Consider the following 57,671-nt stretch of genomic DNA (forward strand, 5'->3'; position numbering starts at 1 on the left):
ATCTGCACCCTGACGTGTGACAGGTCGGCGCGATCTCTCTTCTTGGCATGGTGCAGGGAGGCGGTGGTCTGGCCGCCGTTCACGATCTGCAGCCCGTGGATCTTCGAGATTCCCAGGTGCTGGCCATCGGTCCCCTCGACGAACTCGACCTGGGAGGCCGTTGCGGTGATTCCGTTGTTGTAAGCGAGGAACCGGCCGGGTGAGTCCAGCAGTGATTCGCGAATGCCGCGATTAACCGACCCACGCGTCTGGAGGAAGGACCGGACGTTAAGTTCGAGCAGGCGCGTACCGTGCTTCGTGTACAGATCGGCGAGCGTGTCTCCGGGCAGCACGGTGAGTGCCACGGAATGGTCGGCCTCGGTACTCGGCGGGGAGAGACACGGAAGGGGCGGGTCGAAAGTGACGGCGATGGGCTCGCTCAGGGTTCCGGACGTCTCCTGCCGGTGGAGCCTGGGCAAGTCCCAGATTTCGTGAATGACAGGGATGCCATCGAAATCGACTGGAGGCGGTGCAGCCGACGTGCTGACACAATTGCTGAGCAGGAAAAGACGGATCTGCGGCGCCTCGGTGAGCGCCTTTTCCACCGCGTCACACATGTCGTAGACGTCTGAGGACTCGTCGATGTGCTGACGCAGCCCGTTCTGGCAGCGACGCAGGAAAGCCAGCAATCGCTTGAAGCGTGACTCTGCCTGCGCCTTGGTAAGCCGATCCTCAAGCGGCGACTGTCGGAACTCGGTGACGAAGAGGTCGAGTCCTCCCGGGGTCTCTCCCGTTCCGTAACCGTGAACCTCAAGACCGTGGGACCTGTGGTAGGCGGTGTAGGTGTTGGAGACAACTCCCGCCTGCTCAAGTTCTTCGAGGACTCGGCGCGTGAACGCCTCTGGGCTCGTGGTCCGTTCGGCTTCAGCAGTGGCCAAGGCGTCGCCCACAAGCTGGCGGGCGTACGCACCCTGCTCGAGATCATTCATCTTTCCCCCTGATCAGCGTGGCAGCCTCGGCGTCGGTGAGGCGGTAGTCGTCGAGCCCTTCGACGCTCACGTTGTACGCGCAATCGCTCACACCGGGAGGTAGGGCCGACTCGACGATCCTCGGAAAGCCGTCGCGTACCGTCCACAGGCGCAGGTCGCGCAGCGTGTACCGCGGCTCGCCGTACAGCTCTCGCTGAGTCGGCAGGTAGCCAGCTTGAATCAGCAGGCCGTCGAACTGTGCCTTGGCGCTCGGGGCTGCGATCTGGCCCCGAACCTGGTCTACGAGTGCGTTGAGACTCTGCCCCAGTCCTCCGCGCCTTTCGTCGAGAGTGACGAGTGCTAGCAGCAGAGAGGAGGCTCCTGTGTCGTCGAGTTGCCGCTCGCTCGCGATGCGTACTGTTCCCGAACCCCTTGCGCTGGTCGTCTTGACCTCGATGGCAACCTCTGGGCGCTGGAAGTCCTGGTTCGCACCCGTAGGGCCGGTCCAAGCGGCGATGGCTTCCGCCGCAGATATCGAAGTCAGCAACTGCTCCCTGAGCACGAGGACCTCCCCGTACAGGCCGCGGCGGGCCTCCGCTCCGAGTCCGTCGCGGCCAACGGAACGCAGCAGGCTCTGCCAATGGCCGAATCGGCTGACTGCCGCAGTGAGTGCCTCAAGGGTGGTCGGCTTATCCTTGGCGGTTGCTGCGATATCCGTGACGAGTGGGGTGAAAACCTCCCGCAGGTCGTCCGCGGTGAGGATCACGTGGAGTTCGTAGTCGTGCCGCGACAAAGACGTGAGGGACAGCTCCAGGCCGGCGGTCTTCGGGAGACGTCCCAGGGAACGCACCACGCCCTCAGCCGCATTGGCATCCGCCCGTAACACCAGCATCCGCCGACGGCCGGGGTGGGAGACGGACAGGAACATGTCGTGGGGTGACCGGGAATGGATGCGACGTGTGGAGCGGCCCGTCCCAGGCCCCGGGGCGTCCTCCAGCTCAAGCCAGTCACTCTCCGTAATGGTCACTCGTCGTCCCCCTCATCATCTGTCTCAATGTCCTCCTTGATCCAAATGTCGTTGACCACGTACTCGGTCCTACTTTGATTCCTGGATCGGGGGAAACTGACGGCGAAGCCGATCAACGGTGTTCCGGCATCGAGGTCACCGAAGGCTGGCGGCTTGACAGGGTAGATCAGCAGCAAAGGTTGATCAGGACGCCTTTGGTTCCGGACTTGAGGTCCGGCGGGCGTCTGTGGGTCCTGCGGTTCCCCCTTACGGTTCGTCTTCCCCTCAGCCGCCTTCTTGGTTGCTGCCAGAGCGGCCTTGTACTGAACCTCGTCCAGGTCCTTGCTTTCGTCGGGCGGGCTGAGCACGCGGCGGATCGTGTACCGCCCGTCGCTGGTGAAGTCATTCAGCGGCTTACGTGTAATCATGCCGACGGTGTGGCCTGAAACGTCCACGGGGTGGTCGGCAGGGGCCCTACCCACCAGCCGCACAGTCCAGCTACCTAGCTCACCCGCTTCTGCGCACTTGCGGATGTACTCGGCGATGAACGCCGGCCGTACGCGCTGCGCCGCACGGTCGGGCTGGTAGGCGCTGAAGAACCCGGAAACGATGTCTTGGGGAGAAACGTCCTTCCAGACCACACTGGTACCAGGAGCCTCCTGCATCGGACTGGAGACGCGGTCCAACCGGCTGACGAACGCCTCCAAGGTTTCGAAGTTCTGTTGAACGGCATTCTTGGAGAGGTTGAAGAGGACTGTCTCGGGGCCCTCGGCCGAATAGCTGAGCAGGACCTTTGTGCCGTTCCTCATCTTGTTGGCGGCAGTGACCCCAAGTCCCAAGGATGACGCCTTGACCTTGAGGCCGAACTCGCGTGGAGTCAGCCTGAGCACCGCCATCTCTTCCACCTCCCGCCGCAGTTCGTCGGTGGCAGCAGTGATCTCCACGTACGCCCGCTTCAAGGTTGCCGTGGTGTAGAGGCGACACAGATCCTCGTGGCCTGGCCGGTAACCGAACCACCGGCCCATTTGAAGCAAGGTGTCGTAGGTCTTCGAAGCCCGTAGGTAGTAGCTGACTGTGAGCCCTTCGAGGGTCAGTCCCCGGGAGAGCTTCTCGCCGCCTACCGCGATGACGGAAAGGCCCGCCTTGCGGTTCTCGTAATACTCCAGCGCGTCACGAGCCGCACCGTTCACCGCCTTCACCTCAATTTTCCGAAGTGCAGGCAGGATCTCCGGGGCGACCTCGTCCCAACTCAGGCGAGTTGCTTCGTCCGCTGTGAAGTACTGAGTGGTGGGCACGTAATCTCGGTCCCAGAGTGTCCGGAACTCCTCCATTCGCGCCGCTGCTGCGTTGCCGTGGCGGTCGCGGAGACTGTCCTTGATGAGTCTGAGGTGTTCGTCAATCTGGTCCCTGACGAGACCCTGGACCGCAGTGAACCGGGTCACGTGCACCAGCATCGAGTTGTGTTCGGTTGTCTGGCCGCGCGCGCGACGTCCTGCACACGAGAGGACGAACGATTGGATCGCCTGCCTCAGGGAGGTCGGTAGGACGTCGGTCGGCACGTGCGCAGACTTGTGCTTGGCCGGCATCCAGCCGTCGACGTCCTTTACCTCTCGGACGAGGGGAAGGGGATCGACGTCTTCCTCCTCCTGGTCGTCCACCTGGAGGCCGAAGACTCTCTCTGGACCCAGGTAGTTCGACGGTGCACGCAGCGTGCGGATGAAGCTCGCGGGGAACAGGTCAGTTCCGTAGCTGTCGTGCTCAGCGTCCGGGTCGATGTAGATGTTTGCGTAGGGCGTCGCGGTGTAGCCGACGTACGACGCCTTGTCGAAACTATTCACGAGCTCTCTGATCGCCGCGTTGATCTTTGAGGGGTCGGTGTCGGCGTCCTTGGAAGTGTTGATCGAGGCGTTGTCTGCCTCGTCGTCGATGACGAATAGAGGCACGTTACGCACGATGTCCCGGCGAGCCTCGGCGTCGGGGTGACCATGGGTGCTTGTAACCCACTCGCGGAGGTTGTCGATGATCTTCCGGTGTTTCTTGATCACCAGCACCACCGGAAAGCTGCCTATGGGCAGGTTGGCCTTCGCTGCGGTCCTGCGGTCGAAGTCACCCTTCTCAGCGCTGCTGGTCAGGGAGGCGCTGGGGAGCTGCTTGGCGTAAGACATAGCCCCAGCGCCCATCCGCCGGCCATTGGCTCCTGCCTCGTCGGAGCGTGTGAGGTGCTGCGTATCAAACCCGAGAAGGCCCTCGTCGACACGGAGTTGGGTCTGACTTCTCAGGTCGTTGTGGATCCCCGCCAGGATGACGATCAGCCTGTAGCCCGCATCGACCGCCTTGGATGCGAGGCCGATGTAGTGACCAGTCTTGCCGGACTGGACTTGGCCGACTACGAGGCCGTAGCGACGCCAACGGCCTTCGCGACGTGGGTCTTCCAACTCTCCGAGGACCTCGTCCGTGCTCTGGTCGAGACGCCACACGACTCGGCGGGGCATGTTGCGCCCGTCTTCCAAGTAGAGGCGATAGCGGTCCCAGAAGTCCCATGTGCGGTCGTTCTTCGCGTCGGGCAGCCATGCTTCGTGACCGGCGTCGTCATGCAACCCCGAGGCGGTCTCCTGGTATGTGGTCACCATCTCTTGGAGGTCCTTGGTGAACTGGTCACGATCAAGGAGCTTGCCCTGGGCAGCCATCATGCCCATTACGGCATTGACCGCCACGGTCACCTCGTCCGGGGACGCTTGACGGTCCACGGGCAGCATGGCCAGAGCGACTCGACGCGCCACGGCGAAGCTGTCGTCGGGGGTGGTACTCACGAACGGCCTCCGAGGGGTGGGACTGGTAGGGCGAAGAGTAGAGGTGCGCACTGACAACGGGAGTGTCAGTCGGTCCAGAACCCCGTCATCTGGTCGAAGGGCGGCATGACCCGAATCCTGTCCCGAGCAGCGCTGGGGGAACGTCCCTGTGTCACAAGAGACTTGAAGACCTGCTCGGCGACCTCCACAGCCTCGGGCGGAGCTGTGATGGCACCCCCGAATGGCACCGGGTCGTCCTCCGTGTCCGTCTCGTGCATGGCACGCAAGGCCGTTACGGGGACGGTCTCCTCCAGAAGGCGGATCAGCGCCCGTGCCTCCGGTGTCGAGTCGCGCCCGGGGCGAAGCAACTCCCTTACCAGTGGGTGGCTCCGATTGATCGTGCAGCTGACCTGACCGTTGTCACGTTTGACTGTCCAGGCGTAGAGGAGAGGGTCGCCGTGGGTGCGAGCAGATACCCGCCCCCGGTGGCGGAGGACTTCGGACGCCCGGGTCCGGGCCTGTGTGGCGATCCGGCGAAGATGCCGGCGTACGGCAAGGGGGGGCACAACGCTGGCCTTCCGTACGTCGACACCCCACTCCACATCTGTCTCGGCAGGGATGTCGACCGCGATGCGAGCCAGGTTGTACCTCTCCTCCCTGCGCATGCCCGGAAGCCCCAGCCAGTCCCCGGCGAGGATGAGACGGTTCCGGCGGTACACGTAAAACCCCTGCTGCCCAAGCCAGCCGCCAGGACCAGCTCCGCGGTCGTACACGTCCGCGGAGAGCCGCTGTGCGCTCGGCAGCACGAACGCCTCCACCCGTACGCGGTCATTGGCGAGCGGCAGATGCTCGACTGGCAGCCGCTGCACGGAGGGGTGCGTGCCCATAAATGGATCCCATGGCTCGACGGCCGTCTCGGCGACACTGATGTTCCGACGGCCAGCTCCCGTCAGGAACCGACCGAAAACCATCCCGAGGTGGGACCTGGCACGTGTGGCCTCCGAGTAGAACTGCTGTTGCACCTTCTCGTCGTCCTCGCGGATGCCGCTGGCGTTGTATCCCTTGAGGCGTCGCCAGAGCACCACGGTTCCCTTACTTGCGCCACCGCGAAGGCGGTCGATAGCAGAGATCGTCTCTGGGTCTGCGCGGCGTCGCAACAGCCACCTACCAGTCGCTTCGACAACGTCCAAGTCCCATGTACGAGTGCACCATTCACCGCCAGCGGAGCTAGCGACCGTAAGCTGCCGGGCTTGCGAGAAGGACGCTGACTTAAGCCCCACTCCGAACCTGCCCAAGTCGGTGTTCGTACGTGCGGTGGCTGGGCCACGTGCCGCCACCGTCATGGCAGTTACGAGCTCCTCCTCGGACATGCCGTCGCCGTCGTCTACAACAGCGATCCATGAGTCCTTGCCAGCCCAGGTGAAGGCAATGTCGATGTGCCGCGCAGTGGCGGAAATGCTGTTGTCTACGAGATCGGCAACTGCCGCCTCCAGCGAGTACCCGAGCGAGCTCAACGAGGCGACCAAGCCCGCCGGGTCCGGTGCTGCGATGTCGTAGTCCTCGAACTTCACGTTCATGCTCCGTGCCACGTCTCCCGGCCAACAGTTCCGATGTGCGGCCGCCCGAGGTTCCACAGACTGTGAAGAGGGGGTCTAGCGGACCCCTCCACCCCGTCTTGCTACAAACATGAACGCCCCACCCTCGGGCAATGGTAGTTGCGACATCCGGAGATGTCTTGAGTCCGAGGACCGTGGAGGGCGGGAAGGCGAACCCGCCAACCTGTTGATGAGACTCGGCCCCGAGGGGCAACGCTTGAGCGTCGCTACCCTCGGCAACCACGGAGAGGGGTGCACGGTGGGCGCAGTTAGGCCTGCCCCTTCAAGACACCGGCCGGTGATTCAGTCAGCTGGACTGAAGCGGCCGCCAAGAGGCCAGAAGGCCGGTACGGTGACGTCCCAGGGTCGTCGGGAAGCATCAGGAGTCGATCGTGATCCCGTGCATTGATATGGAAGTTGATCCGAGTTTTCCGACCAATGCGGCATTCGGGATGCCCGCCGAAGAGGACGTCTCCGAGGAGGGGTTCGGTCTATTCCGGGGCACCTGGCTCATCGGCGACGTGAGCCACGACGACGCCGTCGCCATGATTGGCGAGGAGCGGCAACTCGCCACCCATGTCGATCTGACGGCTCCAACTCACGCTGAATTCGAGGCCATCGCAGGCGCCATCGAATCCAACGACCCTGCGTGCCTTCCTCCTGGATTCACAAGCAAGCATGCGCACAGCGAGATCATCAGCATCGTTGGAGACGGTCACAGCGCGGAACCAGTCCTGGGCAGCTTGGACATCGGTGTCGCCGGCCTGTCCTACGCCCTTACGTCCGTAGGTTGCATCACAGCAGCAAGCTGTCGAGGGCATCTCACCGAGCACGCATGGTCCGATCACCCCGTCGTCTTCTTTGCCGCAGAGCGCACAACGGTTCACTGGCTCACCTCCTCAGTGCGAGAGAGTGGCTGCGGGTTCGCGGACGCCAGCTCCCGAGGGTGGCTCATCGCCGTCGAGGCGCCATCGATCACTAACTTCATGGACTTGGCGAATCTGATCGTGTCTCGGGCGGCGGCGGGACAGGCGCGCAAATAGGAGGAGGGCTTGCGTCCTGATTCTGGAGGAGTGTGTCTGCAGATCGGAACTCCTGCTCGTCGGATCGGGGTGCTGCTCCGAACGGCGGCCCACTACGAAGAGTGATCAATGGATGGCTTGCTGACCACCCGTAGTCACCGCCCTCGGATGCCGGTGTCATGCGTGAGCGGTGCGTGAGCGGACGGGGTGGCGCAGGGCGGATTGGGTAGCACGCCGGGGTCGGCCGCACCTTGTTGACCTGGGGAAACAGGATTCTGTGGCACGGCCCGGCATCAGCTGGGATGATCTTGTGGGGCCTCGTAATGCGTAGGTCTCGGGTTCGAATCCCGAAGGCGGCTCTGTAGAACCCCCAGGACTCACTCGCCGTGACCTGGGGGTTTTGCTTTTTACCGGATCTTGCGCTGCCGCCGTGCTCGGGCCGCCCGAGTGTTCTCGGTCTCAGACACGGGATCGGGACCAGGCATGAGTGCCCCGCTCATCCGGCGCTTCGGCAGGCTGAACCATCGCGGCCTGATCGGGTTCATCTACGTGTGATGGTGACTGGTCACAGACATCGCCGATGCCTGCGGGGGAGGCCGCATGGTGGGTGGCTCAGCCCCGTGTCGACGAACTCGTTTCCGACGTGATCACTCACACGGTCCGGGGCACTCCTGCGCCGTACCCGTTGTGCTTCGGGGCGGACCCAGAGCGTACGGCGAATTGAGCGATTCGACGCCCGGGCGTGTGCCCTCCCGAGTTCCGGAGCCTGCGGCAGCTTCTCCGGCTCCGAAACCGGGAGAGGGGCATTCGTCGGAGTGCCCTCACCGTCGACGCCGTTGCGGATGAATCGACGTCACTGCCCCAGGACGCCCTCGAAGTAGCCGAGTCGAGGATCATCGGGAGTACCGATGAGGAGGGCGCGGTCGAGCAGGACGTTGTTGTGCTCGCAACTCGTCTCCGGCAGCATCACGCAGGCGTGGCAGGCCGCCAGATTGATTCCGCCGGTGCCGGATGCCTCGGTCTCCATGCAGAGCGGGTCCGACGAACACCACTCGGCACGATGGACGGCCGAACGCACCGTACGACCGAGAGTCCCCGGTTCGCCTTGGGCGACCAGACCGCCGAGGCTGCCCGCAGAGTCGCTCGTCGCCGTGTAGATGAGCACCCCGGCCATGTCGTCGGCGGCGTACAGGCGCTCGCGCAGGGCCGCGGCCGGGTAGCCGGCCTCCAGGCTCCACTCGTTGATCAGGACGTGGGCCAACGTGTGCAGGAGGATCATGCGAGGGGTTGCGGGGGAGGGCGCGACCCTGCTCGGGTCATCGGCCCGTTGTTCGAGCACCCGCTGGTGGGCGGTACGCATCCGGTCGGCCCTGGCTGCGACCGCCAGGCTCTTCTCCCAGGCGCCGAGTCGACCCTCGTCCAAGCGGAGGAAGACCCCCTCACCTCGCACCTCCATGGCCGGGAGCCATCGCAGGGGACGTTCCGACAGAGGCATCTCAGCGGAGTCGGTCGTCGACTCGGCGTCGACGAGCCGGGTGAACGACTTCAGGGCGCGCACCTCGCGAAGCTTCTTGACCAGCATCGGTCCGGTGACACCGAGCGGGTCGAGTACGCTCCGGTCGCCCAGCGGGGCCTCACAGATGAACTGCTCGTCGTGTGAGTGGTCGCTCTCCTCGTTGCCCGCGCGCAGTCGCTCGTACTCCTTGTTGCGCAGCGCGAGGTAGCGGTGGTCGAGGGTAGGGGGCGACTCGCTGTCGGGGTCCTCCTCGCGCTCCGCGTCGAGGAGCGTCATCACCTCGTCCAGCGGCACCGGGCAGTTTCCCTTGAATGCACCCTTGAGATAGATCTCGACCTGCTCGCGTGTGTCGTACTCGCGGAGCGCTGCCCAGTGTTCGGCGAGCGGATCCGACCGGCCGTCGCTCCACGGCGGGATGGAGAGAGCCGACTTCAGCACCGGCTGCCACAAGGCCGACGAACCTCGCTGAAGTGTGCGCAGATCGAGTCCGCACCCCGGAGCAGGGACGGACGCGCCGAGCCACGGACGCGTTCCTTGGCACCGTAGGCCCAGGTCCTTGAGCGCGTTCCTGCGGAAGGAGCCCTCCATCGATACCTCGGGAACCTGCCCACAGGTGCAGGAAACGAGAATGGAGCGGAGCGAGGATGTGCGCCCCGACGTGCGCATCTTGAGCCTGCCCCCGCACCGTGTCGCCTTCTCGGCGCCACGGTCCGTGGAGCGGTGCAACCACTGCCAGTACGGGAACTCGCCGAGGTGGCCGGCCTCGCAGGCGACGACGAATCGGGAGGGGACCAGATCGACCACGCACGTGCCGCAGACGCTTCGCCCGGCAGGCGGGTTGAAGTCGCGGTGCCGTTGAAGGTCGTTGCACTCGGGGCAGGAGTGCATCAAGGGGAATCGCCGGACCCGGAGACCGTCCTTGCTGGTGTCGTCGGAGGCGGGCGGCAGCCGGAAGAAATCTACATCGAGGACACGGGCGAGGCGTCGTTCGTAGATCTTCGGGGACTCGTCGCGACTCCAGCTCCGCTCGGCCTCGTCGAGTCCCGAGACGATGAAGGACTCGTGGTCGACCGCGATGAGCGACCCGACGCCGTACGTGGTGATCATTTGAGCCCGGCGGATCGCACCACGCCGCGGAAGGTTGTGGGCGGGTGCGGCACCGTACGCGCTGTTCCGTTGGCGCCGGGCGGGGGGTGGGGTCATCGGGTTGCCTCCAGGAACAGTGCGGTCTCGGCGTCCACGTCGCGCAGGCTCCACAGCGTGGGCCATGCCTCGGCGTCCTGTGACTCGTCGTCGTACGCCTTCAGGAGGGACGGGGTACGCCTGCCCCTCCGAGGCTCGAACAGTAGGCCGCTGTGGATGTCGGCCTCGGTGCACCACCAGTCGACGAACTCGTCGAAGGCCTGTGACACGGTGCCGGCCTCCTCCTCGGCAACTGCCTCCACGCGGTCCAGGAGGATCGACTTGATGGGACCCCGGAGCACGTGTTCGTACGACTCGACCCGGCCGGCACCCTCATTGGGCCGAGCTTCCTCGATCAAGATGCGGGCGAGAGCGACGATCACCGCGTGCAGACCCCTGTCGCGGGCCCGAGCGGAGAACGGGGTGACGGAGGTGGATTCGACTTCGCGGTACAGGGCCGAGTGGAAATGCTGGAAGCTCTCGTAGTGGGAGCGATCCCGGGAACGGGTCGAGTTGAACATGACCGCGACGAGACCGGGGTGCGCACGGCCGACCCTGCTGGTGGCCTGGATGTACTCGGCTGTCGTCTGCGGCTGGCCCATCACGGCCATGAGACCGAGGCGGTCCACGTCCACGCCGACTGCGATCATGTTGGTGGCGAGGAGCACGTCCACGGTGTCCTCGCCGGGCAGTTTCCTCTCGATGCCCTTGAGCCGGCTGGGGATCTCACTGGCGTCGATGCGACTCGTCAGCTCCGAGTAGTTGGTGATCGAGCGGACGTCCACCCCCTCGCGCTCGGCGAGCAGCTCCAGATAGGCCACCACGTCGTCGTGGACCTGGAGTTCGGCTGCGGACAGCAGCCGGAGGCTGTTGAAATAGCCGACGAGACTCCAGTACGCGTCGCGCACCTCGTCTTCCGTCTTCGCCTGCTTGGCCCGGTGCAGCAGAGTGGCGTACGTACGGATCAGGAGGGTGGACTGACTGGTGCCGGGGGCCAGAAGACCGACATAGCGACGACTCGCCTTGGCCTCCCGTGGGGTCTCCACGGCGAACCACGAGTCGCGGGCGTCCAGCCCGGCCGGCGGGAACTGTCGCACGTCGCGGGCGAAGAGGTGGCGGCCCTGATCGGCTGCACGACGGATGGTCGCCGTGGAAGCGATCACCTTGGGCCGGTCGGCAAGTGCGTCCACGGCGGTCTCGTAGAGACCCGTGAGCGTACCCAGCGGTCCGGAGATCAGGTGGAGTTCGTCCTGGACGATCAGCTCCGGGGGAGGAGTGCCGCCCTCGGGGTCGTCGTCGCGGTTGAAGAGTGCGGAGGTCTCCGGACGCCATGGCATTGACGCGAACTTGTCGACGGTGGCGATCACCAGAGTCGGGCGTGCGGCGTACACCGCCTCGTCGATCAGGTGGACGGGCAGACCGTCTGTGAAGTCGCAGTCCGCACCAGGGCATCGGACATGCATCCGTTTGGCGTCTTCATCCACTTCGTAGTTCCGCGCGTCGAGACGGGTCCCGCACCAGGGGCAGGCGTGCAACTGAACCGGATTCTCGGTGGCGAGTCGCTTGTCGAGATTCCTTTGCAGCTCGTCGATCTTCTGGCCCGCCACGGCAAGTGTGTTGGGGGTGGCAGAACGTCCCACCCACATGCCGACAGAGAACTCCTCATGGCCCAGTTCGGGCGTGCTGCGCCGCATGCGCTCCATGGCACAGAGCAGAATCGCGGCGCGCTCGAACTGCTGGAGGGTGAGCAACCGCAGCGTGTAGCGCATGAGGACGGTGACACCGCCACCGTCCACTCCTTTGCGGATCCGACGCAGGAACGACGTGAAGGCGATCAGCCCGAGGTAGGCCTCCGTCTTGCCACCACCCGTGGGGAACCACAACAGGTCGGAGATCTGTCGGTCGTCGTGCTCGTGGTCGTCGATGCCAGCAAGACAGAGGAGCACGAACGCGATCTGGAACGGACGCCAGTGGCCGGCGGCCGGATCAGGGGTCCCGTCCCGGCCGTCCTTCACCCACTTGCTGCGGGCACGCTGGTCTGCCATGGCACGGTTCGCGAGACGGAACGCGTGCATGAGATCGGGCTTGGTCCGCAGGAGATCGATCCCCTCACGGATCCGAAGGAGAGCTTCGCCGCAAGCCTCCACCTGGTCGCACGCGGACCCTTCGTGAGGGCCGCCCGTCATCGCGTCCGCCTCGGCGGACTTGCTGTCGATCCAGTGCTCGTAACCCGTGGCGAGACCTTCCAGAGCGGCCAGGACCTCGACGTCGGACTGCCCGGCCAGCCCGAGCATGGACAGCGCCGAACTGTCGATCTCCGGGTTGGAGTCGGTGAGCAGCACCTCCACGCTGGGTACGAACTGGCTCCGCACCTCGAAGACAGCGGGCGTGACAGCCTCGGTCATACCGATCGGTTGAGGGGTCCAGTCCCACTCGGCGGAGCATCCGTGACCGACCGCGAACGTCGGGGCGTGGCGGTGCAACAACCGACTCGTGGCGATATCGGGATCGTGGGCGGCGGCCGGGGCCGGACGCTCGACGAAGGCGCTGGATCCGTCGGCCGCCCGGACCGTCAGACCACACTGGAACAGGGAGAAGGCGTCCTGAAGATCCCGCTCGCCGACTGTCTGACGATTGATCAGTGTGACCGTGACCGTGACCGTGTTGTGGACCGGATCGATGGGCCGGATGTTGACATGCAGCAATGCCTCCGGAGTGAGCTCGATCGTCTGTTTCGGATTCGATCGGGTCACGTCAATGTGCTGGTCGGGGAAGACCAGTTCCCTGCGCTGCCACTGCTCCCGCTGGTCGGCGGTGGTACGGGCCTCGGCGCGGCGGGCCGGGACGGGCGTGCCGTGGGCGTCGGTGGGTACGTAGGCAGCCGCGCGCGCGGAGACCACGATCGCTGGGCTTATCGTCGGGCGGACCGCGAAAGTGAGACCCATCGAGGAAGGACGCCTGTCCGCTGAGGCGCCCATCTCCTGTGCGGTGCCGGACTCCTCGGTCTCTTCCCGGCCGAGGAGAGGGGCGGCGTCCACGCCGTCCTGCTCGGCGGCGTCCTCGCCCTTCCGTTCCTTCGCGGCCTTGTCCGCCGCCCGGGGATAGAGCACACCGGCCAGATAACGGTCGATCGGCGCGTCCTGGGTGAGTACCTCGTCCCGATCGTCCGGCACGGCCTCCTGGGCGGGGCCGAGGAGCTCACGGCGTAGTCCCGTCAGCAGCTCCTCGTCCCGGACCCGGTAGTGCTCGGCGTGGGGACCTGCCACCTGCGTCATGAGCGCTGCTCCTCGTAGTCGTCGGCTTTTCGGTACCGGCCGATGCCGGTGATCCGCGGGGCGATCCACACACCGCGCCCACCCAGTCCGGCGTTCGTCCCGGCGGCGGTGCTGCCCGTCACGGTCTCCAGGGTGTCGATCCGCAGGTCGTGGATCTCGTCCGGCCACCAGGGCTGCCAGGTGCGATTGACCTTCTGTACCTGGAAGAGAGCCTCACGGAACCCCTGAGAGGCCTCCCCGATCTCCATGCCTTCGTGCACCAGGGCATACGGCGGGCTCTCGAACTCGCCCATCGGCAGGTCGTGACGCTTGCGCAGCAGGACCTCCTGGCCCGGCCGCACCTGCTCGAGGAGATACGCCTGAGCGGCGACGGCATCGGTCCGGTGGCCGGGCGGGTCGTTGCGGCAGACGTCGCCCGCCTCGGCGACGATCCCGTACCTGTCATAGGACCGCCACGACCCCAGGTAGCGGCGGCCGTTGCCCCGGCTCCCCGCTCGCTTGAAGTGAGGCAGTTCGGGAGGGGCCACGTGATAGAGATCCTGGCGAGCGCGCGTCATGGCCACGTACAAGGCGCGGGTTTCAGCGGGAAGGTCCAACTCGTCCTGGTGCTGCTTGTGGAGCTCGGCGGGGGCCGGTGGCGTCAGGACGATCACCCGGTCGAACTCCAGGCCCTTCGCGCGGTGCACGGTCGAGACGACGATGCGGGCGGTCTCCGGATCAGCCGCTTCGTCCGGAAACCTGCCGTCGGCGACCGCACGGCGCAGCCGGTCCAGATCGAGAACCCCGCGCCCCGCTCCGCGCGCGACTCTGCGCAGCACGGTCCACAGGGCTGTGGAGTCGGGTTCGTAGGGAAGAGGGATGTCCGAGAGGAGCGTGCGGAAGCGGTCCTCGGTGATGCCGGTGGCCTCCGTGCGACGCAGCAGCTCGGCCACCCAGTAGGGCACTGGGCGCTCCTCCAGAGGGCGCCGTATCCGGTGGTCGATGCCGTGGGCATGCAGCAGCGCGGAGACGACGAGGGCCTGCCGGTTGTCTCGAGTGAGGACGGCGCAGGTGTCGGAGAGGTCCCGCAGGCCTTGCAGGGTGAACTCGTCACCGATCTCACCCATGCCGTTCGCCGGGTCCATCAGGAGATCGCGCAATTCGTCGTAGAGCCGCTCCGCCTCGTCAGGCTCGGTCACCTGCTGGAGAAGAGGGCCGTGCGCCAACGCGATCCCGGCCTCGACCGTGGTGGCCCGGAAGTTCCTTGTGAGACGCAGCTCCACCAGGTCATCGGGGTAGGAGCAGCGCAGCCAGTCGAAGAACCGGCCGGTCTCGTCGGCGCGTTCACCCGGGTCCTCGATCTGGAAGCCGTACACGGACTGGGCGGCGTCTCCGACGACGGTGAACCCGCAGCTGTCCTGGTACCGGTCGAGGAGCGTTTCCACCAGCTCGCGGCGCCCGCCCAGCAGGTCCTGCACCTCGTCGATCACGACATGGGCCGGTGGTACCGCGTCGCCGGCCTCCAGCGCGCCCTTCTCGATCGCGCGGGTCGCGGCGGCGATCCGCGCGTCGAAGCCGACCGCACCCCACTCGCCGTCCGGGTGTGCCTGAAGGAGCACCTCATAGGCCCACGCGTCGAAGGTACGGGCACGCACCCGGTGAGCCCGCTCCCCGTGCCGGGTAATCCGTTCGCGCAGCTCCCGAGCCGCCGCTCGGGAGAAGGTGAGGACCAGGATCTCGGCGGCTTCCAGTGCCTGCTCGGGGTCTTGGTCACCGCACAGCGCGTCGAGCCGGCGAACCAGGGTGTGGGTCTTTCCGGCGCCGGCGCCGGCCGTGACCAGTACACGGGCATCCCAGGGCTGCTGGACCACGGCCAGCTGCTCGGTGGTGAGCGGAGGGCTGTCCTGGTAGACGTCGGTCACTTCCGGCTCCAGAGGTGCTCGAACTGGGTGAAGGCGAGGTTGGTGTCGAAGTTGGCAATGTTGTCGCTGACGTTGAGGACCAGGCAGCTCTCCTTGCCGCCGTTCCGTGGTCCGCGCAGTCCGCGACCGATCATCTGCTGGTACACGTTGGTGCTGTAGACCGGCCGGGCCACGACCACGGCACGAGTGGCAGGTGCATCGAAACCCTGAGTGAGTACGCCGTAGTTGGTGAGAACCCGGATACGGCCGCTCCGGAAGTTCTCGATGCGCGCGCGACGGTCGTGCGTACTGGTCGTCGAGTCCACCGCAGCCGACGGGACATCCAGGTCGTTGAGCATGGCCGCCAGGTACTTGGCGTGATCGACGGAGGTGGCGAAGAGCAACGTGGGCCAATCGTCCGGTAGACCGGCCACGCAGTCGACGATGCGCCGACTGCGCATGTGGTCGTCGGCGAGTCGCTGCTCGGCGGAGCGCGAGAGCATTGCCATGCGGTCGGCGTGTGTCTTCTCGTCCTGTGTGAGTTCGATACGGCCGCCCTCGAGGGTGCGGTGTTCGACTTGGGCGAGCATGCCCCAGTCCTGGAGATCGCGATACGGGTCGCCCGACGGGAAGACGCCTTCGTCGAGTCGCCGGTTGCCGAACCGTCCCACCAGGCGGCGGGTCTCCTCCTCATTGGTGTTCCGGAACGGGGTGGCCGTGAGGCCGATCAGGTGCCGGCCCGTCTCGTACTGGGTGAGTCCCAGTTGGGCCAGGATCTCGGTGTATCGCTTGGAGATGGCGGTGTGGGCCTCGTCCACGATCACCAGTGCGGCCTGGCGCAGCCAGGCGTACTGATCGGTGCCCAGGCACCGTTCCAACTTGGCGTCGGTGGCGACCACCAGATGCGGGTGGTCGACGACGTCACCCACCTCGTTGGTGCTCCACAGACGACTGATGGTGAGCGGACGTTCGGCGCCGACCTTGTTCCAGACGAACTTCCAGCTCTGGACGGCCTGCTCGCACAACTCCTCGGTCTGCGCGATCCACAGCAATGGACCTTTGAGGTCGCCGACTCGCTTCACCCAGCGGATCACGGCCTCGGCGGTGACACGCGTCTTGCCGGCGCCAGTCGGCAGCGACAGCATGCCGCGCTGAGGCGCCAGTCGATCGAGCATGGTGGAGATGTTCCGGACCAGGTCCTCCTGGTACTCGTGGAGACCCGGGAAGTCGCGAGGGCCCTCCACGGTTTCGAACGGCGGTAGGGACGGAGTCTTCGAGCCGGCGAACGCGATCGGCAGTCGTAGCTCCGAGACGAACGCGATGGCCGCAGACGAACCTCCGTACGCGACCGGGGCGGTGGGGAAGCGCCCCTGGATGTCCTTGGCATGCTGCTGGAGCACACCGTCACCGTGCGCGTTGAACGCCATCTGCGCGATCCGACGCCCGGTCGGCTCCACGCCGTCGGTCGACTGGAGTTCGGCCTCCATCAATCCCTCGGGGAGACCGGTGCGCAGCGAGTCGGCGCCGATCAGCAGCTCGATCTTGGTCACCACGTCAGTGGTCTCGCGCACCGCCTTCTGCGCCGCCTTCAACTCGCCGTCCCGCTCCATACGGTCCTGGTGGTCGAGCACCGCGCGGCAGCCGGCAGCGCCGAGGCCCAGACCGAGCTCGCGGTCGATCAGGCGCAGCATCGGCTCCGGAGCCAGAGGGACTCGGAGCTTGACGGTGCTGTCCTGGCGCACGGCGTCCAGGGGGGAGGCGCGGGTGCCCCTGGGGGTACGGGTGACCTCTTCCAGTTCGCTGCACTGTTGCACCATGCTGTTCCGGTTCCCGCTGTTCAGACGCTGCCTCAGGGCGGGGAACAGCTCGACCAGCGGCACGGGGTCGCCCACCGGTACTTCACGGGTCTCCAGACTGATCACGTCGGCATAGCGGAGCATGCCCCACTTCTCGATCATCAGCTCGGCATCGTCGGAGGTCGGTACGAGCAGTGCCGGGAGTTGCTCGGCGCGCAGCGCCTGGTACTGAGCGGTCCCGACGGCGACGGTGATCTCGTCGTCGGGCCGGGTTTCCCAGACGTCACCGATCCGGCACCTGGTCAGGGAGTCCTCGGGGAAGTCTGCGCCGAATCGGGTCAGCATCACGTAGGTGGCGCCGACGAACGAGTCGTCCGCGCTGCGGGCCACCTCTTCGAGGAGCGCGTCCCAGCGGTCTGCGGGGACCTCGTCAACGGTGGTGGGGAGCCGCAGCCTGCGGGCCTTCTCGGGGGAGATGTCGGCGACCGGCAGCACATCCCGGTAGCCGGCGAGCTGCGGTCCGACGGCCTCCTTGACCGGCTTGATCCCCTGGGAGGTGGCGATCGTGCCGAACTTCCTCAGCATCCACCGGATCGGCGAGGGTACGGCCTGTCGCGTGCTGGTCTGCGCGCCGAACTGGCGCGTCCAGTTGTCCACCACGGCGTCGTCGGGCAGCACCTTGAGGAAGGCGGCGCGGGATTCCTCGGACAGGGCGCGGAAGAGGTGGAGCGGGCCGCCGATCGCGGCGCCCTCGACCTTCATCCGACTCAGCGCGGGGCGCGGGGCGTGACTGTCCAGGCCGCGGAGGTAGGCGGCGTGGAGGGCTTCGCGGTACTCCACGAACCACGCCTCGTCCTCCTGGGGACGGACCCCACCGGACGGCCGTTCCCGCAGGCCGACCTGCGAGAAGAAGGGGGTGTCGTCGGAGTGGAATGCCATGTCCACAGCGATGCCTGGGTCGCGCTTCGCATCGACCACGACCCCCGGCAGCATGCAGTCCTCGACCGGCCGGAATCGACCGTCGGCGGTGCGTACCCGGAGCACCGACCGCGCAGCGGGCACCTTCTCCAGGACCACGTGGGCCAGCCGACGCACACCCGCCTCACGGAACAGCTCCCAGAACCGCGCCCACTCCGAGTCGCCGTAGTGGTCGAAGCCCTGATCGAGGACGCTGACGAACCGGCCCTCGACATCGGCCTCCCGGATGCCCAGAACGTTGAGCACGTGAGCCAGCGACGGGTCCTGGGCGAGCTCGTCGACCACGTACACCAGGGTCTCGCGCAGGCCGCCCTGGGTGGCACGACGGAACACCTTGCCGTGCACGGGCGCGACGAGACCGTGCTCCTCGGTGAGTACGATCCGGGCCCTACGGGCCTCTGCGGCATCGGGAGAGCGGTTCTCGATCATGTCCGCGACGATGCGAACGGCCACGGCCGACGCATCGGGGGTCCCGCTCCCGACCAGAGCCTCCAGCCATTCCCGGACATCGGTCCGCCCGTGTCCGGCCGTACCGATGATGTGCTCGACCTTTCCTGAGCGCAGGGCGTCCGCCTCGACACTCGGGTGAAGCCAGTTCGAGGGGCGCCCGGGGCACTCGTGCCACATCCGCAGCCACTTGGACAGTTTCTTCAGGTCTTTGTCGAGGCGCGGGTGGATCTTCAGTGTCGTCGGGATGCGCAGCACGCCGTCCTGGTCGGGCAACGACGGACGGTTTGTGGTGTAGGTCCAGATCTCCCGTGTCAGGAATTCGTCGGCCCAGCTGATCGCCTCCTTGGTCCGACCGGGCAGCAGGGGGAGATAGGCGGCGGGGTCCTCGGCGGGTGCAAGAGCAGGGAGGGAGTCGACGACCAGCTTCGCCGACATTTGGATCATTTCCTGGTTGAACGGGGAGGAATCGAGCAGATTCTGGCGATCCTCGTTCGTCTTCCAGGCGCCGTTCAGGATGCCGCTCAGCGACATCTCGTACTTGGTAGGGAAGAAGGACCAGAACTTGCCGCGCCCACGTGATCGCGGGCTGACGTACAGACCGCTCTCCGGGTCCTTCTCCAGAGCGGGGACACCCCAGGCGAGGCCGAGCGAGAGCCGGTCGTGCAGTTCGCCGGCGTCCGCGCGGGCACTGGGACCGGGTTCGTGGGTCGTGGAGAACACGCGCCACCGGTCCGTGGCGACGGACTTGCCGGTGCGCTCCTCGACCAGGGTGTGCAGATCGCCGGTCCGCTGGGCGGTCAGCGTCCGACGCGCCACGGGGCGCGGCCGGCGGTCCTCCAGCACGACCTTTGCGACGTGCGGCGAGAAGAGCTGGAAGCCGACCGGGAACTCCTCGCGGGGCTCGCCGTGGTCCTTGCCGCGTCCGCCGTGCATGTCCCGGCCCAGTCGATCGTCCGCTTTTGGGAGCAGGGGCAGACGGACGACGGTGGTGGCCCAGCCCAGCAGCTCGTTCAGGACGACGTCGGAGGCGCGTTCGGTCTGCATGTCCAGGGGGCGGGCCATGCGCAGCACGGGCGCGTCGAACCTGGGGCCGTAACGCGCCGTCACTCCGTGCACGGCACTGATCTGCTCGTACGACCAGGCACGGTCGAATCCGAAACTCCCGGTGCTGCTGAAGAATTCCGGTGCGTCGGTCACCACAAGAACCGATTTGATGCCCACTCCGAAACGCCCGATCTGGCCGCCGCGCTTCTTCGACATGCTCATTCGAAGAATTGTCTCCGCGCCTTCCGGGGTGACCGGGTTGCCTTCGTTCGCGCAATACAAGTGGGTTTCCGTGAGAATGACGCCAACTTGCCCACCCCACTCGTCGGCCATTTCGTCTGCCGCGTTCTGGACGAGCTCGAAAAGCTGACGATCACCGTATCCGCCCTGGGTGATACGGCGCTCGCCATTGGCATGCTCGGCCACGAGGCCGGGGTCCACGGCGTAAGTCTGCAGGACACGCGAGGACTGTTCGAGGACGGTTTGAACGACCGAAGAGGACGATGACGGCACTGCTTCTGCGCTCCCGGGTGTCGAATGTCTGGAGGAAAAGGCGAACGACGGGCCGGCCCGTCGTTCGCCGTGGCGCTGGGCGTTGCTCTCCACAGTGCCTCCGTAAAGCGAAGGGTTCGCCGTGAAGGCTGCGTTTGTTGCGAGACCGATACTTCAAAGTCCCTTGACGTGCTGAAATCAGGTCGGAGGGACGGCCTCGCCCGGGACGTCCGGCAGGCCCTGGGTCGCCTTCGCGAGCACGGGGAACCGCTCGGTGAAGTCGTCCTCGGAGAGGTCGTAGGCACGGAGGATTCCGAGAACCTCGGCCTTGCTCCGAGCCGTCTTGACGCTCATCTCGAATGCGCTCGACTCCCGAAGCGAGTCCAGGGAATCACTGTCCTGCTCATCCATTCGATCCACCCCTTTTTGATTGTATCCTGCAGCTACAGAGGGGTGCATTTGGATACACGTCCCCCGTGAAGTGAGATGAAATATCGGGTCGACTTCATCCCCCATGAAGCTAGGGGATGAAGGTCTCACGCAGCCAGTCCTCATCGGTAATGATTTTTTCTGCGCGTCTCTACAGGTGCATTCCGGCCGCGGGGTCGAAATTTGGATACACTTCTCCCCCGGCCGCCCGACTTCCCTGATTTCGGGTTTGCGAGCGAGATGGGATCCCCATCGTCAATTACCGTATCGGGCATTCGGTCGGTTGCGCAACCCGAACTGCCGTCCGGATAAGGGGAGTTGGCCAGTCCCCTTGTGGGCGCGGTGTGAAAGACGGGAATACTTCCCATTTGGGGCAAGTCGGGCACTGAGTTCAAGCCGTCGGATCGATCGACCCCGATCAACTGTCAGTTGACGCTCGCGGCCTTGTCAAATTACCCTCGGGATCCACACCATGCGATCGGCATGGGACTCCCGGGAGAGAGCAGGCGGTGCATGGAGACAGGTGAGGAGTTCGGGCCCTGGCTGGCCCGACAGCTCAAGCTTGCGGGGAAGACGCAGGCCGACTTGGCCGATGAGCTCAACCTGACCCGGGCCGCGGTGTCCGCGTGGATCACCGGCAGGTCGACTCCTCGTCCGACCGTCATGACGGAGATCGCCAGGGCGCTCGGCACGGATGTGGGTACCGTGCACACCCGCACCACTGACACCCAGGCAGGCCTCCCGGTCACCTGGTACCACCGACCCGGCTATCCCGATGGTGGTCGGGACCTGGGCAACGCGGCGGCCTTCGCTTTCGACGCCGACGTGCAGGTCCTCGCGCGAGAGACGTGCCAGAACAGTCTGGACGAACGGTTGACGGAGAACGGTCGCCCCGTCAAGGTCCGATACACCCTGCACGAGCTCACCGGTGATGCCCTGGACGCATTCCGTGAGGCGATCCTCTGGAACGATCTCTTTCCGCATTACGCCGCCGTCTCGGAGATCGCCGGTAACCAGAAGGTCGGTCGGGTCGTAGATGCCGGCGTGCGCGACATGTACGAAAAGGGTCGCCTGATCCTGCTGCGCGTCGACGACTACAACGCTTCCGGGCTGATCGGCGACGATTACGCGGACGGCAAGTTCGCCGCCGTCGTCAGACGCCAACTGGAAAGCCTCAAGTCCGGTCCCGGCGCCGGTGGATCGTACGGCCTGGGCAAGGCGACGCTGTGGGCCACCAGCTCCCTCGGACTCGTGCTGATCAACTCCACTCTCTCCGTGCCTCACGAGGGACGTACCGAACGACGGGTCATCGGCCGCCTCGAACTGCCCTGGCGCGAGGTCGACGGCGAGTCGTACGCGGGCCCCGCCTGGTTTGGGCGCCCTGATCCCGAATCGCCCGGGGCCATGGTCGCCCGTTCCTGGTGGGCGGACGAGGAGACCGTGGCGAACCTGTATCTGGCCCGGGAGAGCGACGAACCCGGCACGTCCTTCCTCATCGTCGGTGCGCACGATGTGGCCGGCCTCGTGGCGAACTCCTCCGAGACCGACGACGGATTCATCGGCGACGAGGAGATCGATGAGGACACACGTGACATCAGCACCATGCACGCCCGACTGGTCGAAGCGCTGGGGCGTGACTTCTGGGCCGCGATGACCGGCGGGGGCAGCAGGCTCCCCCTCCTGGAGGTCTCTGTTCGAGCCCTGCGCAACGGCAAGGAGGTCGTGGCGGAGCAGCAGGTGGACCCCTCTGTCGAGGAGCCCGCGCGGACCCGTGCCCTGAGGGCGCACTACGAGGGCACCACGGTGGACCGTCTCACCGAGGCCGGGCAGGTGGCGGCGCGGAGCATCCCGTTGAAGCTGCCGTTGTCCGGAGGTGCCCACGGGACATTGGGTACCCACCAAGCGGTACTGCTCGTCACGGAGGCCGAGGGGGACGGGGACGGGGCGAAGAACCGGATGCATTCGCTGCGCGGCAATCGCATGACCGTCAAGAAGACCGTGGTTCCGAGGCTTCCGAACAGCACCAACCCTTTCCAGGCCGTTCTGCTGGTCGGGGAGGCGGCCGGAGAGACGGCCCCCTTCTCGAAGGAGGCCGATGACTTCCTGCGTGCGGCGGAACCTCCCGAGCACGACCGGTGGGGGCAGACGGAAGAGCTGACCCTGCGGTGGTCGCCATCCGCGTACCGGCGGATCAACGCGCTGGCCGCCGAGGCCAACAACGCGGTGCGAGAACTCGTCGCACGTCCGAAGCGCAGCGGCGGCGAAGGCAGTGAGGCCCTGCGCAAGGCATTGACGGTGCGGACGAGGCCCAAGGCCAAGACACCCGCCGGTCCCGTGGTTCCCGTCCTGGACGGGCTCGACGCGACGGTCGGGGGCGCCGGGGAGTGGCAGATCTCCGGCGAAGTGAGCATCCCGCGTGGCGACGAGATCGCCCCGATGGTGCCGGTGGCCCAGCTGGACGTGCGCTCGGGGAGCCGCCCCAGGCTGGACTGGTCGGAACTGGTGGGTATCGAGGGATGCGAAGTGGTGGACGGGATGCTGTGCTTCACGCCTGGTGCGAGGCATGCGAAGTTCCGAGGAACCACCGACGCCACCAGCCACCCGGTGAGGACCACCCTCACCCGTCTCGTTGTCGAACTTCGTGCCGGAAAGGGGGAGTGACACGTGAAGTTCTACCCATACAAGCGACTCAACCGGCCGATCACGCTCAGAGTGACCTCCGTTTCCCTCAAGCTCTCCGACGGCACACGCGACCAGTTGGAGACCACGTCCTACTCGAACCAACAGCAGGCCGTCGCGCTCGGCATCGCAGGTCATACGGAATGGGTGAGTGCCAGGATCGGCGTATCGGCGACGCTGCCGCCCGGTGCGAACGCGCCGGATGCGCCCTGGTCGGATCTGTGTGTCCTGGCCGTGCTCACGGACGGCGAGACCAACGTCCGTACCTCTGTGGATCTCACGCTCGATGCGGAGGACGGTCGGGACTGGTCCGGCTCGCTGGAGGTGTTCCGTGACGATCACATGGGGCGGGCTTCCGTCGCCGTGTACGCCGTCGGGACGGTGGAGGAAGTACGTGGACGGTCGATCGCCGAGACCGACCGGAGCTGGATCGTCGACACGGTTTCCGACGAGCCGGTCCGAGGGCTCCAGCTCGACGTTCAGAAGGCTTCGTTCAAGCGGAGCTCCCGGGCTTGGCTCCAGGCGTACGCCGATGCGCCCTGGGTCGTGGACGCCTCGGCCAGAGTCCCCACCGTGTTCGTGAACACCGATGTCGAAGGTGTCATCGATCTGTTGGACAGCAATGGCTCGGGTGTGGACAGCAAGGTACGCGACCTCCTGGTCGCCCAGATGTCCACCGACGTCTGGACCGCGGTGTTTCACGGTGCCATCGGCGACCTGGAGGTGGAACCCGGTGGCGGGCCGGTCTTCCCCGTCGACTGGCAGGGAGAGGTGTTGCGGGAGATGCTCCCGGACGTGATTCCAGGCGTCCATGTCGAGGAGGCCCTGCGGCAGGTCCACCGCCGGCGCACGGGCGAATCGGGCTGGGTGGAGCTGCAGACGCGTATCCATTACGCGGCGGTCCGCCGCGCCGATGCCGCCAAGGCGCTTGCCCTTGTCATCCGCAGTCTGGAACAGATGAACCGCGAGAGTGAGACGTGATCACCCAACCGAACCACGTACCGGAGCGCCTGGGGCTGCTCACCACCTCTGCCGTCGATCCGTTCCTCACCGAAGAGCTGCTCAAAGGCGAACAGGTTCACGGCGGAATCGATCTTGCCAAGGTCGTCGAGCCGCTCCCCGAGGACGATGCCAGGTGGCGGGTCGAACCGATCCGGAGCCTGGTGGAGGACGCCATGTTCGAGTTCCGGGAGGATCGCACCCGTGCGGATGCCTGGCTCGCTCCACGGCTCCATGCCACGCTGCGCCTGACCCGGCGAGAAGCGGCGGACAAGCGTCTGTGGAACCACCTCGCCCTGGCGGTGGCCCCGGACTATGCGGTCTGGCGGCACTTGTCGGAGCCGACGGCGAACAGGCCGGAGAAGCGCATCGCCGCCGAGCGCTTCCGTGGTCCTGCGGATCGTCAGTGCTTCTCGCGCCTGTGGTGGGCGGCCGAGCTCTTCAGGAACGGGTCGGACTACGAGCCGGTCGAGGTGGCCTGCGGAAATCAGGACCTCATCCACACCGTGCTCCGGACCGAGCTGATCGATCACCGTCCCACCGCTCAGGCCCTGGTCCGTCTTCTGAAGAACGGCCAGATCTCCGGCGGGCGAGCGGTGAACGGTCTCAGCGTCGCGATCAACGCGGCGGGAGCGACCTTGATCTACGACATCCTCGCGCCGGACTGCCCCCGTGACCCCGCCCGGCTGCGGGACTGGATCGCGGAGGCGGAATCGGCGCCACCGGTCGAGCGGTACGAACTCCCGAGCGGGCCCGACGAGGACCCTGCCCCGGAGGCATCCGTGGCGGCGCTCACCGGCTACTTCGCGGAGCTGTTCGAGACCGCGCCGGTCAGGGGCAGGAAGAGCGGGGAATGACCCGGGGCGGGCTCGGGACTACTCCGCCGACGCCTTCTTCTTGCCCTTACGAGGGCGGACGGTGGACGGAGGCGGCACCTGCTCCTCGGGGGGCGGGCACCTGTCGGTGCAGGCATCGGCGGCCCCGCAGCCGCTGCTCCGCAGTTTGGCCCGCTGCTCCTCGGTGGCCGGCTGCCACGGCTTCCGCAACGCCTCCAGGTCCGGCTTGGGGAGATCCAGGGCGGCGCTCAGCAGGTGTGCACCGAACAGCGGTGGTACCGCGTTGCCCACCTGCTGGGCCTGCGCCGTGCCGGACCACGGATAGTCCGGCGGGAAGGTCTGAAGCATCCCGGCCTCGTTCATGCTGAACCGCGGGCCCTCGTAGACGATCTTCTCGTCGAGGTGCTCGAATACTACGAAGCGGGAGATGCGGCCGGTGACGGTGGCGGCGGGCTGCTGGTCGGTCCGCACGCCACGCCGTCCCGGATTCCCGGAACTGCCGTAGTTCGAGCGGACCAGGAAGGGCTTTGGACGTCCCGGATGCGAACCCACCGGGTTCCCGATGGCATCCCGCATCGACCTCCAGGGATCTGGCTCGTCGTCTCCCTTCGATGCGGCGACGACGTCGTCGTCGAGAGTCGGCTGATGGACCTGATCCGCAGCCGGGTCGGGTGCGCTCGTCCCGTTCCTCCGATTCCATTCCTTCGCTTCATAGGAATAGTGGGTCGGACCGGGGAGCGAGGGCTTGCCGAGCCCTTCGCGCCGAGCGATCAGCACCGCGCGGGATCGTGTCTGAGGCACTCCGTAGGTCTCGGTCGCGAGGGTGCCGACGACGACCTTGTACTTGGTCCCGTCGGGGAGTCCCATCCCCTGCAGAACCATGGCGTAGTGCCTCCAGAGCGCCTCCACCGCAGGGACCTGCTCCAGGACGATGACGTCGTAGGGGCGGTGCCCCCGGTTGGGGCTCCTGGTCGCCTGAATCGCGTATCGGAGAGGTTCGAGGACCAAGGCGGTGCGCGGATCGGGGAGGGATTTCAGGTCCTCGTCGATCCGATGGTCGGACTCGCCCGCCATCAGCCGCTCGATGTACTTCTTGACCTCTTCCAGGGCCTGGCGTCCGGCCCCGTGTCCGGCCACCGAGTACGTCTGGCACGGAGGGCCGCCTGCCAGCACGTTGATCTCCGGCGGCAGGGACTCGAAGGAATCCCTGCGTGCCGCGCTCACGTCGGCGTGAAGGGTGTCCAGCCCGGCCGCATATCGCGTGAGGCACGCACTTTTGTCCCACTCGATGCCGAGACTCGGGAGGCCGAGCGACTGCGCAGCGACATCCAGCCCTCCGGGGCCTGCGAAGAGGTCCAGGACAAAGGGTTTGTCGAGGATGGGGTGCTGGTGCGCCGAGCTGGTCATGTGGCGGAAGTTTAGCCGGCCGCGGGCCCTCGCGGATCCCCGCTCAGTGCTTCGGCGACGGCCCGTCCCAGCGCCTCTCCGACCGGCGGCGGGGTTGCATGCCCGATCTGTCGGTATCGGGCGGTCTTGAGTCCGGAGATCCGCCATGCCTCGGGGAAGGCTTGGAGCAGGGCAGTCTGGTCCACCGTGATCCGTACCAGCCCGTCGTCACCGAGTGACGGATCCCATGCGAAGTCGGGGCCGGGCGGTTCGTTTCCGAACGACTTCGTGTAGACCCCCATCCGTCGCCACTTGGCCTTCGTGCCGGTCGGTCCGAAGTCGGGGCCGCCGTGCGTCTTGGATCCACCTACCAGGGTAGGTGCGACGTCCGTCGCCTGGGCTGCCCATCGATCGGCGCCAGGCCAGCCGCGGGAACGCATCGACGGCGCGAGGGCCGCCCCGACCGACACGTGCTGGTGGACGCTGGGTCGGGGTGGTCGGAAGCCGCCGGCCCACTGCTGCTTGACGGCCACGACGATGCCTTGCAGACGGTGCTGGGGCACTCCGAAGTCGGAAGCGTTCAGGATGAACCAGGTCAGTGCGTAGCCGAGGTGCTCCAGCTCTTCGCGGAGGAAGTCCCGAATCGGTGCCAGGGAGTCCTCCTCGACCAGGGTGGGCACGTTCTCGATGATCAATGCGCGTGGCTGGACGGCGTGGACCAGGTAGGCAGTCGCCTCGATGAGGCGCAACTCGACGTCCGATCGACGGGTCACCGTCGCGCTCGACCTCACCCTGGGGAGGCCGGCTGCCAGCAGATCGACGTCGTGCACCTCGGGGTGGTCCACGGGGTCGAAGTCGAGAAGGTCTGCTTTCAGCACGTTCCAATGCGGCCGGTTGGCTTTGAGGGTGTCGCAGGCAGTCGCTTCGTTGTCCAGGAGGAGCCGAGGCGTGAAACCGGCTCGTTCCAGCCCCAGGGCGAGTCCACCTGCCCCCGAACAGACGTCGACGAAACTCAGCCCGCTCAACGATCCCTCCCCTGTCCCCGCCGAACTCTCCGCTGCTCCACCGCCCACGCGATACGGAGAGCCGCGCGATCCGGTGCTTCACACTCGAGCCTCACGATGGTGCCTCGGTCCCGACGACGGTCGAGTCCGTGGCCTCTAGCCGCCGGAGTACGGCTGTCGTGTCGATTCCACCATGGGGCCAAGCCCTGTCGCACCGGAATCCGCCTGCTGGGATGCCGACGGCCTCGGGCATTGCCACATCAGACAGCAGCTTCGGGGCTGGGCCGGCGTGCGTGAGCAGATTGGGCGGCACTGTGGTGTGCTCCGCACCACGGCGATCATGATCGCGCGCCTCTGGTCTGGGGAACCGGGAATCCCCGGCATCGGATGGGATGGTCTTGCGTGCCCTCGTAATGCGTAGGTCTCGGGTTCGAATCCCGAAGGCGGCTCGGATTAGCCCCAGGACTCACTCGCCGTGACCTGGGGCTTTTTCATGTCCGCGGGCGGTCTGGGCGGCGGCGCGGGCTCGGGACAGGTGGGACTGCCATGCCCAGCGGGTCAGGGCGCCTGCGGCGAGCGAGGTGATGATTGCGCCCCAGTCGATGACGTGGGGGAGACCCGGCCAGAAGGCGAAGAACGCGAAGGACAGTGCCGTCGCCGCGAGGAAGGCTGCCAGGCCGGCGCGGTGGCGTTTGGCTTCCCAGGTGGGGTCTGCGGGGGTTGGGCTGGGGGTCATGTGCGGCTCACTTCGTGATGTGGTGGCACTGACTGACCCGGCGCACACCGTTGACGTTGATGTGGGCGCACGCCTTGCCGTAGCGGGGCAGTGTCTGGGGTGCGTTGTCGCGCATGGGGTGGATCTCGCACTCGGTGTGCGTCGTGCCCCGGGACGTGCGGTAGGTCTTGTTGTCGGTGTCCGCGTAGGTGAAGTCGATGCGCCAGTTGCAGAAGCCCGAGTTCAGGGCCCCTACGAAACCGCAGTCGACGCCGGCGTTCTGGTACGTGATCTTCTTGCCTTCGCCGCGGATGATGTGAGTGAACATGCAGCCCGTCGGCACCTTCATGGTGACACCGCCGACTTGGTAGTCGAAGCCGGTGACGGGTGTCGAGCCGATGGCGCCGGCGTGGGCCTCGGTGGGAGGCAGGACGGCCAGTCCGATCGTGGCGGCGAGAGCGGCGGTGATCCGGGCCGCTAAGAACTTGCCCATGGGTGTCCCTTCAGGCGGAGTGCGTCTGTCGGAAGGGAACGCCTGCCGTCGGGTCGGAGTTCTGCCCTGCAGGGCAGTCCACTACGAAGAGTGATCAGCTGATTGGCATGCTGACTACCCGTAACTGATTTGTGGGCGCTGTCAGTTCGGCGGTGACGACGTCGGGCCTTCCCGTGGGGTTGGTTGGCCGTCGCCGGCATCCTCGGCGGTGCTCGTTGGTGGTGCGGCCGTGCTGGTTGCCACCGGCTGAGGGGCCGGAGTGGTGGCCGCGCCTAGGGGTGGCGGGTGGGGAGGAGGGTTGCGGGGAGGGTGGCCAGGGCTAGGAGGGTGGCTGCTATTGCGTAGGTGGTGCGGAAGCCCGTGGGGGTTGTGCCTGCGCTGGTGAGGGTGACCGAGAGGAGGGCCGTGCCTGCTGAGGCGGCTATTTGGGAGTTGATGCTGAGGAGGGTGCTTGCCGCCGTCAGGCGGGCTTTCGGGAGGGCTCGGCTCGCGGTGGTCATCGTGGGCATCAGGACCATTCCGGCGCCGGTGCCCATGACGATCGATGCGGCGACGAAGCGCCAGGGGGCCGCCTCCGGGGAGCCGGCCTGGAGGGCGGTCAGGGCCATGCCCAGTGCGCCCACCGCGATTCCGGTCCGGATCAGCCGGCGCGGGGAGACCTTGTCGACGCGGCGCGAGGCGATCTGCATGACCAGCCCCACGGTGAGGCCGGCCGGCGCGCCCAGCAGCCCGGCGGCGGTGGCGCTCATGCCGCGGCCCTGCTGCCAGTACATCGGTGCGAGCAGCATGGAGCCGAAGTAGCCGCAGGTGAAGAAGGTGAGCGTGAGGATTCCCGAGCGGAAGGTGCGGTCGCGCAGCAGGCTCAGGTCGAGCAGTGGCTCACGGGTCGTCAGGGCCCGCCGGGTGAAGGCGGCCACGAGTGCGGCGCCGGAAAGAGTGGGGAGCAGGGCGGCGGGGGCGGTGAAGGTGCCGCCTTCGCCGCCGCGGGCCAGGCCGTAGAGGAGCAGGGCCAGGCCGGGGGAGAGCATCAGCAGGCCGGGTACGTCCAGTCGGGGAGCGACCGGATCACCGGCTCCGCCCGGCGCGTCGGAGCGGAGGAGCTTCGCGGCGAGGACCAGCGCCACCGCCCCGACGGGCAGGTTGACCAGGAAGATCCACTGCCAGGACGCCGAGTCGACGAGCCAGCCGCCCAGCACCGGACCGGCCACCGGGCCGACGATGATGGGCAGCCCGAGCAGGGCCATCATCCGCCCGAGCCGGGCCGGGTCCGCCGCGCGCATCACCATGGCCATGCCGACGGGCATGAGCAGCCCGCCGCCGAGGCCCTGCACCGCGCGGAAGGCGATCAGGCTCCCGGCGCTCCAGGCGCACGCGGCGAGCAGCGATCCGAGCGAGAAGAGGGTGAGGGCGCCCAGGTAGGTGCGTTTGGCGCCGAAGCGGCCCATCGCCCAGGCAGAGGCCGGGATGACGGCGGCGAGGGCGAGCGTGTAGGCGCTGGCGGCCCACTGGATGGTGGCCAGGGGGGCCTGGAAGGCCTCGGAGAGGCGGTGCAGGGCGACGTTGACGATCGTCATGTCGAGCACCGACATGACCGAGCCGACGATGACTACGCCCGCGGTGCGCCGGAGCGGAGCCGCCGGGGAGGGGGAGGCGGTCGCGGTGGCGCCCCCGTTGGCCGGTTCCTGGGTCGTACGCATCCTCCTGCCGCCCCTCAGCCCTGGTACGGGCTGCTCGCGCGGGCGGCGCGCAGGGCGCGGCCCCACCAGGACAGCTGGCCGAGCATGCCCTTGAGCGCGCCCTCGGCGACGGCGGTGTCGCGCGGAAGGCCGTCCGGGCCGAGGCCGGACCAGGGCCCGTGCAGGCTGACGGAGTCGCGCACGGTCATGCCGTGCAGCTCGGCGAAGACCTGCCGGAGCTGCTCGACGGCGCGCAGGCCGCCGCCGATGCCGCCGTAGGAGACGAAGCCGGCGGGCTTGGCGCGCCACTCGTCGCCGTGCCAGTCGATGAGGTTCTTCAGCGAGGCCGGGAAGCTGTGGTTGTACTCGGGGGTGATGACGACGAAGGCCTCGGCGGCGGCCAGCCGCGGGCTGACCCGGGCGAGGGCGGCGGCCGCAGCCGGGTCCGGGGAGCCGCCCCAGCCGGGCATGACCAGCGGCAGGTCGACGTCGGCGAGGTCGATGCAGTCGAGCTCCAGGCCGCCGACGGCCCCGGCGGCGCCGAGGAACCATTCGGCGACGGCCCGGCCCTGGCGGCCTTCGCGGACGCTGCCGATGATCACGGCGACGCGCAGCGGCGCGTCCTCACGGAGGGCAGCGGAAGCGGGACCGGAAGCGGGAGCGGAAGCGGGAGCGGAAGCGGGAGCGGTGGTGTCGGCGGTCATGGCAGGGTCCCCTCGTCGGCGGTGCGGCCGCTCGGTGCGGCCGTCCCTCCGGTAAACTACAACGAGCGTTGTAGAAAGTGCAACGGCCGTTGTAGTTCTGGGGAGTGAGTGTGGAGGCGAAGTGAGCACCGGAAGCAGTGCCCGTAGCGATGCCGGTACCAGTGCGCGTACCAGTGCCAGGAAGCTGGAGAAGCAGACCGCCATCGCCAGCGCGTCCTGCGGGGTCTTCGGCCGCGAGGGCTACACCCGGGCCACGGTCGACGAACTCGCCGCCGCGGCCGGCGTTTCGACGCGCACGCTCTACAACCACTTCCCGGGCGGCAAGGCGATGCTCTTCGCCACCGTCGTCACCTGGACCTCCGGACAGGTGCGCGACGCCCAGACCGCCCTGATCGAAGCCGCCCTGGACCCCGAACGCCCGCCCCGCCCCGAGGACCTGGAGCGGGACCTGATCGCCTTCTCCCACCGGGTCATCGGGCTCATGGCCGACTACGCCGACCACTTCGCGCTCATCCGCCACATCCGCGCCGAGGCCGAGCACGTGCCGCCGGAGGTGCTGGAGGCCTGGGTGAACGCCGGCCCGGGACCGGTGTCCCGCGCGCTCGGGGACGCGATGGCGGGCCTCGACGCCGCCGGGCTGATCGACGTCCACGGGGACGCCATGCTGGCCGGCGCCCACTTCATGGCGCTGACCTCGCACGCCATCGCGCAGCTCTCCTACCACGGGGTCGTGCCCCTCCCCCAGGAGCGGACCGACCGCCTGATCTCGGGCGGGGTCGCCGCCTTCCTCCGGGCGTACCGGTCGCCCGGCCCCCACCCCGGGGCTACGTTGGAAGGGTGAGCACGACACGGTTGCGCAGGGCGGCTGTGGGAGCGGCCGCAGCGGGGCTCCTGATGGTGCCCTTGGGGGCCGGTGCCGGGTACGCCGTGGACGTGCCGACACCCCCGGCGGCGAGCAGTCCGGCCGTCTCCGACGAGTTTCCGCAGCTCACCCCCGCCGTGGCACGGCAGTTGGACGCGGCCGTCCGGAAGGTGATGGAGGAGGCCAAGATCCCCGGGGTCCAGGTGGCCCTGTCGGCGCCGGGCAAGGGAACGTACCTACGGGCCTTCGGCGTGGCCGACAAGGCCACCGGCGCGCCCATGACCGACCGCCTCAACATGCGGATCGGCAGCGAGACCAAGACCTTCACCGTGACCGCGATGCTGAAGCTGGTCGACGAGAAGAAGATCGGGCTGGACGACCCCATAGGCAAGTACGTCGACGGCGTGCCGAACGGCGACCGCATCACCCTGCGGGAGCTGGCCGGCATGCGCAGCGGACTGTTCAACTACTCCGCCGACGAAGACTTCTTCAAGGCGCTGACCAGCGATCCCCGGCGGCCCTTCACCCCGCAGGAACTGCTCGCCTACTCCTTCAAGCACCCGGTGCTCTTCGAGCCGGACGCGAAGTTCTACTACTGCAACACCAACCTGATCCTGATCGGGCTCGTCGTAGAGAAGATCAGCGGGCGGACGCTCGCCGACTACATCACCGACGAGGTCATCCGGCCCGCCGGACTGAAGAACACCCTCTTCCCGACCGGCGCCGAGTTCCCGTCCCCGCACGCCCAGGGCTACACGGACCAGACGGCCTCGGGGAAGACCGAGGACGCGGCCGACTGGAACCCCTCCTGGGGCTGGGCCGCCGGAGCGATGATCTCCGACCTCACGGACCTGCGGCGGTGGGCCAAGGTGCTGGCCACCGGTGAGCTGCTCACCCCCGCCACCCAGGCCGAGCGCCTCGACGTCGTACCGGCCCTGCCGGGCACCGGATACGGGCTGGGCATCTTCAACGTCCAGGGCTGGATCGGGCACAACGGCTCGCTGCCCGGCTACCAGTCGCTGACCGTCTACGACGCGCGGTCGCAGGCCACCCTGGTGGTGCTGCTCAACACCGACATCTCCGCCGAGGGCGAGGAGCCGAGCACGCTGTTCGGCCGGGCCATCACCGAGATCGTGACCCCCCAGCACGTCTACACCCTCCCGGCCCAGCCCGTCACGGGGAAGGGCTGACCATCCGGCGGGCCGCCGCCGCGGCGAGCGCCTGCAGCACCGACGGGTCGGCGCCGTGCGGGAGTTCGAGCATCAGCACGTGATCGCCGCACCGCAGCACCAGCCGCCGCCCCCGTGCGTACGCGGCGTCGGCCCCGGCCGCGTCGACCGGGGCGGCGCCCCGCTTGTGGGTGGCGAGCAGCCGCCGGCCGAGGGCCCCCGAAGCGGTCTGCAGCAGCAGGGCGGTGCGGCCGTCCGGGGCGACGTACGTGACGATGCCGAGTCCCGGCGGCGTGTCCGACGCCTGTAGCCGCACGTCCAGGATCCGCGCGGCCTCGGCGACCGGGAGGAACCCGGCCGGATCGGCCCGCCGCAGGAGTGCGGAGAGGGCGGCGGGGACGGTCAGGCCGGGCAGGCCGGGGGCCTCCCAGGACTCGGAAGCCTCCGTGTCGGCGGACTCCGCAGGTTCCGCCGGTTCCGCCGCCGGGAACAGTTCGCCCTGCGGGGAGGGCGTCACCGTCACGACCTCGTAGACGTGCCCGAGCACCGGTCCCCGCAGCACCCGTACGACGGCCCCTTCGCGCAGCGCCCCGTACAGCTCGGGCCGTACGGGCCAGGCCGTGACCGCGGTCCGGCCGCCCGGGTCGAGCGCCAGGTGGCGGAGCTCCTTCCTGCCGGTGCGCAGCCGCACCACCTCGCCCTCGGTCCAGGCCCGCCGGGACAGGTCCAGCAGGGCGGCGGCGAGGAGGAAGAGGTACCCGAGCAGCGCGGGAGCCGCGACCAGCACCGGAGGGAGCTGCGCCCACGCCACCTGCGGGGGCACCGCCCACTGCCCGGAGACCTGGAGCCCCCCGGTGAAGGCGACGAACCCGAGGAGGCCGCCGTACACGTACGCCGCGAGCGGGATCACGGGCCGCCGGCCGGTCCACAGCCAGCGGGACCCCATGAGCAGGCCGGTCACCAGGACCACTTGGGCGACCAGCAGCGGAAGGCTCGCGACGGGGAGCCGGATCTCGGCCGGCTGAAGCGCGTGCCACCAGGCCACCAGCAGCAGCACGATCGAGGCCGAGCCGATCCGCCGCAGGGCGAGCCGCACGCTGTCCCGCGGCGGGCGCAGGGTGCGGGCCGGGGCGGGGGCGTAGCGCAGCCGGACCTCGTGCCAGCCGCCGCCGTACGTGGACCAGGCGCGGCGCTCGTCGCGCGGGCCGAGCGGGAGCACGGCGAGCGCGGAACGGGCCACACCGGTGGCGGCGGCGTAGGCGAGGTAGCGGTCCCACAGGGCCACCGCCGCCGGGGGCAGCCCGGGAAAGGACTCGTCGCGGGCCAGCCATTCCCGTACGCCGAGCCAGTGCGCGCAGGCTGCGGTCCCCTCAGGCGTCTCGCGCTCCCCGGTGAGCCGGGCGACCAGGACCGAGCCGCAGGCCCACGCGCCCAGGCCCACGGCCAGGGACATGAACCAGCCGCCGGGCCCGGTCAGGGACACGAACAGGACGGCCGCCAGGACCGCGGGAGCCACCGCCCCCAGGGTCAGCGCGGCCTTCAGGCGTGCCGGGTAGCGGTCCCGGGCCAGTCCGCGGGACCGGGCGTCGGCGGCCACGGCCCGGCGGAACTCCCGCCACCAGCCCCGGTCCTCCTCCTCGGTGCCCCGGGCCAGGGCGCCGGCGGGCAGCACCCCGCCGGAGGCCAGGGCGGTGACCCGGGCCAGCACGAGGTCCTCGTAGGGGAGCAGGGGGAGCGGCTCCCCGGAAGGGCCCTTCCGCGGCGGCCGGATGCGGACGAGGGTGTCGCGGGGATCGGGGCCGGTCTGCTCCAGGGCGAGGAACCCGCGCGCGGCCAGGTCCAGGAGCGTGGCGCGCGGGGCGCCGCGGCCGGACTCCCAGCCGCCGGTCAGGAACTCCACCAGCGCGGGCGGTTCGCCCCGCAGCTCCATGGTGGGCCCGTCGGCGGCCACGGGCACGGGCCGGTGCGCGACCACCGCCCAGCCGGCGGCGGCCAGCCAGAGCAGGAGGGTGAGGAGGAGGGCCGCCGCGACGGACCAGGTCCAGGTCACTCAGAACCGGACCTGGACCGGGCCGGTTTCGCCTTCGCCGGCGCGGAAGAACTCCCGGGCCCGGAAGCCCAGCGGCCCGGCGGCCACCAGGGTCGGGAAGGAGGCGACGGAGGTGTTGTAGGCCAGCACGGCGTCGTTGTAGTACTGCCGGGCGTACGCGGCGCGGTCCTCGGTGGTCGCCAACTCCCGCTGCAGGGAGTCGAAGTTGCCGCTCGCGCGCAGGGCCGGATAGGCCTCGGCCAGGGCGAGCAGCCCGGTCAGTCCGGTGTGCAGGACGGCCTCGGCGCGCTCCTTGTCGGCGGGACCGCTCGCGGCGACGGCCGCCTCGCGGGCCCGGACCACGGCCTCGAAGGTGCCGCGCTCGTGGGCGGCGTAGGCCCTGACGGTCTCGACGAGGTTCGGGATCAGGTCGTAGCGGCGCTTGAGCTGGACGTCGACCTGGGCCCAGGCGTTGTCGACCTGGTTGCGGCGCCGGACGAGTCCGTTGTAGGTGGTGATCAGCCAGACCGGAACCAGTAGGACGATCACGGCGCAGACGATGACGAACATGCCGAGCGGTGTCATGTGCGGCCCCCCGTAGCGGGGCCGGTCCCCTGCCGGCCCGGCCGTAGCGTAGGGCGGCGGCCGTCCTTTGTGACCCCCCGCGCAGCAGGCAATCGGCGCGAGGGCCCGTCAGGCGGCGGGGGCGGCCTTCTCCGGTGGCGGCAGCGGCGTCGCCTCGGAGGATTCAGCGCCCAGGAACTCCACCACCGCGAGGGCGAGGAGCAGGGCCAGGGCCAGGCCGACGACCACCCAGCCGGTGGGGTAGGACCAGAGGACGTAGGTGGCGAGCGCCGCCGCGGTCAGGGCCCAGACGATCCAGGAGCGGTGGCGGCGGACGAACGGCCCCACCGGGCCCGTGCGCAGGCCGGCGCGGTCGGCCGTGGCCCGGGCCGCGCCGATGCCCGAGGTCCACACGCTCCTGACGAGGCCGGCGCGGCGGCCGGGGCCGGTGAGCCAGGCGGACAGGGCGAGGACCAGGCCCAGGGCGACGACCATCCTGATCACGGTGTGGAGCAGGTGGGTCAGGGTGTCGTAGACGGCTCCGGCGGCTTCCGGGGAGACCCCGGCGGGCAGCGCGTCGAGGTAGACCGCGCGGAAGACGCGGAGCCCGATGCCGAGCAGCGCGGTGGCGACGGCCACGCCCAGGGCCCCCGCGACCAGGGCCCGGCGCCGCCGCGGCGCGAGCAGGACGCCGCCGGCCACCAGGAGGGCGGCGAGGACGGGTAGCCAGTTGCCGGTCAGCTGGAGGAGCCGGACGTACGTCTTGACCTTGCCGATCTCGTCCGAGCGGACGAGCGTGAAGTCGGTGTGGATCTCCGGGATCCGCCCGGCGGCCTGCATGCCCTCGTCCACGAGACGCTGTTTCACCAGGTCGACGACGGGAGCGAGGTCGAGGGTGACCGTGTCGTCCTCCAGGCGCACCGCACCGCCGCCGCTCCCCGTGAGCGCCTTGTCCACGGAGGCGTGGATCTTGCGGTTGGCCTCGGTCCAGATGGTGGCGAAGGCGTCCGAGCCGGCGACCGCCTGCGCCTTGTCGTGGACGAAGCTGCGCACCGCCCCTTCGAGGGAGCCGCCCAGCTTGCCCAGCCCCTTCTCCAGGAGCGGCCGGTCCTCCGGCGCCGCGTCGGACAGCAGCGCGGGCAGGTCGATGCGGGTCATGAGGGCGTCGGTGACCCGGTTGGCCACGGCGTCCTGGACGGCCGGGTCCGAAGCGAGCGGGGCGACGGTCGCCACGTAGCGGTCGGTGTCGCCGACCTCGTCCGCCGCCCAGGAGGCGACGACGCCGAGGGGCGCGAGCACGCAGCCGAGGACGATCAGCAGGGCGGACAGGAAGGACTTCGCGCGGTGCCGGGGCGGCTGCTGCGTCTGCGCCGTCCGTTCCGCTTCGAGCGTCGCGACACGGCTGCGGAGTTCTCGGAGCTCCTGGAGGTCCTGGTTCCCCGGGAGTTCCGGCCGCTCACCGTCCCGCGCGCCCGATCCGTCGTCCGACACCGTGCCTCCTCGTCCGCGCCGATCAGGCGATCGCGGTGGATCCCAGTCGATGTGCGCGGACCCGTTCGCGCCAGCGGGGCTGACCCGTTCGGGGGACGTGACGCCTCCTTCCGTTTCGTACGCGGACCAGCGGTTCTCCCGACATGCGCCAGGTCCTGACAGGGCGTCTACTGGTGCGATCGGCCCGCCCGGGGCCGACAGGGGTGGGTGAGGTGTGCCTTGGGCGGCGTAGAACGGCGATCACTGCTGCCCCGCATGGGCAAGCCGCGTCCCGGGGACGTGGGGGCCGGTCTGGTGACCGGTCTGTTCTCGATCCCGGAAGGGATGGCGTACGCGGCCATCGCCGGGTTCAACCCGGTCGCCGGCCTCTATGCCGGTGTGGTGCCCGCGATCGTGGGTTCCCTCACCGCCCGGACCGTCCTCATGGTCACCACGCTGACCAGCGCCATCGCCCTCACCTCGCAGAGCGTGCTCCAGCAGGCCGGACTCGACGCCCAGGACCCGGGCAACATCGCGACCCTGGCCCTGCTGGCCGGAACGGTCATGCTCCTGATGGGTGCCCTGCGGCTCGGCGTGCTGATGAGCTTCGTCTCCAACGCCGTGATGACGGGCTTCTCGGTCGGCATCGGCCTCCAGATCATCACCGGCGTGCTGGGCGACGCGACCGGCTACGACCCCCAGGGCGACAACCGCCTCTACAAGCTGGGCGACTGGCTGGCGCACCTCGCCGACTGGCAGCTCGCCGCCACGCTCGTAGCCCTCGTCACCATCTGCCTCTGGGCCCTGTCCCGGCGCGTACGGCGGCTGCAGCCGGTGGCCCTGCTGATCGCCATGGTCCTCACCTCGGTCGGGGTCGCGCTGCTGGGGACGGACGTGGAACTCGTCCGCGACATCGCCCGCATCCCCTCCTCCCTCCCCTCCTTCTCCGCCCCCGACCTGTCGGCCGTACCGCACCTGGCCCCGGGCGCCTGCGCCGTCGCGCTGGTGGCCCTGGCGCAGGCCGCGAGCATCGGCTCCTCGGTGCCCAACCCGGACGGGTCCCGCGCCTCCGTCAACGGCGACTTCGCCGCGCAGGGACTGGCCAACGTGGCCGGCGGGCTGTTCCAGGCACTGCCCTCGGGCGGCTCGCTGTCCCGTACGGGCGTGGCCGTCGCGGCCGGCGCGCGCACCCGCTGGGCGGGGGTGCTGTCGGGCGTCCTCCTGGCCGGGGTGGTGCTGCTCTGCGCCCCGCTCGCGGAACGCATCCCCATGCCGGTCATCGGCGGCCTGATCCTGGTCGTCGGCGGGGAACTGCTATGGGGCAAGCGCCAGGACGTGATGCTCGTCCTGCGCACGTCGAAGCTGTCGGCCGCGGCGATGGTCCTGACCTTCCTCGCCACCACCCAGATCCCCCTCCAGCAGGCGATCGTCCTCGGAGCGGTGCTCTCCCTGCTGCTGTACTGCGCCCAGGCCGCGCGCCGCGCCCGCCTGATCCTCCTCGTACCGGACGGCTCGGGCCGCTGGAACGTGGCGGAGCCGCCGGAGCGGCTCTCCCCGGGCGAGGTCACGGTCCTGTACTACGACGGCGTCAGCCTCTTCGCCGAGCTGCCCCGCATCGAGGCCTCGCTTCCCCGGTCCGACGGCGCGGCGGGCGCGGTCCTCGTCCTCGTCCTGCGCGGCGCTCCGGACGTGCCCTCGTCGACCGTCGTCAAGACGCTGCGCCGCTACGTCCGGGAGCTCGACCGCAGCGGCTGCCGCCTCATCCTGGCGGGTGTGGGGCCGGAGCTGGCCGGCGTCCTGCGGGCCACGGGCCTCGACCGGGACCTGGGACCGGGCGGCGTCGTCCCCGCCCGGGAGGAGGCCCTGTTCGTGCCGCTCGAAGAGGCACTGGCCGACGGCCGGGAGTGGGCGCGCGAGCGGAGCGCCGCCGGAGCCCCTGGCGCCCCCGGCGCCGCGCCGGAGGGCGACTGACCGGGGTCGCGGGCGGCGTCCTCAGCTCTGCCGCGTGCTCGTCCCCGTCCCCGTCCCCGCCGCGGGACGGGAGGACTCCCCGCCCCTGGGCGTTCTCACGTACCTGTTCAGGGGCGGCTCCTCCGCCAGGACCGCGCCGATCGTCACCGCGAAGGTGACCGAGGCGCACACGACGATCAGCCACGACAGCATGACGAGCACGAGGCCGAGGGACCCGTACTCGCCCACGGCCCGGTCGAGCGCCGGCGGCATGTAGACGCGGGCCGTCAGCCCGAGCACGCTGGTGGCGGCCCCCGCCAGCAGGGCGCCGGGCATCAGGGCCGACCAGGTGACGCGCTTGGCGAGCAGGAGGTGCTGCGTCCACAGCCAGACGCCCGTGCTCACCAGGAAGAAGAGCGGCGTACCGACGAGGAGGCCGGCGCCGAAGCCCTCGCGGATCGGGCCCTGCAGCACGAGCACCAGCACCATCACCAGGAGCCAGACCACCCAGCGCCAGGCCGCGATCCGGGTCCCGGCCTTGGGCAGCAGCCAGGCACGCTCGCAGACCCGGGCCATCGCCCGGCTGAAGCTGGTGGCCGACACCAGCGTGACCAGCACCCCGACGATGCCGGTCGTCTCCCGCAGGCCGTCGCCGGCCGCGCCGCCGTACAGGACCTGTTGCAGCTCCTGGTCGGGCGCTCCGCTGAGCCCGAACACGGCGCGCAGGGAATCGCGGAGCTGGTCGCGCACGCTCAGCGGGGCGAAGGCCGAGAAGGCGAAGAGGAGGGGCACTGCCGCCAGGAAGGCCTGCGCCGCGAGGCGGGTCCCGGAATCCAGGAGGTTGGCGGACAGCATCCGGTTCGTGAGCTCGGAGAGGAAGGGGAAGCGCAGCTCCGCACCGGAACGCAGGCCCTCCACCCGGGTCTTCCACCGCATTCCGTCTCCTGCCCAGGCCGTTTCACGCAGTATGGGCGGTTCGTCGCTCCGCCGCGATCCGGCACCCGGGCGCGGTTGCAGAATTGGGGTGCGCGACAGGAACGGCACGAGGGAGAGCGATATGAACGGTCGGACGACGCACGACGGGGCCCGGATCGAGGAAGCCGCCGAAGGCGGGCACAAGGTGGTCCTGCGCGAGGCGGGCGAGGCGGATCTGGACACCGCCGCCGAGCTCTTCCGCGGCTACCTGGAGTTCTACGAGGTGGAGGTCGAGGACCCGGAGCGCCCGCGCGCCTTCCTGGCGGAGCGGCTGGCGGGCGGGGACTCCTTCGTCCTGCTCGCAGAGGTCCCCGGCGCGGGCACGGTCGGATTCACGCAGGTCTACCCGATGTTCTCCTCGCTGGCCATGAAGCCCGTGTGGCTGCTGGGCGACCTGTACGTGGCCCCCGCCGGCCGTCGTACGGGCGCCGGCCGCGCGCTGCTGCGCGAGGTGCTGCGGCGGGCGCGGGAGGCCGGGGTCTCGGGCGTGCAGCTGGAGACGGCGTACGACAACCTGGTCGCGCAGGGGCTCTACGAGGCGGAGGGATTCGTCCGCGAGGAGTTCCACATGTACTTCCACGACCTCGCTTCCGAAACGGTTTGAGATCGACTGAAACATTCCCGGCTCCCGTCGCGTCATTGGTGTGGGACGGACGCGAGGGGGAGCGGATGGGGTACGGACGCAGAGATGGGTTCCGTGAGTTCGCGACGGGCAGATCGGGGCACTTGTACCGGTCGGCCTGTCTGCTGACGAGCGGTGACACCCACCTCGCGGAGGATCTCGTACAGGAGACCCTCGGGCGGATGTACCTGCTCTGGGCGCGCGTCTCCCGGATAGACAATCCGGCGGCGTACGCGCAGACCGTCCTGGTGCGCACCTTCCTTACGCACCAGCGCCGCCGGTCGGCGGGGGAACGCCCGGTCGGGGAATTCCCCGACACGGGTGCTCCGGCCGGCGGCGATCCCGTGCTCCGGCTGACGCTCCTGGAGGCGCTGGGGCGCCTCGCGCCGAAGGACCGGGCGGTCCTGGTGCTGCGGTACTGGGAGGACCGCAGCGTCGAGGAGACCGCCGACGCGATGAACGTCAGCTCGGCGGCCGTACGGACCCGCAGTTCGCGCGCGCTGACCCGGCTGCGGGAGCAACTGGGCGGCTCGCTGGCGGAGTTCGCGGGCCGCTGAGCCCCTCGCCCTCGCGCGTGTCACGTCATTTCGATTCTTCTCATCCCGCGATCCCTATGGACGGAAGGTCTGATTCCGCATGCCCTTTGAAGATGAGCTCGGTGAAGCCCTCCGTCGTACGGGGGACGGCTTCACGGCCGAAGGCCGCGGCCTCGCGGACGCCGGGGAGCGGCGCGGGCGGCGGATGGTGGCCCGCCGCAGGGCCGCCCTGGCAGGCGGCTCGGCGCTCACCCTGGCCCTGATCGGTACCGCCGGGGCCTACGTGAACGGGCTGCTCGGACCCGGCGGGGGCGGGGGCGGCGGGAACGTGGCGTCCTCGCAGGAGCCGCCCGCGCTCGGGCCGTTGGTACGGGGCAGCAGCCGGAACACCAACCGGGTCGGAACCGGGGCCGTCTCCGCCGAGCAGCTGACCGGGGTGCTCAAGCAGCTCCTGCCGCAGGGCACGCTCAGCGATGTCGAGGCGCGGGGGACGGGCCACGAGATCGGCCCGGCGGTGACCGCTGTCTTCGACGACGGCGAGGGCAAGAGCCGCATCGGCTTTACCCTCAACCGGATCGACCCGAAGGGCGAGATGGCCGCCGACATGCTCAAGTGCCCCTCCAAGGCCACGACGAAGCACGACAGTTGTACCTCGGAGAAGCTCGCGGACGGTTCGCAGCTGTTCCTCTACAAGGGCTACGTGTTCCCCGACCACCGGGCGAACGTCAAGTCCTGGCGTGCCATCGTGGTGACCCCTCAGGGGTTCATCGTGGACGCCTCGGAGGAGAACGCGGCGACCGAGAAGGACTCGCCCCCCACCCGCCCGACGCCGCCCCTCTCGCTCGCGCAGCTCCAGGCGCTCGTGACCTCCCCGCTGTGGCACCCGGCCCTGAACGACCTGCCGGCCGCCGGTCAGGAGGGTGCACGCCAGGCCCCCCGTCAGGGGGTGAAGGCGGTGACCATCCTGGAGGAGCTGCTGCGCACGGACGGGATCCCGATCGTGAGCCGGGACGAGAGCCACGCCGATCTGGGCTACCTGGTGCTCGACGACGGCAAGGGCAAGTCGCTGGTCAGCCTCGAGATCCAGGTGGACAACGCGGAGGAGCCGGGGGTCTGGGCGGACCAGTTCAAGGATGCCGAGACGCTGCCGGACGGAGCGAAGGTCCTGACCAGGAAGGGGGACGGGGACAAGGACGTGCCCGGCATGCTCCGGTGGAGCGCCGAGGTGCTTCGGCCGAACGGGACCCGGCTGATCCTGTCCGCGGTCAACGGCGAGACCGAGGGGTCGGCGGTGACCCGCAAGGAGCCGGTGCTGGGCGTGGAGCGGCTGAAGGAGCTCGCGACGAGCCCGAAGTGGGCCTCGGAGTACGGGCAATAGCGGGAGCGGCAGGAGGGCCGGCCCCTACTTCGCGTCCGCGTAGCACTCCACGATCGCCGTGGTGAACGGGAAGCGGACCGGGGTCTCCCCGAAGGTGATGCGCCCGGCCAGCTCGCCCGCCTCGCGGATCGCGGCGGCCACGGCCGGGGCCTCCTCCTCGGGGCAGTGCACGATGACCTCGTCGTGCTGGAAGAAGACCAGCTCGGCCCGCATCCCCGCCTGCGCGAGGGACCGGCGCAGGGCGGCGAGCAGGAGCAGCGCCCAGTCCGCGGCGCTGCCCTGCACGACGAAGTTGCGGGTGAAGCGGCCGCGCGCCCGGGCGTCGGTCGAGGCGTAGCTCGGGACCCAGCCGTCGGGGGCCTCCTCGGCCTCCTCCGGATCGGCCGCCGGCGGGCAGGTCCGGCCCAGCCAGGTCCGTACGAGCCGCCCCTCCTCGCCCGCCTTCGCGGCGTCGTCCACGTAGGCCACGGCCCGGGGGAAGCGGCGGCGCAGCGCGGCCAGGTTCTTCAGGCCGTCCCCGGAGGTCTGGCCGTACACCGCGCCGAGCACGGCGATCTTCGCCATGTCGCGGTCGCCGGAGAAGCCCTGGCGGGAGATGGAGGTGTACAGGTCCTCGGGGCGGCCGGCGACCTCCATGAAGGCGGGGTCGCGGGAGATCGCGGCGAGCACCCGGGGCTCCATCTGGTCGGCGTCGGCCACCACGAGCCGCCAGCCGGGGTCGGCGACGACCGCCCGGCGGATCACCTTGGGGATCTGCAGGGCCCCGCCGCCGTTGGTGACCCAGCGGCCGGTGTGGGTGCCGCCGGGGATGAACTCGGGGCGGAAGCGGCCGTCGTGGACCCAGTCCGCGAGCCAGGACCAGCCGTGGGCGGTGTAGATCCGGTACAGCTTCTTGAACGCGATCAGCGCCTCCACGGCGGGGTGCTCCAGGTCCTGGATCTCCCAGCGGCGGGTGGACTTGAGTTTGATCCCGGCCTCCGCGAAGGCCTTGATGACGTCGGCGGCCAGGTCGGGCCGTACGCGCCGCCCGAAGGCCGCCGAGACCTCGTCGGCCAGCTCCGCGAGACGGCGGGGCTGGCCCCGCCCCGCGTACCGCTCCCCGAGCAGCTCGGTGAGCAGGGCCCGGTGGACGTCGGCCCGCCAGGGCAGCCCCGCCCGGTTCATCTCGGCCGCTACGAGGAAGGCCGCCGACTCGGAGGCCACGAGCAGCCGCATCCGCTCGGGGTGCGCGGTGGCATCGAGCCGTTTCGCCTGGTCGGCGTGGACGGCGACGAGGGCGTCGAGCGGGACGGGGGCGGGCTGGGGGTCGAAGAGCGAGTGCTGGCTGCCGGGCTCCGCGGCGCGCTGCGGGGGATCGGGCGGCACGGGCGCGTTCGTCAGCCGGGCCCAGGCGGCGGCCGCCGAGCGCGGTTCGCCGAGGCGGCCCTCATGGGCGAGCAGGAGCAGCTCGGCGTCCTCGATGTCGTGGCAGCGCTCGACGCGGATGCCGGCGGCGAGGAGCCGGGGGTAGACCGCCTGGGTGGAACGCCAGACCCAGCGGGTGGCGGCGGGGGCGGCGCGGATCGCGTCCGCGGGGTCGGTGGTCGTGACGCGGGCTTCGCCCACGGGCCCGTCCAGGGGTGTGGCGTGCCACCGGCCGTCGCCGTCCTCGGCGAGGGCCCACCGGGGGGTTTGCTCGGTCATGGGTGCGAGTGTCCCACCGGGGTCTGACAGTGCCGGTGCGGCCGCGCGGAGCCGGGCGGGCCCTGCGGGCGGCCGTCCCCTACCCGCCCTTCGCCCGTTCCCCGGGGCTCCGCCCCGGACCCCGGTCCTCAAACGCCCGGCGGGCTGGATTCGGTCGGGCTCGGGCGTGCCAAGCTGGAGCGGTGAGAGACATAGTCGACCGGGCCTGCGAGGCCGCGCTGTACAACCAGGACGACGCCGGGCTGGACGCCGGGGCGTCGGTGCTCGTCGCCGAGGGGGACCGCTGGGACGGGGTCGGGCAGGCGCTGCTCGCGCGCGGTGAGGAGTACGTGCGCCAGGCCTGGGAGCGCGGATGGCGGCCGGCCGACGTGCTGCGGCTCGTACGCCGGGACCTGGAGCAGGCGCACCTGCGGATCGCCGGGGACCTGATCGCCGCCGAGGCCCGGCGCTACGCGCGGCTGCCCGAGCGGTGGACCGACGCCGAGGTGTGGTGGGGGGACGACACCCGGTACGGGGAGCGGCTGGCCGAGCGGGAGCGCACCGACCGCTTCAGCCTGGCCGGGGCCGTCCTGGAGGTGTTCCGGCTGCTGATCCGGCTGCCGTCCATCGAGCCGGTCGGGCCCGTGCCGGGAGACCCGGCGGGCGACCTGCTCGAACACGCGCACATCGAGCCCCGCATGCTCGGGCGGATCCGGGCCCTGCTCGCCAAGGCCGAGGCCACCACCTTCCCGGAGGAGGCGGAGGCGCTCAGCGCCAAGGCGCAGGAGCTCATGGCCCGGCACACCGTGGACGCGGCCCTGCTCGCGGTGAAGTCCGGCACGACGCAGATACCCGGGGCCTGCCGGATCGGCGTCGAGGCCCCGTACGAGGAGGCCAAGGCGGTGCTGCTCGACGCGGTGGCGGGCGCGAACCGGTGCCGGTCCGTGTGGAACAGCGCCTACGAGTTCTCCACCGTCGTCGGCTTCGAGAGCGACCTGGAGGCGGTGGAGCTGCTGTACACCTCCCTGCTCGTCCAGGGCACCGCCGCGATGACCCGCGCGGAGGCGGGGCAGCGGGCGGGCGGGCGCAAGCGGACCAAGACCTTCCGGCAGTCCTTCCTGCTGGCCTACGCGAGCCGGCTCGGCCAGCGGCTCGCCGAGACGGCGGAGCACACGGTGGCCGACACCGTGGCCGAGGCCCCCGACAACCTCCCGGCGCTGGTCGCCCGGGACGTGGCTGTCACCTCGCGGGCGGAGGAGATGTTCCCCCGGACCACGACGACGCGGCTGCGCGGAGCGACCGACCTCGCGGGGTGGGAGGACGGTACGGCCGCGGCCGACCGGGCGCACATGGCGGACGCGAGCCGGCGCTCCCTGCGGGGCTGAGCCCGGGAGCTCCGTCAGCGTTCGGTGGGGGGCTCCTCGCGCAGGGCGCGGGCCTCGGCCTTCAGGATGCGGGCGGACCTGCCGAGTCCGCGGGCCATCTCGGGGAGCTTCTTCGAGCCGAACAGCATCAGGCAGACGAGCGCGACGATGGCGACGTGCCACGGTTCCAGGCCGTTCCTGAGCATGGGTGTGTCCGCCTTCCGGGGCGAGTGCCGGCAGCCTGCCGGGCGGCGCCGGGACCGGTCCGCGCACCCGATCATCGGTGCTCGGGGCCGCCGGCGCCATGGATCACGCCAAGCCTGAAGAACACCTGAAAGCCGTGGCCCGCGCCCCGGCTGCCCTGCGGGGCCGTCCCCTACCCGCCCTTCCACCGTTCCCCGGGCTCCGCCCGGGCCCGGGCGGGCTGGATCTATCCAGCCCCGCCGGCGTTTGAGGCGCGGGGTCCGGGGCGGAGCCCCGGGGAACGGGCGAAGGGCGGGTAGGGGACTTCGCCCCGCGCAGCGGCACGCTCCCGGGGGCGGCCCCGACGCGTGGGCGTCTCCGGAGTCGGGCTCCCGGGTTCCGGGCCTGGCGGGGCTACGCTCAAAGGCATGAGCTGGGTCCGGGCGCTGAAGGACACCGCCCGGGCCGGACTGACGGTCGAGCGGACCCGGCTGCAACCCCTCCTCGCGCTCCGCGCAGCCGCCGGCCTCGCGATCGTCATCGGCGTCAGCCTCGCCCTCCTCGGCCCCGGTTCCGCCGCCAGCTCCGCCTTCGGCGCCTACATGGCGGCCGTGGCCACCTTCCAGAAGAGCTGGCGCCCCCGCCCCGTCCTCGCGCTCGCCGCCGGGCTGACCCTGGCCGTGTCCACCTTCATCGGCTACCTCGTCGGGTCCTCGCACACCCTCGCCTTCATGCTGCTGCTCGCCGTCTGGTCCTTCGCGGCGGGCCTGATGTGGGCGGCCGGCCCCACCGCCGGGATCATCGCCTCCGGCAACGTCGCGATCATGCTGGTCACCGTCACCCTGCCCACCTCCGTGCCGCAGGCCGCCGGGCACGCCGCGATGATCGCCGCCGGCGGGGTGGTCCAGGCGCTGCTGATCGTCCTGTTCCCCATCCGCCGGTGGGGCGCCCAGCGCGACGCCCTGGCCGACGCCCTGGCCGCGGAGGCCGACTACGCGCGCCGCCTGCGCCAGGACCCGGTCGCCTCCTTCGACCCGCAGCCGCTGATGCGGGCGCGGGACGCCGCGACCGTGACGGTGCGCCAGGCCCGCCGCCGTCCCGCCGAGCTGCACGGCGCGCGGGGGCTCGCGGAGCGGATCCGGCCGGTGCTGGCCCTGCTGGCGGATCCGGCGGTCGGGGCCCCGGCCGAGGGCCCGGCGCGGGACAGGGCCCGGGAACTGCTCGCCGCGGCCGGGTCGGTGCTGGACGCCGCCGCGTCCGCGATCCGGCACGGGGAGGCGGTACGGGCGCCCGGGCCGGCCCTCGCGGTGCTCAAGGCACCCGACACCGCCGAGCTGCTCCAGGGCGCCGCGCTGCGCGCCGCGCGCCGGCTCTCCGCCCTGCTGGACGACGTACTGGACACGGCCGCGCCGGGCTCCGGGCGCACGGCCGATCCGGAGGAGTCGATGCTGCGGCCCACCCTGCCGGCGCTCGCGCCGATGGTGCTGGCCGCCGTACGGGCCGAGCTGCGGCCCGGTTCGCCGATCCTGCGGCACGCCGTACGGGTGACCGCCGTCGCGTGCGCCGGGTACGGCATCGGGCACGTGCTGCCGTTCGGCCACGGCTACTGGGCCCCGATGGCCTCCGTCATGGTCATGCGGCCCGATTTCACGCAGACCTACACCCGGGCCGTCGCCCGCTTCGGCGGCACCCTGGTCGGGGTCGCCCTCGCGACGGCCGTGGTCCAGCTCGCCCACCCCGGGATGTACGTGTCGGGGCTGCTCGCCGTCATCAGCGCGGGCCTGATGTACACCTTCATGCGCACCGGGTACGCCGTCTCGATGGTGTTCGTCTCCGCGTACGTCGTCTTCCTGCTCGGCATGGGCGGCCTGCGCTGGGACCAGACCGTGCCCGACCGGGTCAGCCTCACCCTGGTGGGCGGGATCCTCGCGATGGTCTCCTACGCCGTCTACCCGGCCTGGGAGACCCCGCGGCTGCGGACGAGGCTGGCCGACTGGGTGGCCGCCGGCGGCCGGTACGCGGCGGCCGTGCTCGGGCAGTACGCCGACCCGGCCGGGGCCCGGCGGGAGGACGTGCGCGAAGCCCTGCTGGCGGTGCGCGACGCCCGGGTGGCCTGGCAGGAGGCGGTGGACCGGGCCGCCGGGGAGCCGGTGCGCCACCGCGGGATCTCCGGGGAGGCCGCCGAGGAGGCGGGCCGGGCGCTGGCCGCGATGGGCCGTCACGCGATGCTGCTGGAGGCGCACTTCCCGGACCGGTCCCGGCCTCCCGTCCCCGGCGCGGCCGAGCTGGCCCGGGCGCTGCGCGAGGCGACGGAGGCGGGCGCGAAGGCGGTACGGGAGCGCCGGGTGCCCGACTGGGAGGGGGTCCGCAGGGCCCTGGCCGAGGGGGACACCCCTGACCAGGGCGTGCTGCGCGGGGCGGCGCGGCAGCTGCTGGACTCGCTGGAGGAGGTCTCCGAGGCCCTGCGCGTCCCGCCGCGCCCCGGGTCCGGGGGCGTTCGTCACCCTTAGTGGTGCCGTGCGCTCCGTTCGTGCACGTGCATCTGCCCATGCAGGCGTTCATGAACACAGCTATGATCCGGTGCAGTTGACATCTGCACTATCGGGGGCTTCCTGTGGACCACGCGTACAACGGGATGGCAGCTGCAGAGCTTGACGGGGTGACCTGGCAGAAGAGCAGACACAGCAACTCGCAAGGTTCCTGTGTGGAGTTCGCGAAACTGCCCGGAGGCGACGTTGCCATGCGCAACTCGCGGTTTCCGGACGGACCGGCACTCGTGTACACGCCGGCCGAGATAGAAGCGCTGCTGCTGGGTGTCAAGGACGGCGAGTTCGACCATCTGATCGGCTGAACACCAGCCGAAGATCAGCCATGCACGTGCAGCGGCCGGGATTGATCGCCATGATCAATCCCGGCCGCTTGCCGCATATGTGGTGTTCCAGCAGTGGTGCGGCGCTGCTTCAGTCCTGGAGCGTGAACAGCGCCCAGACCACCTTGCCGGTCAGCCGCCCCGCGAGCGGGTGCCAGCCCCAGCTGTCGCTGTAGGAGTCGACGAGGAAGAGCCCGCGCCCCGACTCCAGGTCGCAGTTGCGGTCCGTCGCCTCCGGCGCGAAGTTCCCGCCGGGCCGGTCCTCGCTGGGGTCCCGCACCGCGCACACCAGCCGGGTGCTCCACCGCATCAGGTGCAGGCGCACCGGCGGGTCGCTCTCGCCCGCGGCCGGCCGGGAGTCGTCCGGGAGGGCGTGGCGCAGCGCGTTGGTGACGAGTTCGGAGACGACCAGTGCCACGTCGTCGAAGCGGTCGTCGAGGCCCCACTGGGCCAGGGTGGAACGCGTGAAGGTGCGTGCGCCGCGCACCGCTTCGAAGCGGGCGGGCAGGGCGCAGGACGCGGACCCGGAGACAGCCGTGGGGTCGACCGGGGGAAGCCCCTGCCGTAACGGCTCGAGCATGGTCGATCCATTCGTCCCCATGCGAGGCACTCCCGGGATTCGAAAGAACTGCGGGGCACGCAGGTGCGCGGGACCATGGTTCCGAATGCCGGAGCCGGATGCAAGGGCAGATGCACGTGCACGCGCCGGACCTGTCCGGTCCCGTGACGGTTCTTGCTCATTTCTTCCTACGCATACTTACGGACTTCTTTTACGGCCAGGCCAAATCCGTTACAGAACGAGTACGGGCAGATGCGTTTTGGTGGCAGACTGCGGGCCTTGAGGGGCACGGGGGCCCCTGCGACGCAGCCGGACGCAGCCACACGCGTGTGTCCGTACGTATCCATCCACCGCATGGGGAGGGGCAGGACTCGTGACCGCAGAAGCCAGTGGTTCTGTGGTGCGCCGCATCCTCCTGGGCTCCCAGCTCAGGCGACTCCGAGAATCCCGCGGCATCACCCGTGAGGCGGCCGGTTACTCGATCCGCGCATCCGAATCGAAGATCAGCCGCTTGGAGTTGGGAAGGGTGAGCTTCAAGGCCAGAGACGTCGAGGACCTCCTCACGCTCTACGGGGTCACGGACGGCACCGAGCGGGAGTCCCTCCTGGGGCTGGTCCGCGAGGCCAACGTGGCCGGCTGGTGGCACAGCTACGGCGATGTCCTGCCGGGCTGGTTCCAGACGTACGTCGGCCTGGAAGGCGCCGCCTCCCTCATCCGGATCTACGAAGTGCAGTTCGTGCACGGCCTGTTGCAGACCGAGGCCTACGCCCAGGCCGTGGTCAGCCGCGGCATGCCCGGCGCCGGCCGCGCCGAGATCGACCGCCGGGTCGCGCTGCGCCTGGAGCGCCAGAAGGTCCTGGTCTCCGAGAACGCCCCCGTCTTCCACGCCGTCCTCGACGAGGCCGCGCTGCGCCGCCCGTACGGCGACCGGGACGTGATGCGCGGCCAGCTGGACCACCTCATCGAGATCTCGCAGCGGCCGAACGTGCACCTGCAGGTCATGCCCTTCTCCTTCGGCGGGCACGCCGGCGAGAGCGGCGCGTTCACCCTGCTGCGCTTCCCCGAGTCCGACCTCCAGGACGTCGTCTATCTGGAACAGCTCACCAGCGCCCTCTACCTCGACAAAGACGAGGAAGTGGGTCAGTACGAGCGGGCGATGCAGCGTCTCCAGAGCGACTGCCCCGACCCCTCGCAGACCCGGGACATCTTGCGCGGTCTTCTTCAACTGTCTTGATTCGCACGTACTATGACGCCTGATCAGAGCATGACGATGACCCAGACGACCTCTGGGGCCCCGGTGCAGCGCAAGGAAGCGCGTTCGACGTAAGGGATGGCATGTCCATATTCGAGGACCTGGCTCACCAGTACATCGACGGCGAATGGCTGGCCGGAACCGGGTCGTGGGACATCATCGACGTCAACCCGTACAACGGGGAGAAGCTCGCGGCCATCACCGTGGCCACCGTCGAGCAGGTCGACCGGGCGTACCGGGCCGCCGAGCGGGCCCAGAAGGAATGGGCCGCCACCAGCCCGTACACCAGACGAGCCGTCCTGGAACGCGCCCTGCGGATCACCGAGGAGCGCGAGAAGGAGATCGTCGAGGCGATGATCGACGAGCTCGGCGGGACCCGTCCCAAGGCCGAGTACGAGGTCCACCTCGCCAAGGAGTTCATCCGCGAGGCCATGCAGCTGGCCGTCCGGCCCGAGGGCCGCATCCTGCCCTCGCCCGTCGAGGGCAAGGAGAACCGGGTCCAGCGCCTGCCCGTCGGGGTGGTCGCCGTGATCAGCCCCTTCAACTTCCCCTTCCTGGTCACCCTGAAGTCGGTCGCCCCGGCCCTGGCCCTCGGCAACGCCGTCGTGGTCAAGCCGAACCAGAACGCGCCCGTCGTCGGCGGCGGGGTCATCGCCAAGATCTTCGAGGAGGCCGGGCTCCCGGCCGGACTGCTCAACGTCCTCGTCACCGACATCGCCGAGATAGGCGACGCGCTCCTGACCCACCCCGTCCCCAAGGTCATCTCCTTCGCCGGCTCCGACCGGGTCGGCCGGCACGTCGGCGCGGTCGCCGCCCGCCACTTCAAGCGGACCGTGCTGGAGCTCAGCGGGAACAGCGCGCTCGTCGTCCTCGACGACGCCGACCTCGACTACGCGGTGGACGCCGCCGTCTTCAGCCGCTTCGTCTACCAGGGCCAGGTCTGCATGGCCGCCAACCGGATCCTGGTCGACGCCTCGGTCGCCGAGGAGTTCACCAAGCGGTTCACCGCCCGCGTGCGCGCCCTGAAGACGGGCGACCCGCACGAGGCCGACACCCACATCGGCCCGCTGATCAACTCCTTCCAGGCCGACGCCCTCACCGCGCTCGTCGACCGCGCTGTGGAATCCGGCGCGCAGGCGCTCGTACGGGGCTCCACGCGCGGCAACCTGGTCGAGCCGACCGTGCTCGCTGGGCTCCCCGAGGACTCCCCGCTGCTCGGCCAGGAGATCTTCGGCCCGGTCGCCCTCCTCGTCGTCTTCGACGGCGAGGACGAAGCGGTCCGCCTCACCAACGCCACCCCGTACGGGCTCAGCGGCGCCGTGCACACGCGGGACGTGGAGCGCGGGGTCCGCTTCGCCCGGCGCATCGAGACCGGCATGATCCACGTCAACGACTCCACCATCGGCGACGAGCCGCTCGCGGCCTTCGGCGGCGAGAAGGCCTCCGGGATGGGCCGCCTCAACGGCGAGGCCACGGTCGAGGCCTTCACCACCCAGAAATGGATCTCGGTCCAGCACGGCCGGACGCAGTTCCCGTTCTAGTGCACCGGGGGATCTAGACTCGGGCGGGTCAGGCGAGGACCAGTCCGGGGGAGAGCCGAGTTGAGCAACATACCGGAGACCGGGCGCACACCCCGGGTCCAGAACCGGCTCGTCATGATCCAGATCGTGGTGTTCTCGCTGCTGCTGACCCTCGGCGGGCGTCTGTGGTACCTCCAGATCCGCAACGGCCAGGAGTACACGGACGAGGCGAAGAACAACAACACCCAGCAGGTGGTCCAGCCCGCCGTGCGCGGCTCGATCCTCGACGCCCGCGGGATCCCGCTCGCCGACAACGAGACCCGCATGGTGGTCTCCGCCAGCCGCACCGAGCTCACCAAGATGAAGGACCGCGGCAAGGGCGTCCTGACCCACCTCGCAGGGGTCCTCGGACTCGACCCCGAGGACGTGGTCAACGGCGTCCGGCTGTGCGACGCCAAGACGCCCAAGCCCTGCTGGAACGGCTCTCCGTACCAGCCGATCCCCATCACGGACGAGGCGACGACCGACCAGGTCCTGGAGATAAGGGAGCACGCCGAGCAGTTCCCCGGCATCACCGCCGAGCCCACCGCCCTGCGCCGCTACTCCGGCCCCGACGGCGCCAACACCTCCCAGGTGCTCGGCTACCTCTCCCCGGTGACCGACGAGGAGATCACCAAGGCGAAGGGCTCCGACTCCCCGTACCTGCGCTCCGACCAGGTGGGCCGCAGCGGCCTGGAGCGCACCTACGACAAGGAGCTCCGCGGCAAGGCCGGCATCACCCGCTACGAGGTGGACAACCTCGGCCGGATCATCGGCGAGGGCACGCACGACAAGCCGCAGGCCGGCGCGAACATCGTGACCTCCATCGACTCGCGCGTACAGGCCGTGGCCGAGCGCGAGCTGAACAACGCGATGATCGAGGCCCGCAGGACCATCGACAAGAACAACACCGGCCGCCACTACGAGGCCGACTCGGGCGCCGTCGTGGTCATGGAGGCCAAGACCGGCCGGGTCGTCGCGATGGCGTCCAACCCGACCTACGACCCGAACGCCTGGGTCGGCGGCATCTCCGCGAAGGACTACGCCTCCCTCACCGACAAGGAGTCGAACTACCCGCTGCTGAACCGCGCCATCCAGGGCCAGGCGGCCCCCGGCTCGGTCTTCAAGGTGGTCTCCTCGACGGCCGCGGTCAACGCCGGCTACCCCTTCAACAAGCTCTACGGCTGCCCGAGCTCGTACTCGGTCGGCAGCCAGGTCTTCACCAACTTCGAGTCCCAGGGCTACGGCGACATCACCATCGGCAAGGCCCTGGAAGTCTCCTGCGACACCGTCTACTACGCCATCGCCGACAAGGAGTGGAAGAAGGACGGCGGCATCAAGCCCAAGGCCAAGCCCAGCGACTGGTTCTTCAGGACCGCGCACGAGTTCGGCCTCGGCAAGCGCACCGGCATCGACCTGCCCAGCGAGGTCCCGGGCCGGGTCCCCGACCGCCAGTGGAAGAAGGAGTTCTTCGAGGCGAACAAGGCCGCCTGGTGCCGCGACGGCAAGAAGGACGGCTCGTACGCCGAGAAGATCGCCTACGAGAACTGCCGCCAGGGCAACCAGCTCCGCGAGGGCGACGCGATCAACTACTCCATCGGCCAGGGCGACACCCTCGTCACCCCGATCCAGATGGCCTCGGTCTACGCCGCCATCGCCAACGGCGGCACCCTGCACCAGCCCAGCATCGGCAAGGCCGTGGTCAGCGCCGACGGCAGCTCCGTCCAGGAGATCGCCCCCAAGGAGCAGGGCAAGCTCCCCATGAACGCCAAGCTCCGCAACGACATCGACGGCGCCCTCGCCGACGTGGCCACCACCGGCAGCGCGGCCTGGCGGTTCGGCGGCTGGCCGCAGAAGCAGATCCCGATGCACGCGAAGACCGGTACGGCCGAGGTCCAGGGCAAGCAGACCACCTCGTGGTTCGCCTCCTACACCGAGGACTACGCGATCGTGATGACCATCTCCCAGGGCGGCACCGGCTCCGGAGCCTCGGGCCCGGCCGTCCGCAAGATCTACGAGGCGATGTACGGCCTCGACGAGAAGGGAAACCAGGACCTGAAGAAGGCACTGCTCCCCAAGCCGCAGGCGGAACTGCCGCCGGTCCGGCAGGAAAACCAGTGATTCCGCGGATTTCCGCGATTGCGGACGGAAGCTGACCGCAAGGCTTCGTACCGTGGTTCTTGTCAGCAGGAGAGACCCACAGAAGGCGGTCAGGTCATGGCTCAGATTTCCATGGAGGTCCCCGGTGACGAGCGCGGCACGCTCCTCGCCTTCGTCGAGGCCCAGCGCACGGCGCTGCGCGAGGCCGCGCAGGGGCTGACCGAGGAGCAGGCGGCGAGCAAGCCCAGCGCCAGCGAGCTCTCGCTGTCCGGGTTGCTCAAGCACGCGGCCAACTGCGAGCTGGGCTGGCTGCGGATGGCGCAGGGCGAGACCGAGTACCCGGGTGGCGACTGGGCCGACGGCTTCCGGCTGGTCGGGGACGAGACCATGCCCTCGGTACTGGCCTACTGGGACGGGATCCGGCAGGAGACGGAGGCGTTCATCGCCTCGGTCCCCAGCCTCGACGACAGCTTCCCGCTGCCCCCGGCCCCGTGGTTCCCGCAGGACGCCAAGGTCTCGATGCGCTGGGTGCTCCTGCACCTGGTGGAGGAGTTCGCCCGGCACGCGGGCCACGCGGACATCATCCGCGAAACCATCGACGGCACCCGCGCCATGGGCTAGCAGCGGCCCGTGGGGGCGTACTCGGCGGCACCGGCACCGGTGCCGCCGCCGGGGTGCGCGGCTAGCGGAGGTCCCCGGGATGCGGGCCCGTCGCGTACGGGTTCGGCTCATCGTCCGCGAGGACTCCCACGAAGGGTTCGCCCTCGCCCGCGAAGGTGTACGCGCCGCCTTCGATCCGCCCGATCAGGCCGTGTGTCCACGCGGCCTCGCTGTCGGCCGAGTGCACCCACATGTTCATGATCTCGCCGATGTGCCCGAGCTGTTCGGGCCCCTCCTCCGGGGTGTAGTACGCGGTGACCCCGGCCCGCCACTGCTCGAGACCGCTGATGCGCTCCTTGAGGAGTGCGACGGCCTCGGCCCGCGGCAGGTCGACGATGAATCCGATGGCTGCCGAGAGCATGTCCATCTTCTGGTCGTACGAGGTCAGGGCCTGGCGCAGCAGTGTGAGGTATTCCGCGGTGCCCTGGTCGGTGATCTCGTACTCGACGCGCGGCGGGCCGCCGACCGCACTCGGCGCGACCTCGTGCGCGACGAGCAGTCCCTGCTTCGCCATCTGCTTGAGCGCGTGGTAGATCGAACCGGGCTTGGCGTTGGACCACTCGTGGGCACCCCAGAATTCCAGGTCGTTGCGTACCTGGTAGCCGTGCGCCCGTCCGTGCATGCGGACCGCGCCCAGGACCAGCAGCCGGATCGCTGACACGGGTTTCTCCCTCCTAGTTTATTTTGACTACCCTATCTCTAATCAAGTTTGACTAACCAGCGCGTGGGGTCTACCTTTGGGCGCTCTAGTCAAGTTTGATCAGTGAAGCGAGGAGAGCGTTTTGTCTGACCACGATCCGGCGATCGTCGTCGAAGGACTGCGGAAGAGGTACCGGGACAAGCAGGCTCTCGACGGCCTCGACCTCACCGTCCGGGCCGGAACCGTCCAGGCGATCCTCGGCCCGAACGGCGCCGGCAAGACCACGGCCGTCCGCATCATGTCCACGCTGCTGCGCCCCGACGAGGGACGCGTGGAGGTGGCGGGCATCGACGCGCGGACCCGGGCCGGCGAGGTGCGCTCGCGGATCGGACTGCTCGGCCAGAACGCCGCCGTCGACGAGGAGCTCGGCGGCCGCCAGAACCTGGAGATGTTCGGCCGCCTCCACCACCTCGGCGCCCGCCGGGCGGGGATCCGTGCCGATGAGCTCCTGCACCAGTTCGGGCTCGAGGACACCGGAACGAAGGCCGTCAAGCAGTACAGCGGTGGCATGCGGCGGCGGCTCGACCTCGCGGCCTCCCTCATCTGCCGGCCGCAGGTCCTCTTCCTGGACGAGCCCACGACCGGTCTCGACCCCCGCGGCCGCACCGAGGTGTGGAACGCGGTGCGCTCCCTGGTCGGCCGCGGCACGACCGTTCTGCTGACCACGCAGTATCTCGAGGAGGCCGACCAGCTGGCCGACCGGATCGCGGTGATCGACCACGGGAAGGTCATCGCGGAAGGCACGGCCGACGAGCTGAAGACCAGGTCGGGCGGCGACCGCATCGACGTGGTCCTGCACGACGCGGCCCAGCTGACGCGCGCGGCCTCCCTGCTGCCCGGCGAGGTGACGGTGGACGAGGACCGGCGGATGGTCAGTGCCGCGGTGAGCAACCGGATGACCGCCCTGACCGCGACCGTACGGGCGCTGGAGGCGGCCGGGATCGAGGCCGAGGACATCGCGGTGCGCCGGCCCACCCTCGACGAAGTCTTCATGCACCTGACGAAGGAGGACGCCGCATGAGCGTGACGCACCCCGTGGACACGACGCTCCCCGTGGACACGGCGAACGGCACCGGCTCGAAGCTGAGCTGGGCGCTCGCCGACTCGTGGACGATGACCCGCCGCGAACTGGCGCACTGGAGACGCCAGCCCGTGCAGGTGGTGGTCGGGCTGGTCTTCCCCGTGATGATGCTGCTGATGTTCGGCTACCTGATCGGCGGTGGAGCGGGGGTTCAGGGAGACTTCACGGACTACCTCGTCCCCGGCATGCTCACCATGACCATGGCCTTCGGCCTGGAGGGGACGATGCTCGCGGTCACCCAGGACCTCGGCAAGGGGGTCATCGACCGGTTCCGCTCGATGCCCATGCACTCCGGGGCGGTGCTGGTCGGCCGGAGCGTCGCGGACATGCTGCAGTCGGTGGTCGGCCTGACGGTGATGCTCGCGGTCGGCTACGCGATCGGCTGGCGCTGGCACGAGGGATTCGCCTCCTTCATGGGAGCGGTGGGGCTGCTGTTGCTGCTGCGCTTCGCGATGCTGTGGATCGGGATCCACCTGGCGATGGTCGCGGGCAAGCCGGAGCTGGTGCAGGCGGTGCAGATCCTGGTCTGGCCGGTCAGCTTCCTCTCCAACGCCATCGCCTCGCCCGAATCGATGCCGTCCTGGCTGGGCACGATCGTGGAGTGGAACCCGATGTCGGCGACGGCCACCGCGGTACGCGGCCTGTTCGGCAACCCGGGCGCCGCAGGCGACTCGTGGGCCGCCACCCATGCGGAACTGCTCGCGGTGGCCTGGCCGGTGGCCCTGATCGCGGTCTTCTTCCCGCTGGCGGTGAAGCGGTTCAGGGACCTGAGCCGCTAGTGCTCCGGGCCTCGGTTCCGGTCCGGGGCGTTGGACCGGGCGGGTCCGGCGTCCGGGCCCGGGGCCCCGGGCTTGCACCTCACGCGACGTGAGGGACCAGGCTGGACGCGTACCCGAGAAGAGGAGCGGAAAGATGGGCTGGTCCGTGGGCCAGGTCGCGGGATTCGCCGGAGTGACGGTGCGCACGCTGCACCACTACGACGAGATCGGGCTGCTCTCCCCGAGCGGCCGCAGCGCGGCGGGACACCGGCGGTACGACGACGCCGACCTCGACCGGCTGCAGCGGGTCCTGTTCTACCGGGAGCTCGGCTTTCCGCTCGAAGAGGTCGCGGTCCTGCTGGACGACCCGGAATCGGACCCTGGGGAGCACCTGCGCCGGCAGCACGCGCTCCTCACGGACCGGATCGCCCGGCTCCAGCAGATGGCCGCGGCCGTCGAGCACGCCATGGAGGCGA

Annotated in this window: 42 protein-coding genes and 1 pseudogene (2 of these 43 cut by a window edge); 20 read left to right on the forward strand and 23 right to left on the reverse strand. The window is 69.4% G+C overall.

The genetic code is table 11. The annotated features are described in order from the left end of the window. The 4 genes from NLX94_RS26330 to NLX94_RS26345 all read right to left on the reverse strand — a co-directional run. Nucleotides 1-968, reverse strand: partial view of an AIPR family protein gene (locus tag NLX94_RS26330; protein WP_254385579.1) — the beginning only. 1,048 nt of this gene lie to the left of the window's left edge; the window shows 968 of its 2,016 coding nt (coding positions 1-968); its start codon is at nt 966-968; its stop codon lies off the left edge, out of view. Further along, complete coding sequence (locus tag NLX94_RS26335) at nt 961-1,974, reverse strand: PD-(D/E)XK motif protein (protein ID WP_254385580.1); 1,014 nt, start codon at nt 1,972-1,974, stop codon at nt 961-963. The genes NLX94_RS26330 and NLX94_RS26335 overlap by 8 nt, the downstream gene beginning before the upstream one ends. Then, on the reverse strand, nt 1,971-4,763 hold the full coding sequence (locus NLX94_RS26340; protein WP_254385581.1) for a Z1 domain-containing protein: 2,793 nt from the start codon (nt 4,761-4,763) through the stop codon (nt 1,971-1,973). The genes NLX94_RS26335 and NLX94_RS26340 overlap by 4 nt, the downstream gene beginning before the upstream one ends. Nucleotides 4,764-4,828: 65 nt before the next feature. Further along, nucleotides 4,829-6,313: an ATP-binding protein gene (locus tag NLX94_RS26345; protein ID WP_254385582.1), complete on the reverse strand. Its 1,485-nt coding sequence runs from the start codon at nt 6,311-6,313 to the stop codon at nt 4,829-4,831. A gap of 416 nt (nt 6,314-6,729) precedes the next feature. On the opposite strand from NLX94_RS26345, the gene NLX94_RS26350 reads away from it, so the two are divergent. Then, on the forward strand, nt 6,730-7,380 hold the full coding sequence (locus NLX94_RS26350) for a hypothetical protein (RefSeq protein ID WP_254385583.1): 651 nt from the start codon (nt 6,730-6,732) through the stop codon (nt 7,378-7,380). 832 nt (nt 7,381-8,212) lie between these two features. On the opposite strand, the gene drmB is transcribed toward NLX94_RS26350, so the two are convergent. From drmB to NLX94_RS26375, 5 genes are all read right to left on the reverse strand, one after another. Further along, complete coding sequence (drmB, locus tag NLX94_RS26355; RefSeq protein ID WP_254385584.1) at nt 8,213-10,078, reverse strand: DUF1998 domain-containing protein; 1,866 nt, start codon at nt 10,076-10,078, stop codon at nt 8,213-8,215. Then, complete coding sequence (locus NLX94_RS26360; protein WP_254385585.1) at nt 10,075-13,332, reverse strand: helicase-related protein; 3,258 nt, start codon at nt 13,330-13,332, stop codon at nt 10,075-10,077. Before NLX94_RS26360 ends, drmB begins: the two co-directional genes overlap by 4 nt. Beyond that, on the reverse strand, nt 13,329-15,233 hold the full coding sequence (locus NLX94_RS26365) for a UvrD-helicase domain-containing protein (protein ID WP_254385586.1): 1,905 nt from the start codon (nt 15,231-15,233) through the stop codon (nt 13,329-13,331). The genes NLX94_RS26360 and NLX94_RS26365 overlap by 4 nt, the downstream gene beginning before the upstream one ends. Further along, nucleotides 15,230-19,993 carry a sacsin N-terminal ATP-binding-like domain-containing protein gene (locus NLX94_RS26370; protein WP_374684028.1) on the reverse strand — a complete coding sequence of 1,588 codons (4,764 nt, stop codon included), beginning with the start codon at nt 19,991-19,993 and terminating at the stop codon, nt 15,230-15,232. The genes NLX94_RS26365 and NLX94_RS26370 overlap by 4 nt, the downstream gene beginning before the upstream one ends. Before the next feature lie 177 nt (nt 19,994-20,170). Continuing rightward, nucleotides 20,171-20,383, reverse strand: coding sequence for a hypothetical protein (locus NLX94_RS26375; protein WP_254385587.1), 213 nt, complete (start codon nt 20,381-20,383; stop codon nt 20,171-20,173). 531 nt (nt 20,384-20,914) lie between these two features. Here NLX94_RS26375 and NLX94_RS26380 point away from each other — a divergent pair. The 3 genes from NLX94_RS26380 to NLX94_RS26390 are packed head-to-tail and all read left to right on the forward strand — an operon-like array spanning nt 20,915 to nt 24,936. Next, nucleotides 20,915-23,062, forward strand: coding sequence for a helix-turn-helix transcriptional regulator (locus NLX94_RS26380; RefSeq protein ID WP_254385588.1), 2,148 nt, complete (start codon nt 20,915-20,917; stop codon nt 23,060-23,062). Between the two features lie 3 nt (nt 23,063-23,065). Beyond that, nucleotides 23,066-24,061: a hypothetical protein gene (locus tag NLX94_RS26385; RefSeq protein WP_254385589.1), complete on the forward strand. Its 996-nt coding sequence runs from the start codon at nt 23,066-23,068 to the stop codon at nt 24,059-24,061. After that, nucleotides 24,058-24,936: a DUF6339 family protein gene (locus tag NLX94_RS26390; RefSeq protein WP_254385590.1), complete on the forward strand. Its 879-nt coding sequence runs from the start codon at nt 24,058-24,060 to the stop codon at nt 24,934-24,936. Before NLX94_RS26385 ends, NLX94_RS26390 begins: the two co-directional genes overlap by 4 nt. 18 nt (nt 24,937-24,954) lie before the next feature. Here NLX94_RS26390 and NLX94_RS26395 read toward each other — a convergent pair whose 3' ends face one another. The 6 genes from NLX94_RS26395 to NLX94_RS26420 form a co-directional block, all read right to left on the reverse strand. After that, nucleotides 24,955-26,322: a DNA cytosine methyltransferase gene (locus NLX94_RS26395; RefSeq protein WP_254385591.1), complete on the reverse strand. Its 1,368-nt coding sequence runs from the start codon at nt 26,320-26,322 to the stop codon at nt 24,955-24,957. A gap of 11 nt (nt 26,323-26,333) precedes the next feature. Then, nucleotides 26,334-27,326, reverse strand: coding sequence for a DNA cytosine methyltransferase (locus NLX94_RS26400; protein ID WP_254385592.1), 993 nt, complete (start codon nt 27,324-27,326; stop codon nt 26,334-26,336). Nucleotides 27,327-27,771: 445 nt separating this feature from the next. Beyond that, on the reverse strand, nt 27,772-28,041 hold the full coding sequence (locus NLX94_RS26405) for a hypothetical protein (protein WP_254385593.1): 270 nt from the start codon (nt 28,039-28,041) through the stop codon (nt 27,772-27,774). Between the two features lie 7 nt (nt 28,042-28,048). After that, a complete protein-coding gene (locus NLX94_RS26410; protein ID WP_254385594.1) occupies nt 28,049-28,513 on the reverse strand; it encodes a hypothetical protein in 465 nt (154 codons plus the stop codon). Between the two features lie 272 nt (nt 28,514-28,785). Continuing rightward, on the reverse strand, nt 28,786-30,210 hold the full coding sequence (locus tag NLX94_RS26415; RefSeq protein WP_254385595.1) for a DHA2 family efflux MFS transporter permease subunit: 1,425 nt from the start codon (nt 30,208-30,210) through the stop codon (nt 28,786-28,788). Nucleotides 30,211-30,224: 14 nt separating this feature from the next. Beyond that, nucleotides 30,225-30,893, reverse strand: a complete 669-nt coding sequence (locus NLX94_RS26420) for an NADPH-dependent FMN reductase (protein ID WP_254385596.1) — start codon at nt 30,891-30,893, stop codon at nt 30,225-30,227. 121 nt (nt 30,894-31,014) lie between these two features. On the opposite strand from NLX94_RS26420, the gene NLX94_RS26425 reads away from it, so the two are divergent. Together NLX94_RS26425 and NLX94_RS26430 are read left to right on the forward strand one after the other, a co-directional pair. Beyond that, nucleotides 31,015-31,734: a TetR/AcrR family transcriptional regulator gene (locus NLX94_RS26425; protein WP_254385597.1), complete on the forward strand. Its 720-nt coding sequence runs from the start codon at nt 31,015-31,017 to the stop codon at nt 31,732-31,734. Nucleotides 31,735-31,787: 53 nt separating this feature from the next. After that, nucleotides 31,788-32,945 carry a serine hydrolase gene (locus tag NLX94_RS26430; protein WP_254385684.1) on the forward strand — a complete coding sequence of 386 codons (1,158 nt, stop codon included), beginning with the start codon at nt 31,788-31,790 and terminating at the stop codon, nt 32,943-32,945. Here NLX94_RS26430 and NLX94_RS39085 read toward each other — a convergent pair. From NLX94_RS39085 to NLX94_RS26445, 3 genes are all read right to left on the reverse strand, one after another. Beyond that, on the reverse strand, nt 32,929-34,974 hold the full coding sequence (locus NLX94_RS39085) for a DUF2207 domain-containing protein (RefSeq protein WP_308402536.1): 2,046 nt from the start codon (nt 34,972-34,974) through the stop codon (nt 32,929-32,931). The two genes, NLX94_RS26430 and NLX94_RS39085, sit on opposite strands and share 17 nt — an antisense overlap. Continuing rightward, nucleotides 34,975-35,538 (reverse strand): LemA family protein, encoded by a 564-nt coding sequence (locus NLX94_RS26440; RefSeq protein ID WP_254385598.1) that lies wholly within the window; start codon nt 35,536-35,538, stop codon nt 34,975-34,977. A gap of 108 nt (nt 35,539-35,646) precedes the next feature. Beyond that, nucleotides 35,647-37,008 carry a DUF998 domain-containing protein gene (locus tag NLX94_RS26445; protein WP_254385599.1) on the reverse strand — a complete coding sequence of 454 codons (1,362 nt, stop codon included), beginning with the start codon at nt 37,006-37,008 and terminating at the stop codon, nt 35,647-35,649. A 255-nt stretch (nt 37,009-37,263) separates the two neighbouring features. On the opposite strand from NLX94_RS26445, the gene NLX94_RS26450 reads away from it, so the two are divergent. After that, entirely contained in the window at nt 37,264-38,958 is a 1,695-nt protein-coding gene (locus NLX94_RS26450; RefSeq protein ID WP_254385600.1) for a SulP family inorganic anion transporter, read from the forward strand. A 21-nt stretch (nt 38,959-38,979) separates the two neighbouring features. On the opposite strand, the gene NLX94_RS26455 is transcribed toward NLX94_RS26450, so the two are convergent. Next, complete coding sequence (locus NLX94_RS26455) at nt 38,980-39,873, reverse strand: YhjD/YihY/BrkB family envelope integrity protein (protein ID WP_254385601.1); 894 nt, start codon at nt 39,871-39,873, stop codon at nt 38,980-38,982. 121 nt (nt 39,874-39,994) lie between these two features. Here NLX94_RS26455 and NLX94_RS26460 point away from each other — a divergent pair, with 121 nt between their 5' ends. From NLX94_RS26460 to NLX94_RS26470, 3 genes are all read left to right on the forward strand, one after another. After that, complete coding sequence (locus NLX94_RS26460) at nt 39,995-40,516, forward strand: GNAT family N-acetyltransferase (protein ID WP_254385602.1); 522 nt, start codon at nt 39,995-39,997, stop codon at nt 40,514-40,516. 65 nt (nt 40,517-40,581) lie between these two features. Next, nucleotides 40,582-41,091 (forward strand): SigE family RNA polymerase sigma factor, encoded by a 510-nt coding sequence (locus NLX94_RS26465; RefSeq protein WP_254385603.1) that lies wholly within the window; start codon nt 40,582-40,584, stop codon nt 41,089-41,091. 79 nt (nt 41,092-41,170) lie between these two features. After that, the gene (locus NLX94_RS26470) at nt 41,171-42,448 is read left to right on the forward strand and encodes a hypothetical protein (protein ID WP_254385604.1); all 1,278 of its coding nucleotides are present in this window, start codon (nt 41,171-41,173) and stop codon (nt 42,446-42,448) included. Between the two features lie 24 nt (nt 42,449-42,472). Here NLX94_RS26470 and NLX94_RS26475 read toward each other — a convergent pair whose 3' ends face one another. After that, nucleotides 42,473-44,131 (reverse strand): bifunctional 3'-5' exonuclease/DNA polymerase, encoded by a 1,659-nt coding sequence (locus NLX94_RS26475; RefSeq protein ID WP_254385605.1) that lies wholly within the window; start codon nt 44,129-44,131, stop codon nt 42,473-42,475. A gap of 182 nt (nt 44,132-44,313) precedes the next feature. On the opposite strand from NLX94_RS26475, the gene NLX94_RS26480 reads away from it, so the two are divergent. After that, nucleotides 44,314-45,495 (forward strand): DUF2786 domain-containing protein, encoded by a 1,182-nt coding sequence (locus tag NLX94_RS26480; RefSeq protein ID WP_254385606.1) that lies wholly within the window; start codon nt 44,314-44,316, stop codon nt 45,493-45,495. A 14-nt stretch (nt 45,496-45,509) separates the two neighbouring features. Here the strand turns inward: NLX94_RS26480 and tatA are convergent, their stop codons facing one another. Beyond that, on the reverse strand, nt 45,510-45,680 hold the full coding sequence (gene tatA, locus NLX94_RS26485) for a Sec-independent protein translocase subunit TatA (protein ID WP_254385607.1): 171 nt from the start codon (nt 45,678-45,680) through the stop codon (nt 45,510-45,512). Nucleotides 45,681-46,085: 405 nt separating this feature from the next. Between tatA and NLX94_RS26490 the strand changes: the two genes are divergently transcribed. Continuing rightward, nucleotides 46,086-48,167: an FUSC family protein gene (locus tag NLX94_RS26490; RefSeq protein WP_254385608.1), complete on the forward strand. Its 2,082-nt coding sequence runs from the start codon at nt 46,086-46,088 to the stop codon at nt 48,165-48,167. 104 nt (nt 48,168-48,271) lie between these two features. Then, nucleotides 48,272-48,508: a DUF397 domain-containing protein gene (locus NLX94_RS26495; protein WP_215011402.1), complete on the forward strand. Its 237-nt coding sequence runs from the start codon at nt 48,272-48,274 to the stop codon at nt 48,506-48,508. Nucleotides 48,509-48,617: 109 nt separating this feature from the next. Here NLX94_RS26495 and NLX94_RS26500 read toward each other — a convergent pair whose 3' ends face one another. Then, nucleotides 48,618-49,106 (reverse strand): ATP-binding protein, encoded by a 489-nt coding sequence (locus NLX94_RS26500; protein WP_374684025.1) that lies wholly within the window; start codon nt 49,104-49,106, stop codon nt 48,618-48,620. Between the two features lie 352 nt (nt 49,107-49,458). On the opposite strand from NLX94_RS26500, the gene NLX94_RS26505 reads away from it, so the two are divergent. From NLX94_RS26505 to NLX94_RS26520, 4 genes and pseudogenes are all read left to right on the forward strand, one after another. Next, the gene (locus NLX94_RS26505; RefSeq protein ID WP_374684026.1) at nt 49,459-50,319 is read left to right on the forward strand and encodes a helix-turn-helix domain-containing protein; all 861 of its coding nucleotides are present in this window, start codon (nt 49,459-49,461) and stop codon (nt 50,317-50,319) included. A gap of 101 nt (nt 50,320-50,420) precedes the next feature. Then, nucleotides 50,421-51,878 (forward strand): aldehyde dehydrogenase family protein, encoded by a 1,458-nt coding sequence (locus NLX94_RS26510; protein WP_254385610.1) that lies wholly within the window; start codon nt 50,421-50,423, stop codon nt 51,876-51,878. A 60-nt stretch (nt 51,879-51,938) separates the two neighbouring features. Beyond that, nucleotides 51,939-54,008, forward strand: a pseudogene (gene mrdA / locus NLX94_RS26515) (penicillin-binding protein 2); the annotation flags it as partial. A gap of 105 nt (nt 54,009-54,113) precedes the next feature. Beyond that, complete coding sequence (locus NLX94_RS26520; RefSeq protein WP_254385612.1) at nt 54,114-54,617, forward strand: DinB family protein; 504 nt, start codon at nt 54,114-54,116, stop codon at nt 54,615-54,617. 61 nt (nt 54,618-54,678) lie between these two features. Here the strand turns inward: NLX94_RS26520 and NLX94_RS26525 are convergent, their stop codons facing one another. Continuing rightward, entirely contained in the window at nt 54,679-55,317 is a 639-nt protein-coding gene (locus NLX94_RS26525) for a PadR family transcriptional regulator (protein ID WP_254385613.1), read from the reverse strand. A 121-nt stretch (nt 55,318-55,438) separates the two neighbouring features. On the opposite strand from NLX94_RS26525, the gene NLX94_RS26530 reads away from it, so the two are divergent. The 3 genes from NLX94_RS26530 to NLX94_RS26540 form a co-directional block, all read left to right on the forward strand. Then, nucleotides 55,439-56,377, forward strand: coding sequence for an ATP-binding cassette domain-containing protein (locus NLX94_RS26530; protein WP_254385614.1), 939 nt, complete (start codon nt 55,439-55,441; stop codon nt 56,375-56,377). A gap of 92 nt (nt 56,378-56,469) precedes the next feature. Next, nucleotides 56,470-57,216, forward strand: a complete 747-nt coding sequence (locus tag NLX94_RS26535; protein WP_374684029.1) for an ABC transporter permease — start codon at nt 56,470-56,472, stop codon at nt 57,214-57,216. A 133-nt stretch (nt 57,217-57,349) separates the two neighbouring features. After that, nucleotides 57,350-57,671, forward strand: the start of a protein-coding gene (locus NLX94_RS26540; RefSeq protein ID WP_254385616.1) for a MerR family transcriptional regulator. It continues 431 nt past the right edge of the window; the window shows 322 of its 753 coding nt (coding positions 1-322); the start codon lies at nt 57,350-57,352; the stop codon falls past the right edge of the window.

The sequence above is a fragment of the Streptomyces sp. TBY4 genome, from assembly GCF_024213195.1.
GTDB lineage: Bacteria > Actinomycetota > Actinomycetes > Streptomycetales > Streptomycetaceae > Streptomyces.

Bases quoted from the DNA above. Each gene is read 5' to 3' on its own strand.
- NLX94_RS26460 (WP_254385602.1), top strand. From the start codon at position 39,995: ATGAACGGTCGGACGACGCACGACGGGGCCCGGATCGAGGAAGCCGCC.
- NLX94_RS26500 (WP_374684025.1), bottom strand. From the start codon at position 49,106: ATGCTCGAGCCGTTACGGCAGGGGCTTCCCCCGGTCGACCCCACGGCT.
- NLX94_RS26380 (WP_254385588.1), top strand. From the start codon at position 20,915: ATGGAGACAGGTGAGGAGTTCGGGCCCTGGCTGGCCCGACAGCTCAAG.
- NLX94_RS26430 (WP_254385684.1), top strand. From the start codon at position 31,788: ATGGTGCCCTTGGGGGCCGGTGCCGGGTACGCCGTGGACGTGCCGACA.
- NLX94_RS26490 (WP_254385608.1), top strand. From the start codon at position 46,086: ATGAGCTGGGTCCGGGCGCTGAAGGACACCGCCCGGGCCGGACTGACG.
- NLX94_RS26410 (WP_254385594.1), bottom strand. From the start codon at position 28,513: ATGGGCAAGTTCTTAGCGGCCCGGATCACCGCCGCTCTCGCCGCCACG.
- NLX94_RS26455 (WP_254385601.1), bottom strand. From the start codon at position 39,873: ATGCGGTGGAAGACCCGGGTGGAGGGCCTGCGTTCCGGTGCGGAGCTG.
- NLX94_RS26475 (WP_254385605.1), bottom strand. From the start codon at position 44,131: ATGACCGAGCAAACCCCCCGGTGGGCCCTCGCCGAGGACGGCGACGGC.
- NLX94_RS26415 (WP_254385595.1), bottom strand. From the start codon at position 30,210: ATGCGTACGACCCAGGAACCGGCCAACGGGGGCGCCACCGCGACCGCC.
- NLX94_RS26405 (WP_254385593.1), bottom strand. From the start codon at position 28,041: ATGACCCCCAGCCCAACCCCCGCAGACCCCACCTGGGAAGCCAAACGC.
- NLX94_RS26470 (WP_254385604.1), top strand. From the start codon at position 41,171: ATGCCCTTTGAAGATGAGCTCGGTGAAGCCCTCCGTCGTACGGGGGAC.
- NLX94_RS26360 (WP_254385585.1), bottom strand. From the start codon at position 13,332: ATGACGCAGGTGGCAGGTCCCCACGCCGAGCACTACCGGGTCCGGGAC.
- drmB (WP_254385584.1), bottom strand. From the start codon at position 10,078: ATGACCCCACCCCCCGCCCGGCGCCAACGGAACAGCGCGTACGGTGCC.
- NLX94_RS26450 (WP_254385600.1), top strand. From the start codon at position 37,264: ATGGGCAAGCCGCGTCCCGGGGACGTGGGGGCCGGTCTGGTGACCGGT.
- NLX94_RS26510 (WP_254385610.1), top strand. From the start codon at position 50,421: ATGTCCATATTCGAGGACCTGGCTCACCAGTACATCGACGGCGAATGG.
- NLX94_RS26440 (WP_254385598.1), bottom strand. From the start codon at position 35,538: ATGACACCGCTCGGCATGTTCGTCATCGTCTGCGCCGTGATCGTCCTA.
- NLX94_RS26465 (WP_254385603.1), top strand. From the start codon at position 40,582: ATGGGGTACGGACGCAGAGATGGGTTCCGTGAGTTCGCGACGGGCAGA.
- tatA (WP_254385607.1), bottom strand. From the start codon at position 45,680: ATGCTCAGGAACGGCCTGGAACCGTGGCACGTCGCCATCGTCGCGCTC.
- NLX94_RS26420 (WP_254385596.1), bottom strand. From the start codon at position 30,893: ATGACCGCCGACACCACCGCTCCCGCTTCCGCTCCCGCTTCCGCTCCC.
- NLX94_RS26375 (WP_254385587.1), bottom strand. From the start codon at position 20,383: ATGGATGAGCAGGACAGTGATTCCCTGGACTCGCTTCGGGAGTCGAGC.
- NLX94_RS26395 (WP_254385591.1), bottom strand. From the start codon at position 26,322: ATGACCAGCTCGGCGCACCAGCACCCCATCCTCGACAAACCCTTTGTC.
- NLX94_RS26535 (WP_374684029.1), top strand. From the start codon at position 56,470: ATGACCCGCCGCGAACTGGCGCACTGGAGACGCCAGCCCGTGCAGGTG.
- NLX94_RS26520 (WP_254385612.1), top strand. From the start codon at position 54,114: ATGGCTCAGATTTCCATGGAGGTCCCCGGTGACGAGCGCGGCACGCTC.